The 57,671-nt window shown below is 36.8% G+C and carries 54 protein-coding genes and 1 other RNA gene (1 of these 55 only partly in view); 9 read left to right on the forward strand and 46 right to left on the reverse strand.

The genetic code is table 11. From position 1 onward, the window contains the following. Positions 1 to 131 precede the first annotated feature (131 nt). From KDN24_RS16860 to KDN24_RS16915, 12 genes are all read right to left on the reverse strand, one after another. Positions 132 to 569 carry a BrxA/BrxB family bacilliredoxin gene (locus tag KDN24_RS16860; protein WP_409972391.1) on the reverse strand — a complete coding sequence of 146 codons (438 nt, stop codon included), beginning with the start codon at positions 567 to 569 and terminating at the stop codon, positions 132 to 134. A 113-nt stretch (positions 570 to 682) separates the two neighbouring features. Beyond that, positions 683 to 1,708: a methylmalonyl Co-A mutase-associated GTPase MeaB gene (gene meaB, locus KDN24_RS16865; RefSeq protein ID WP_409972390.1), complete on the reverse strand. Its 1,026-nt coding sequence runs from the start codon at positions 1,706 to 1,708 to the stop codon at positions 683 to 685. Further along, complete coding sequence (gene scpA / locus KDN24_RS16870; protein WP_409972389.1) at positions 1,709 to 3,901, reverse strand: methylmalonyl-CoA mutase; 2,193 nt, start codon at positions 3,899 to 3,901, stop codon at positions 1,709 to 1,711. Further along, positions 3,894 to 5,717: a methylmalonyl-CoA mutase family protein gene (locus KDN24_RS16875; protein WP_409972388.1), complete on the reverse strand. Its 1,824-nt coding sequence runs from the start codon at positions 5,715 to 5,717 to the stop codon at positions 3,894 to 3,896. The genes scpA and KDN24_RS16875 overlap by 8 nt, the downstream gene beginning before the upstream one ends. A gap of 223 nt (positions 5,718 to 5,940) precedes the next feature. Further along, a complete protein-coding gene (locus tag KDN24_RS16880; protein WP_409972387.1) occupies positions 5,941 to 7,263 on the reverse strand; it encodes a dihydrolipoamide acetyltransferase family protein in 1,323 nt (440 codons plus the stop codon). Between the two features lie 208 nt (positions 7,264 to 7,471). Next, on the reverse strand, positions 7,472 to 8,455 hold the full coding sequence (locus tag KDN24_RS16885) for an alpha-ketoacid dehydrogenase subunit beta (RefSeq protein WP_409972386.1): 984 nt from the start codon (positions 8,453 to 8,455) through the stop codon (positions 7,472 to 7,474). Positions 8,456 to 8,470: 15 nt separating this feature from the next. Next, positions 8,471 to 9,463, reverse strand: coding sequence for a thiamine pyrophosphate-dependent dehydrogenase E1 component subunit alpha (locus KDN24_RS16890; RefSeq protein ID WP_409972385.1), 993 nt, complete (start codon positions 9,461 to 9,463; stop codon positions 8,471 to 8,473). Between the two features lie 20 nt (positions 9,464 to 9,483). After that, positions 9,484 to 10,902 (reverse strand): dihydrolipoyl dehydrogenase, encoded by a 1,419-nt coding sequence (gene lpdA, locus KDN24_RS16895; protein WP_409972384.1) that lies wholly within the window; start codon positions 10,900 to 10,902, stop codon positions 9,484 to 9,486. Positions 10,903 to 10,949: 47 nt separating this feature from the next. After that, positions 10,950 to 12,059 carry a butyrate kinase gene (buk, locus tag KDN24_RS16900; RefSeq protein WP_409972383.1) on the reverse strand — a complete coding sequence of 370 codons (1,110 nt, stop codon included), beginning with the start codon at positions 12,057 to 12,059 and terminating at the stop codon, positions 10,950 to 10,952. A gap of 63 nt (positions 12,060 to 12,122) precedes the next feature. Further along, on the reverse strand, positions 12,123 to 13,217 hold the full coding sequence (gene bcd / locus KDN24_RS16905; protein ID WP_409972382.1) for a branched-chain amino acid dehydrogenase: 1,095 nt from the start codon (positions 13,215 to 13,217) through the stop codon (positions 12,123 to 12,125). 90 nt (positions 13,218 to 13,307) lie between these two features. Continuing rightward, positions 13,308 to 14,210: a phosphate butyryltransferase gene (gene yqiS, locus KDN24_RS16910; RefSeq protein WP_409972381.1), complete on the reverse strand. Its 903-nt coding sequence runs from the start codon at positions 14,208 to 14,210 to the stop codon at positions 13,308 to 13,310. Between the two features lie 138 nt (positions 14,211 to 14,348). After that, positions 14,349 to 16,421: a sigma 54-interacting transcriptional regulator gene (locus KDN24_RS16915; RefSeq protein ID WP_409972380.1), complete on the reverse strand. Its 2,073-nt coding sequence runs from the start codon at positions 16,419 to 16,421 to the stop codon at positions 14,349 to 14,351. Between the two features lie 160 nt (positions 16,422 to 16,581). Here KDN24_RS16915 and KDN24_RS16920 point away from each other — a divergent pair, with 160 nt between their 5' ends. Beyond that, a complete protein-coding gene (locus tag KDN24_RS16920; protein ID WP_409972379.1) occupies positions 16,582 to 16,821 on the forward strand; it encodes a DUF2627 domain-containing protein in 240 nt (79 codons plus the stop codon). A gap of 58 nt (positions 16,822 to 16,879) precedes the next feature. Here KDN24_RS16920 and KDN24_RS16925 read toward each other — a convergent pair whose 3' ends face one another. From KDN24_RS16925 to accB, 15 genes are all read right to left on the reverse strand, one after another. Further along, positions 16,880 to 17,626 carry a glycerophosphodiester phosphodiesterase gene (locus KDN24_RS16925; RefSeq protein WP_491348087.1) on the reverse strand — a complete coding sequence of 249 codons (747 nt, stop codon included), beginning with the start codon at positions 17,624 to 17,626 and terminating at the stop codon, positions 16,880 to 16,882. A 77-nt stretch (positions 17,627 to 17,703) separates the two neighbouring features. Continuing rightward, complete coding sequence (spo0A, locus tag KDN24_RS16930) at positions 17,704 to 18,492, reverse strand: sporulation transcription factor Spo0A (RefSeq protein WP_409972377.1); 789 nt, start codon at positions 18,490 to 18,492, stop codon at positions 17,704 to 17,706. 287 nt (positions 18,493 to 18,779) lie between these two features. Then, complete coding sequence (spoIVB, locus tag KDN24_RS16935; RefSeq protein WP_409972376.1) at positions 18,780 to 20,075, reverse strand: SpoIVB peptidase; 1,296 nt, start codon at positions 20,073 to 20,075, stop codon at positions 18,780 to 18,782. A 123-nt stretch (positions 20,076 to 20,198) separates the two neighbouring features. Then, positions 20,199 to 21,887 (reverse strand): DNA repair protein RecN, encoded by a 1,689-nt coding sequence (gene recN, locus KDN24_RS16940; protein WP_491348088.1) that lies wholly within the window; start codon positions 21,885 to 21,887, stop codon positions 20,199 to 20,201. 22 nt (positions 21,888 to 21,909) lie between these two features. After that, on the reverse strand, positions 21,910 to 22,359 hold the full coding sequence (gene ahrC / locus KDN24_RS16945) for a transcriptional regulator AhrC/ArgR (protein ID WP_409972375.1): 450 nt from the start codon (positions 22,357 to 22,359) through the stop codon (positions 21,910 to 21,912). A gap of 147 nt (positions 22,360 to 22,506) precedes the next feature. After that, a complete protein-coding gene (locus KDN24_RS16950) occupies positions 22,507 to 23,352 on the reverse strand; it encodes a TlyA family RNA methyltransferase (protein ID WP_409972374.1) in 846 nt (281 codons plus the stop codon). Continuing rightward, positions 23,349 to 25,247, reverse strand: a complete 1,899-nt coding sequence (gene dxs / locus KDN24_RS16955; RefSeq protein WP_409972373.1) for a 1-deoxy-D-xylulose-5-phosphate synthase — start codon at positions 25,245 to 25,247, stop codon at positions 23,349 to 23,351. Before dxs ends, KDN24_RS16950 begins: the two co-directional genes overlap by 4 nt. 144 nt (positions 25,248 to 25,391) lie before the next feature. After that, complete coding sequence (locus KDN24_RS16960; RefSeq protein ID WP_409972489.1) at positions 25,392 to 26,288, reverse strand: polyprenyl synthetase family protein; 897 nt, start codon at positions 26,286 to 26,288, stop codon at positions 25,392 to 25,394. Further along, on the reverse strand, positions 26,288 to 26,521 hold the full coding sequence (gene xseB / locus KDN24_RS16965; protein WP_409972372.1) for an exodeoxyribonuclease VII small subunit: 234 nt from the start codon (positions 26,519 to 26,521) through the stop codon (positions 26,288 to 26,290). Before xseB ends, KDN24_RS16960 begins: the two co-directional genes overlap by 1 nt. Positions 26,522 to 26,526: 5 nt before the next feature. Continuing rightward, a complete protein-coding gene (gene xseA / locus KDN24_RS16970) occupies positions 26,527 to 27,867 on the reverse strand; it encodes an exodeoxyribonuclease VII large subunit (protein ID WP_409972371.1) in 1,341 nt (446 codons plus the stop codon). Positions 27,868 to 28,082: 215 nt separating this feature from the next. Then, positions 28,083 to 28,952 (reverse strand): bifunctional methylenetetrahydrofolate dehydrogenase/methenyltetrahydrofolate cyclohydrolase FolD, encoded by an 870-nt coding sequence (gene folD / locus KDN24_RS16975; RefSeq protein WP_409972370.1) that lies wholly within the window; start codon positions 28,950 to 28,952, stop codon positions 28,083 to 28,085. Between the two features lie 49 nt (positions 28,953 to 29,001). Continuing rightward, on the reverse strand, positions 29,002 to 29,391 hold the full coding sequence (gene nusB / locus KDN24_RS16980; protein WP_409972369.1) for a transcription antitermination factor NusB: 390 nt from the start codon (positions 29,389 to 29,391) through the stop codon (positions 29,002 to 29,004). Positions 29,392 to 29,771: 380 nt separating this feature from the next. After that, the gene (gene yqhY / locus KDN24_RS16985; protein WP_409972368.1) at positions 29,772 to 30,179 is read right to left on the reverse strand and encodes a lipid-modulating alkaline shock protein YqhY; all 408 of its coding nucleotides are present in this window, start codon (positions 30,177 to 30,179) and stop codon (positions 29,772 to 29,774) included. Between the two features lie 96 nt (positions 30,180 to 30,275). Further along, positions 30,276 to 31,622, reverse strand: coding sequence for an acetyl-CoA carboxylase biotin carboxylase subunit (gene accC, locus KDN24_RS16990; RefSeq protein ID WP_409972367.1), 1,347 nt, complete (start codon positions 31,620 to 31,622; stop codon positions 30,276 to 30,278). A 14-nt stretch (positions 31,623 to 31,636) separates the two neighbouring features. Continuing rightward, complete coding sequence (gene accB, locus KDN24_RS16995; protein WP_409972366.1) at positions 31,637 to 32,137, reverse strand: acetyl-CoA carboxylase biotin carboxyl carrier protein; 501 nt, start codon at positions 32,135 to 32,137, stop codon at positions 31,637 to 31,639. Between the two features lie 258 nt (positions 32,138 to 32,395). Between accB and KDN24_RS26365 the strand changes: the two genes are divergently transcribed. Next, positions 32,396 to 33,877: a methyl-accepting chemotaxis protein gene (locus tag KDN24_RS26365; RefSeq protein WP_409972365.1), complete on the forward strand. Its 1,482-nt coding sequence runs from the start codon at positions 32,396 to 32,398 to the stop codon at positions 33,875 to 33,877. Between the two features lie 98 nt (positions 33,878 to 33,975). Here KDN24_RS26365 and KDN24_RS17005 read toward each other — a convergent pair whose 3' ends face one another. The 8 genes from KDN24_RS17005 to spoIIIAA form a co-directional block, all read right to left on the reverse strand. Continuing rightward, positions 33,976 to 34,530 carry a SpoIIIAH-like family protein gene (locus KDN24_RS17005; RefSeq protein ID WP_409972364.1) on the reverse strand — a complete coding sequence of 185 codons (555 nt, stop codon included), beginning with the start codon at positions 34,528 to 34,530 and terminating at the stop codon, positions 33,976 to 33,978. After that, entirely contained in the window at positions 34,531 to 35,199 is a 669-nt protein-coding gene (gene spoIIIAG / locus KDN24_RS17010; RefSeq protein WP_409972363.1) for a stage III sporulation protein AG, read from the reverse strand. Next, a complete protein-coding gene (gene spoIIIAF / locus KDN24_RS17015; protein WP_409972362.1) occupies positions 35,192 to 35,821 on the reverse strand; it encodes a stage III sporulation protein AF in 630 nt (209 codons plus the stop codon). The genes spoIIIAG and spoIIIAF overlap by 8 nt, the downstream gene beginning before the upstream one ends. A gap of 67 nt (positions 35,822 to 35,888) precedes the next feature. Further along, positions 35,889 to 37,079 carry a stage III sporulation protein AE gene (spoIIIAE, locus tag KDN24_RS17020; RefSeq protein WP_409972361.1) on the reverse strand — a complete coding sequence of 397 codons (1,191 nt, stop codon included), beginning with the start codon at positions 37,077 to 37,079 and terminating at the stop codon, positions 35,889 to 35,891. Positions 37,080 to 37,091: 12 nt separating this feature from the next. Continuing rightward, positions 37,092 to 37,508 carry a stage III sporulation protein AD gene (gene spoIIIAD, locus KDN24_RS17025; RefSeq protein WP_409972488.1) on the reverse strand — a complete coding sequence of 139 codons (417 nt, stop codon included), beginning with the start codon at positions 37,506 to 37,508 and terminating at the stop codon, positions 37,092 to 37,094. Next, complete coding sequence (gene spoIIIAC, locus KDN24_RS17030; protein WP_009794945.1) at positions 37,496 to 37,702, reverse strand: stage III sporulation protein AC; 207 nt, start codon at positions 37,700 to 37,702, stop codon at positions 37,496 to 37,498. Before spoIIIAC ends, spoIIIAD begins: the two co-directional genes overlap by 13 nt. Before the next feature lie 99 nt (positions 37,703 to 37,801). Further along, on the reverse strand, positions 37,802 to 38,317 hold the full coding sequence (gene spoIIIAB, locus KDN24_RS17035) for a stage III sporulation protein SpoIIIAB (protein ID WP_409972360.1): 516 nt from the start codon (positions 38,315 to 38,317) through the stop codon (positions 37,802 to 37,804). A gap of 1 nt (position 38,318) precedes the next feature. Continuing rightward, the gene (gene spoIIIAA, locus KDN24_RS17040) at positions 38,319 to 39,242 is read right to left on the reverse strand and encodes a stage III sporulation protein AA (protein ID WP_491348089.1); all 924 of its coding nucleotides are present in this window, start codon (positions 39,240 to 39,242) and stop codon (positions 38,319 to 38,321) included. A 209-nt stretch (positions 39,243 to 39,451) separates the two neighbouring features. Here spoIIIAA and KDN24_RS17045 point away from each other — a divergent pair, with 209 nt between their 5' ends. Together KDN24_RS17045 and KDN24_RS17050 are read left to right on the forward strand one after the other, a co-directional pair. Continuing rightward, positions 39,452 to 40,819: an alkaline phosphatase gene (locus KDN24_RS17045; protein ID WP_491348090.1), complete on the forward strand. Its 1,368-nt coding sequence runs from the start codon at positions 39,452 to 39,454 to the stop codon at positions 40,817 to 40,819. A gap of 80 nt (positions 40,820 to 40,899) precedes the next feature. Beyond that, complete coding sequence (locus tag KDN24_RS17050; RefSeq protein WP_409972357.1) at positions 40,900 to 41,571, forward strand: SIMPL domain-containing protein; 672 nt, start codon at positions 40,900 to 40,902, stop codon at positions 41,569 to 41,571. Between the two features lie 65 nt (positions 41,572 to 41,636). Here KDN24_RS17050 and ssrS read toward each other — a convergent pair. From ssrS to KDN24_RS17070, 4 genes are all read right to left on the reverse strand, one after another. After that, a non-coding RNA gene (gene ssrS / locus KDN24_RS17055) (6S RNA) lies at positions 41,637 to 41,821 on the reverse strand. A gap of 165 nt (positions 41,822 to 41,986) precedes the next feature. Then, positions 41,987 to 42,544, reverse strand: a complete 558-nt coding sequence (gene efp, locus KDN24_RS17060) for an elongation factor P (RefSeq protein ID WP_409972356.1) — start codon at positions 42,542 to 42,544, stop codon at positions 41,987 to 41,989. 71 nt (positions 42,545 to 42,615) lie between these two features. Continuing rightward, entirely contained in the window at positions 42,616 to 43,677 is a 1,062-nt protein-coding gene (locus KDN24_RS17065) for a M24 family metallopeptidase (RefSeq protein ID WP_491348091.1), read from the reverse strand. A gap of 178 nt (positions 43,678 to 43,855) precedes the next feature. Further along, the gene (locus tag KDN24_RS17070; protein ID WP_491348092.1) at positions 43,856 to 44,362 is read right to left on the reverse strand and encodes a YqhR family membrane protein; all 507 of its coding nucleotides are present in this window, start codon (positions 44,360 to 44,362) and stop codon (positions 43,856 to 43,858) included. 281 nt (positions 44,363 to 44,643) lie between these two features. Here KDN24_RS17070 and KDN24_RS17075 point away from each other — a divergent pair, with 281 nt between their 5' ends. Then, a complete protein-coding gene (locus tag KDN24_RS17075; RefSeq protein ID WP_409972353.1) occupies positions 44,644 to 45,588 on the forward strand; it encodes a DUF1385 domain-containing protein in 945 nt (314 codons plus the stop codon). Positions 45,589 to 45,702: 114 nt separating this feature from the next. Beyond that, positions 45,703 to 46,089, forward strand: a complete 387-nt coding sequence (locus KDN24_RS17080) for an SA1362 family protein (protein WP_409972352.1) — start codon at positions 45,703 to 45,705, stop codon at positions 46,087 to 46,089. A gap of 98 nt (positions 46,090 to 46,187) precedes the next feature. Here KDN24_RS17080 and KDN24_RS17085 read toward each other — a convergent pair whose 3' ends face one another. From KDN24_RS17085 to cudC, 3 genes are all read right to left on the reverse strand, one after another. Further along, positions 46,188 to 47,072: a patatin-like phospholipase family protein gene (locus KDN24_RS17085; protein ID WP_409972351.1), complete on the reverse strand. Its 885-nt coding sequence runs from the start codon at positions 47,070 to 47,072 to the stop codon at positions 46,188 to 46,190. Positions 47,073 to 47,264: 192 nt separating this feature from the next. Then, positions 47,265 to 49,823 (reverse strand): vitamin B12-dependent ribonucleotide reductase, encoded by a 2,559-nt coding sequence (locus tag KDN24_RS17090; RefSeq protein WP_491348093.1) that lies wholly within the window; start codon positions 49,821 to 49,823, stop codon positions 47,265 to 47,267. 391 nt (positions 49,824 to 50,214) lie between these two features. Further along, positions 50,215 to 50,751: a choline uptake/conversion transcriptional regulator CudC gene (gene cudC, locus KDN24_RS17095; protein WP_409972350.1), complete on the reverse strand. Its 537-nt coding sequence runs from the start codon at positions 50,749 to 50,751 to the stop codon at positions 50,215 to 50,217. Positions 50,752 to 50,999: 248 nt separating this feature from the next. Between cudC and KDN24_RS17100 the strand changes: the two genes are divergently transcribed. The 3 genes from KDN24_RS17100 to KDN24_RS17110 are packed head-to-tail and all read left to right on the forward strand — an operon-like array spanning position 51,000 to position 54,059. Beyond that, positions 51,000 to 52,295, forward strand: a complete 1,296-nt coding sequence (locus tag KDN24_RS17100) for a quaternary amine ABC transporter ATP-binding protein (RefSeq protein ID WP_409972349.1) — start codon at positions 51,000 to 51,002, stop codon at positions 52,293 to 52,295. A gap of 5 nt (positions 52,296 to 52,300) precedes the next feature. Next, complete coding sequence (locus KDN24_RS17105) at positions 52,301 to 53,146, forward strand: ABC transporter permease (RefSeq protein WP_409972348.1); 846 nt, start codon at positions 52,301 to 52,303, stop codon at positions 53,144 to 53,146. 1 nt (position 53,147) lies between these two features. Then, positions 53,148 to 54,059, forward strand: coding sequence for a glycine betaine ABC transporter substrate-binding protein (locus KDN24_RS17110; RefSeq protein WP_491348094.1), 912 nt, complete (start codon positions 53,148 to 53,150; stop codon positions 54,057 to 54,059). Between the two features lie 237 nt (positions 54,060 to 54,296). On the opposite strand, the gene KDN24_RS17115 is transcribed toward KDN24_RS17110, so the two are convergent. The 4 genes in view from KDN24_RS17115 to KDN24_RS17130 are tightly spaced (each overlapping or abutting the next) and all read right to left on the reverse strand, a layout consistent with a single transcriptional unit that may run on beyond the window. Further along, positions 54,297 to 54,899, reverse strand: a complete 603-nt coding sequence (locus KDN24_RS17115) for a response regulator transcription factor (protein WP_409972346.1) — start codon at positions 54,897 to 54,899, stop codon at positions 54,297 to 54,299. Continuing rightward, positions 54,896 to 56,032 carry a sensor histidine kinase gene (locus tag KDN24_RS17120; RefSeq protein WP_409972345.1) on the reverse strand — a complete coding sequence of 379 codons (1,137 nt, stop codon included), beginning with the start codon at positions 56,030 to 56,032 and terminating at the stop codon, positions 54,896 to 54,898. Before KDN24_RS17120 ends, KDN24_RS17115 begins: the two co-directional genes overlap by 4 nt. Continuing rightward, the gene (locus KDN24_RS17125) at positions 56,032 to 56,772 is read right to left on the reverse strand and encodes an ABC transporter permease (protein ID WP_409972344.1); all 741 of its coding nucleotides are present in this window, start codon (positions 56,770 to 56,772) and stop codon (positions 56,032 to 56,034) included. The genes KDN24_RS17120 and KDN24_RS17125 overlap by 1 nt, the downstream gene beginning before the upstream one ends. Then, positions 56,773 to 57,671, reverse strand: partial view of an ABC transporter ATP-binding protein gene (locus KDN24_RS17130; RefSeq protein ID WP_409972343.1) — the 3' portion only. It continues 1 nt past the right edge of the window; the window shows 899 of its 900 coding nt (coding positions 2-900); the start codon is cut by the window's right edge — 2 of its three bases fall inside, at positions 57,670 to 57,671; its stop codon occupies positions 56,773 to 56,775.

Consider the following 57,671-nt stretch of genomic DNA (forward strand, 5'->3'; position numbering starts at 1 on the left):
TAACACAAGTTTATGTAGATGCAATATATTTTTCTAATTTTAATAGGATAATATGAATATTTTATTATTCTGAAAAAGTAGTTTTTCCTTAACAAAAAAAGTCCCGTATGAAACGGAACTTTTTACACTCATTATAGGTCTTCACAATATTTTTCAAATGCAGCTTGCAGCTTCTGAACAACGGCCATCGGCTCAAACCCTTCAATATCATGACGCTCAATCATCATACAGATCTTGCCATCTTTTAATAGAGCAAAAGATGGAGAGGATGGTGGATAACCAGTAAAATAGCTGCGAGCTGTTTCAGTTGCCTCTTTATCCTGACCAGCAAATACAGTAACTAAATGATCAGGACGCTTATCATAATGAAGAGAATGAGCAGCTGCTGGACGGGCAACACCACCTGCACATCCACAAACAGAATTAATCATGACAAGTGTAGTGCCATTTTGTGCAAGAGCCTCTTCAACTTCACTCGATGTTTTTAATTCAGAATAACCAGCTGCAACGATTTCTTGCCTTGCTTGGTTCACGACATCATTCATAAAAAAATTAAAATCCATATTCATAAGATCACTCCTTTATTTTAGTAGAATTAAAATGACTACTTACATCATACCAATTCAAAGCACTATTTCCAACTAAGTTAGATTCTAATGTAAAAAAAGCTGCTTGGGCAGCTTTATTTTTTAGAATACACTTGAAATAAATCTTCTACTGCAGAAGTAACCGTTCGTTTACCAGCAATCACTTCATTTTCAAATTTTGGAAGCAAAGATTTGATTTCTTTGTTGTAAAAAAAGCTAAATTGCAGCTGGTCAATAATCATTGAATAAAGCCATTCTCTCGTTTGTTCTCTTCTGCGATCGATGAAAGCACCAGATGTCTTCGTTTTTTTCTCAAAAGCACGAATCATATCCCAAATCTCATCTAGTCCTTTATATAAAATGGCTGAACATGTGAAAGCTTTTGATTGCCAACCTTTTGTGGCTGGCTGAAGAAAGTGAAGAATTCGATTATATTCAGCTTTTGTTTGTAAAGCTAGTTGCTCGTTCGGACCATCTGCCTTGTTTACGATAATAGCATCAGCTAATTCCATAATCCCCTTCTTCATTCCTTGCAGTTCATCGCCTGCACCAGTTAAAACGAGCAGCATAAAGAAATCAACCATGTCTCTAACAATGACTTCACTTTGCCCGACCCCAACAGTTTCAATCAGAATCACATCAAAACCAGCAGCTTCACATAAAAGCATCGTTTCCCTTGTTTTTCGGTGGACGCCTCCAAGCTTTCCCGCAGAAGGTGATGGACGAATAAAAGCACGGGGATTTCTTGAAAGCTGCTCCATTCTCGTTTTATCACCGAGAATAGAGCCGCCACTTAAACTTGAACTTGGATCAATAGCAAGAACAGCAATCTTTAAACCTAAATCACATAAAAATTGACCAAAAGCCTCAATAAATGTACTTTTACCAGCACCAGGCACACCTGTAATCCCAATGCGGATTGATTTACCAGCATGTGGCAGGAGCATTTGCAATAACTCTTGTGCCTTATGAAAATGGTGTTCTGCATTACTTTCAATTAATGTAATTGCACGAGCAAGCACACTTCGATTTCCTTCAAGGACTCCTGCAGCAAGGTTATCTGTATTAATTTCTGTATCCGTTTTTTTGGCATACACACTTCTTTTTACAAACTTATCCATTTATTGCGTCACTTCCTCATATCCGAGACGACGATAAATTTCGGCAATTACTTTCTGTGCGGCAACAGGGATGATTGTTCCAGGACCAAAAATAGCCGCTGCACCATTTTCCATTAAAAATTGGTAATCTTGAGCTGGGATCACTCCCCCAATAAATACAAGTATATCTTCTCGACCGAGTTTTTCGAGCTCTTGAACAAGCTGAGGAAGCAATGTTTTATGACCTGCAGCAAGCGAACTGAACCCAACAGCATGTACATCATTCTCAACTGCCTGTTTTGCTGTTTCTTCTGGTGTTTGGAACAATGGACCGATATCAACATCAAAGCCTAAATCTGCAAATGCTGTTGCAATAACCTTTGCCCCACGGTCATGTCCATCCTGCCCCATCTTTGCAATTAAAATTCTTGGTCTTCTACCTTCGTTTTCTAAAAAGTCATCTGCCATCTTCTTCACTTCTATGATTTCTTCCTCATTTGAAAATGAAGAACTATAAATTCCGCTAATTGAACGAATGACGGCTTTATGACGTTTAGCAACGCGTTCGATCGCATCAGAGATTTCACCAAGTGTTGCTCTTACTCTTGCTGCCTGGACAGAAAGCTCAAGTAAATTGCCTTCACCTTTATCAGCAGCTTGCGTAATTGCCTCAAGTGCTTGTATTACCTTACTTTCATCACGGGTTGCTTTCAATTTGTCTAATTTTTCGATTTGTTTTAGTCGAACGGCAGTATTATCAATGTCTAAAATTTCAATAGGCTCTTCTTGCTCTAAACGATATTTGTTCACACCGATAATAGTCTCTTTTTTCGAGTCAATTTGTGCTTGCCTTCTTGCAGCAGCCTCCTCAATTCTCATTTTCGGTAAACCTGTTTCAATTGCTTTCGCCATTCCACCTAAGCTTTCAATTTCTTCAATATGTTCCCATGCACGCTTTATTAATTGTTCTGTCAATGCTTCCACATAATATGAACCGCCCCATGGATCAATTACCTTCGTAATATTTGTCTCCTCTTGAAGAAAAAGCTGTGTATTTCGTGCAATACGAGCAGAAAAATCTGTAGGAAGTGCAATCGCCTCATCAAGCGCATTCGTATGAAGAGATTGAGTATGCCCCATTGCTGCAGCATGAGCTTCAATAAGTGTTCTTGTCACATTATTAAATGGGTCTTGCTCAGTTAAGCTCCAACCAGAAGTTTGGGAATGTGTTCTTAAAGCCATTGATTTTGGATTTTTTGGGTCAAATGCTTTCATCATTTTAGCCCAAATATAACGGCCCGCTCTCATTTTAGCAACTTCCATAAAATAATTCATACCGATTGCCCAAAAAAATGATAATCGGGGCGCGAAGGAATCAATATCAATACCAGCCTTCAAGCCTGTTCTGACGTATTCTAAGCCGTCTGCAAGTGTGTATGCCAGTTCAATATCTGCAGGAGCTCCCGCCTCTTGCATATGATAGCCTGAAATACTAATGCTATTAAATTTCGGCATATATTTAGAAGTGTATTCAAAAATATCTGCAATAATTTTCATCGACATTTCGGGTGGATAAATGTAAGTGTTTCTTACCATATATTCTTTTAATATATCGTTTTGAATCGTGCCTGATAATTTATCTTGACTTACACCTTGTTCCTCAGCTGTAACGATGAAAAAGGCCATAATTGGCAAAACAGCCCCATTCATTGTCATTGAAACAGACATTTGATCTAATGGGATCCCATCAAACAATGTTTTCATGTCAAGAACAGAGTCAATTGCTACCCCCGCTTTTCCGACATCCCCGATTACTCTCGGATGATCGGAATCATACCCTCGATGTGTGGCGAGATCAAATGCTACTGATAAACCTTTTTGTCCCATCGCAAGATTTCTCCGATAAAAAGCATTGCTTTCTTCGGCTGTAGAAAAACCTGCATATTGACGAACAGTCCATGGCCGATTGACATACATCGTTGGATAGGGGCCACGTGTAAATGGAGCAAGCCCCGGAAGGGTTTGTGAATGATCTAAACCTTGTAAATCTTCCTCTGTGTACAGGGGTTTAATAGATATACTTTCATTTGTTTCAAATAGAAGTGTATCAATTGATTCATTCAATTCTGATTGTACTTGTTTCAACCATTCTTCCTTCTTCTGCTTCTCTGTACTGAACAAGGAAATACGTTTAAAATCTGGTTTTTTAACCATTGCTTGCCACCTCCATTTCACTAAGCAGGATAGAAAGAGTTTCATAGCAATTGCTGTGTAGATGGATAAACCCTGCAATGCCTAACTTCTTCCATTGGTCCCGTTTTTCAGCCTCTGGTAGCCCAGCGAGATAAATCTTTATATTTGGTTGTTTTTCCTTTACTAATGCCATTATCATTGACTCATATTCCTCATATTGCTTATCTGTTCCACAGATGACATAATGATTAATCTTCGTCTCTTTCACGAATTGAAGTGCCATTTCAAAATGAGCAATATTCTGACTCTTTATGCTATGAATGCCACCCGTTGCAAAAAAGCTCGTCATAAAATCTGCTCTAGCCTTATGGGCCTTTAATTCCCCTAAACAGATAAGTCCTGCGACAGGTTTAATTCCAGACTGCTCCATTTTCTCGGCGGCAGCTCGTAATTTCTCAAATGGTTCAGATAAGCGAACTTGAGAAATCACTGAATCTCCCTTAATATTCGATATTTTTAGTCCCTTATCGTTCAAATTGGCATACATATTCGTTCCGATAATACTTTGCTTTCTTGTATAAATATCTTCTTTTCTTCTCTTTAACACTTCATTAATTTTTTCTTGAAGCCAGCCTGATTTTAAAGCATTTGCAATCCCATCTTTTTCTTCAATTTCTAGAAATAATGCCCACGCCTTTTCTGCCAGCTCATTTGTTAAGCTCTCTACATACCATGATCCACCAGCAGGATCAATGATTCTCTCTAAATGGGCTTCATTTTTTAATATTAATTGAATATTACGTGCGATTCTTTCTGAAAATGCAGTTGAATGTCCTTCAGGCTCATTATAAGGGCTAACATGAAGATATTGAACTCCTCCAAGAACCGCTGCAAAAGCTTCATTACCAGCTCGTAAAATATTCACATATGGATCATATACTGTTTTTGTAAAAGAAGAAGTTTCGGCAGAAATGACCATTTTTTGTGCTTCCGTACCAGCTCCATAGCTTTCAGCTATTTTACTCCAAAGAATTCTTGCTGCACGCAGCTTAGCAATTTCCATAAAAAAATTTGCGCCAATGGAAAAATTAAAAACAAATTTACTTATAAGATCTTCTAAGCTGAATTCTCGCTGTAAAAGCTCATGTATATAGTGGACTCCGAGTGCTAACGCGATTGAAAGCTCTTGAACAGCATTTGCACCGGCATTATGATATTTACTAGTATTAATAAAGATTGTTCGTAGATTGGGCATCATTTTATTCGCAGTTTGGAGGCTTGACACCCAGTTATCGTATGATAAATTTCCAATCCCTGTCATTGTATGCTCTGTTAATGGATCAGAAGCAATATAACCTGAGATTTTTTCACAATCAGTAAGCTTTGATAATTTTGTCAGTACTTCTGTTTGTTTTTCATTTGTTTCGATACTAAAAGGGTATTTTGAATACAAGCCGTCTATAAAACTCTCAAAATTATTGAGATTCATTTGATCAACGGGAAAGGATAAGGTTGTCTGTCCTTTTGCTAAATTAGCTATAAGTTCCTCTTTTAATTTTACTTCAGATTTAATATATAGCTTCTGTGCAACCTCCCATCCTTTGTCGAGATAGCCTAGAGTGCTCGACCCTCTGCGAAAATCAGAATGGCCAGGAAATTGTGAAACATGATTTTTCAAATCATCTGCTGTATAAAGCGGCTGTAACTGAATTTGTTCGTACGTATTTGTCGACAATGATTCCAGTGGTTTTCCTTTTAGTGCTTCTTCAGCTTTTTGTTTCCAAATTGTAACCGTTTGCTGCAAAAATGTATCGTTTTTCATCCTTTTAATTGACATGAATTACTGTCTAATTAAAGACAGTTTCCCTCCCTTCAACTTACAATAAAGTAGAATTTTAGTTTACACATCTTCTTGAGGTGGGGGTTTTACTGCCCGTTCATCTTGATAAATTCAGACATTTTTTATCATATACTTATTATTTTATTATACATAGAAAGACTTTTCCAAGGATTTATATATAATCAAAGGCGCCAAAAACAATTGGCGCCTCATTGTCTATTTAATAGACGGATGTATTTTCTTTTGTCATATTTTCAAGAATTTCTTTAATACGCTGTAAGAATCTACCGCAAACAAGACCATCTAATACACGGTGATCTAGTGAGAGACAGAGGTTTACCATATCACGGACCGCAATCATTCCGTTATTCATAACAACTGGGCGCTTAACAATCGATTCAACTTGTAAAATGGCTGCTTGCGGGTAATTAATAATCCCCATTGATTGAACAGATCCAAATGAACCCGTATTATTTACTGTAAAAGTCCCGCCAGACATCTCAGCAGATGTTAATTTCCCTGCTCTTACTTTTGCTGCGAGCTCACCAATTTCACGGGCAATGCCTTTAATTGTTTTTTCATCTGCATTTTTTATCACAGGAACAAATAATGCATCTTCTGTAGCAACAGCGATTGAAATATTAATTTCTTTCTTTTGGATAATTTTATCTCCAGCCCACATTGAGTTAATTTGTGGAAATTCTTTTAATGCCTGAGAAACAGCCTTTACGAAGAAAGCAAAAAATGTAAGATTAAAGCCTTCTTTTTTCTTAAATTCATCTTTAATTGAATTACGGTATTCGACGAGATTCGTAACATCTACTTCTACCATCGTCCATGCATGTGGTGCTTCATGTTTACTACGAAGCATATTGGCGGCAATTGCTTTCCGAACTCCTGTTACTGGAATTTCTATATCACCTGGAACAACCGGTACATTAATAGCAGTTTCAGCTTGCTTTACAGGAGCAGAAGCTAATTGTGGCACTGCTTTTTCTTGTTCTGAAATAGCTGGAGCTGCGGCTGTCTGTGCTGAAGAGCTCGGTTTTGGTATGTTTCCAGTTTCAATGAGCGTCGTCAAATCCTTTCGTGTAATTCGACCACCAGCACCTGTGCCTGCTACTTGATTTAAATCAATTCCATGCTCTTGTGAAAGCTTTAATACAGCTGGAGAATAACGTAATCCAGCTTTGCTCACTTTCTCAACTGAAGGATTTGTATTTACTGTTTGTTGTTCTTCAGCTTTTGGTGATTCTGCAGGAGTTGCTACTGGTACTTCTTCATTAACGGCAGTACTTCCACCTTCCGTTTCAATCGTTAAAATGACCTCTCCAACCTCATAGCTTTCACCTTCGACTGCCATTAATTCTTTAATTACCCCGTCAAAAGATGAAGGTACTTCTGCATTCACTTTATCAGTTAATACTTCAGCAAGTGGATCATATTTATTAACTTTATCACCAACAGAAACAAGCCATTTACTAATGGTACCTTCTGTGACACTTTCACCTAGTTTAGGCATTGTAATTTTTTCAATTGCCAATGGATTTACCCTCCTTTTTGTCTATTCCATTTCGTCTACTCGTCTTATGCTTGTCAGGGCTTAGCAGTCGCCTACGCTTTTCTTTGTCTAGCTTCGGTGGCTAGGGGCTCGAGGTCTTAAGTCATTCTGCCAAGTAGGTTAAAAAACAACCTACTCGCCAGCCTACCTTAAGCTTGTCGCCCCTGAGCAAGCCACCTACGCTTTTCTTTTAGTAAGCGGCGAGTTCTCTCATTGCTTTTTCAACTTTATCTGGGTTAACCATGAAGTATTTTTCCATTGTCGGTGCATACGGCATTGCTGGTATATCTGGGCCAGCAAGGCGCATGATCGGTGCATCAAGCTCAAATAAGCAGTTTTCAGCTATAATCGCAGAAACTTCACTCATAATACTGCCTTCTTTATTGTCTTCAGTTAATAACAATACTTTTCCTGTTTTCGAGGCAGCCTCAATAATAGCTTCTTTATCAAGTGGATATACAGTTCTTAAATCAAGAATATGAGCAGATATTCCGTCGCTTGCTAATTTTTCAGCTGCTTGGAGAGCAAAGTGAACACAAAGTCCATACGTGATAATCGTAATATCTTCACCTTCACGTTTCACATCTGCTTTGCCAATTGGCAATACATAGTCATCATCAGGTACTTCACCTTTAATTAATCGATATGCTCGCTTATGCTCAAAGAAAAGAACAGGATCTTCATCACGAATCGCAGCTTTCAAAAGACCTTTAACATCATATGGAGTTGATGGCATGACAATTTTTAAGCCTGGCTGATTAGCAAAGACTGCTTCAACAGATTGTGAATGGTACAATGCACCATGTACACCGCCTCCATATGGAGCGCGAATAACCATTGGACAGCTCCAATCATTATTCGAACGATAGCGGATTCTAGCAGCTTCCGAAATTATTTGATTTACGGCTGGCATAATAAAATCCGCAAATTGCATTTCTGCAATTGGACGCATTCCATACATGGCAGCTCCAATGCCAACCCCAGCAATTGCCGATTCTGCAAGTGGAGTGTCAATGACACGTTCTTCACCAAATTGATCATAGAGTCCTTGAGTTGCTTTAAATACTCCACCTTTTTTCCCAACGTCTTCACCTAAAACGAAAACTTTCGGATCTCTTTCCATTTCTTCGCGGATCGCCATTGTCACCGCATCAATATAAGAAATTACAGCCATGTTCCTTCCCCCTTACTATTCGGCATAAACGTGTTTCAGCGCATATTCTGGTTCTGCATATGGCGCATTTTCAGCATATTCCGTTGCTTCATTTACCATTGCCATTACACGATCATTGATTTCTTTCTCTTTGACCTCATCCATTATGCCATTTTCTTTTAAATAAGCACCAAAAGTAATGATCGGATCTTTTGTTTTGGCTTCTGCTACTTCATCTGGAGCACGATAACTGCGATCATCGTCATCAGAAGAATGTGGTGTTAAACGATAAGAAATCGTTTCAACGAGTGTTGGACCGTCTCCACGGCGACCACGATCAGCTGCTTCTTTAACTACTTTATAAACTTCAAGAGGATCGTTTCCATCAACAGTAACCCCAGGCATTCCATAGCCAATCGCTCGATCAGAAACATTTTCACATGCTAACTGTTTTTCAATTGGTACAGAAATCGCATATTTATTATTTTCACACATGAAAATGACAGGAAGCTTATGAACTCCAGCAAAGTTCGCCCCTTCGTGAAAATCCCCTTGGTTGGAGGAACCTTCTCCGAACGTTACGAATGTCACGATATCTTTCTCTTCCATTCTTCCTGCAAGTGCAATACCAACTGCATGTGGGACTTGTGTTGTTACAGGTGAAGAACCTGTGACAATACGATTTTTCTTTTGACCGAAATGTCCAGGCATTTGCCGTCCACCTGAGTTAGGGTCCTCTGCTTTCGCAAATGCAGATAGCATTAGCTCTTTCGGAGTCATTCCAAAGGTTAGGACAACACCCATATCACGGTAATATGGAAGTATGTAGTCAATTTCTTTATTAAGTGCAAAAGCAGCACCCACTTGTGCGGCTTCTTGACCTTGACATGAAATAACAAATGGAATTTTTCCTGCACGGTTTAAAAGCCACATACGCTCATCAATACGTCGAGCTAGAAGCATGGTTTCGTACATTTCTAATACTTTTTCATCGCTTAACCCTAAAGATTCATGACGATTTTTTTCCATTTCAAAACCTCCTAAAATTATTAACCATGGATTGCATTACCATCAACAGCTAATGCTGCTTCACCAATGGCTTCTGATAATGAAGGGTGCGGATGAATTGTACGAGATACTTCCCAAGGAGTCGCATCAAGCACACGCGCAAGTCCCGCTTCAGAAATCATATCCGTTACATGTGGACCTATCATATGAACACCGAGAATATCATCTGTTTCTTCATCGGCAATAATTTTCACGAATCCATCAGATTCCCCATAAACTAGTGCTTTTCCAATTGCACGGAATGAGAATTTACCTGTTTTCACCTTATATCCTTTTTCAATTGCTTCCTCTTCAGTATATCCAACACTCCCTACCTCAGGGGCACTGTAAATACATTTAGATACTAGACTATAATCAATCGGGGAAGGGTTTTGATTAGCGATGTGTTCAACAGCTACTATGCCTTCATGTGAAGCAACATGAGCTAGCTGTAGTCCGCCTATTACGTCACCAATTGCATATATATGGGATTCTTTCGTTTGGTAATATTCATTTGTTACAATACTACCTTTTTCAAGTTGAATATCTGTATTTTCAAGACCAATTCCTTCTACATTTGCTTGACGCCCTACAGAAACGAGAAGTTTTTCAGCAGTATATTCTTTCTGTTCCCCTTTTACTTCTGCGGCGATTGTAACTCCCTCATTTTGTTGAAGAGTTTCAGGAAGAACTTTAGCACTTGTAACAATTTTAACGCCTTTTTTCTTCATTAAGCGTTGCATTTCTTTTGATATTTCCTTATCTTCAGTCGGGATAATGCGGTCAGCATATTCAATAACTGTAACTTCTGCACCAAAATCATTGAGCATGGATGCCCACTCGATTCCTATAACACCACCACCAACTATAATGATAGATTTCGGAATTTCCTTCATTATTAATGCTTCATCAGAAGTCATCACATTTCCACCAATAGCAAGGTTAGGAAGCGAACGAGGGCGAGATCCGGTTGCAATAATAACATTTTTCGGAATGAGCATGGCATTATCTTCTCCATTGTTCATTTCCACAGAAATGGTACCAGGCATTGGGGAGAAAATTGACGGACCAAGAATGCGTCCAATCCCTTCAAACACATCAATTTTACCTTGTTTCATTAAATGTTGAACACCTTTATGAAGCTGATCAACAATTTTATTTTTTCTTTCTTGTACTTTACTAAAATTGACAGAAATGTCTCCTACACTAATGCCAAAATCCTCACTACGTTTTGCTGTTTTATAAACTTCAGCACTTCGCAGTAATGCCTTGCTAGGAATACATCCTCTATGCAAACATGTACCACCAAGTTGTCCTTTTTCAACTAATGCTGTTTTTAATCCTAGCTGTGAAGCACGAATAGCCGCTACATATCCGCCTGTTCCTCCACCAAGAATAACTAAATCATATTCCTCTGCCACATTATTTCCCCCTCTTAAAATATGTGTAACACCAATAGGACCTTTTTTTAATTCATAGTGACTTGCTCAATTACGGAACCAGGGTAATCCTTAACAGTCTCTTCACCACGAAGAATACGAAGAGCTCCCTCTGCTAAAGCCTGTAGCTCATTTTCACCAGGTTGTATAATGACATCAGCAATCCAGTTAATTCGGTCACTAATTTCTTTTACAAATTCCTTTCCATAGGCAAGACCACCTGTTAAAATAATCGCATCCACCTTACCACTTAGGACAGCACTTGCTGCTCCAATTTCTTTTGCCACTTGATAGGCCATCGCAGAGTAAATGAGCTTAGCTTTCTCATCGCCTTTTTCAATCATTTTTTCCACTGTTATGGCATCATTTGTGCCTAAATATCCGACAAGACCACCTTGGCCGACTAGTTTTTTCATTAATTCCTCTCGGTAATACGTACCCGAAAAACATAATGAAATTAAATCACCTGCTGGAACGGTGCCTGCACGTTCTGGACTAAATGGACCATCTCCATGAAGGCCATTGTTAACGTCTACAACCCTTCCTTTTTGGTGAACACCGACCGTAATTCCTCCCCCCATGTGGGAGATAATTAAGTTTAGATCCTCATACCTTTTTCCCATTTCCCTTGCTACTCTACGCGCTACAGCTTTTTGATTTAAAGCATGGAAAATACTTTTTCGTTCAATTAGCGAAAAACCAGAGATACGAGCAATTGGCGCTAATTCGTCAACAACTACTGGATCAACGATGTATGAAGGGATATTTAAAGATTTTGCAATTTCATATGCAATGATTCCTCCTAGATTAGAGGCATGCTGTCCAGCTTTACCTTCTCGTAAATCTTTCAGCATCTGTTCATTAACAACATATGTCCCACCTTCAATTGGTCGTAATAAACCTCCACGCCCGCAAACCGCATTTAACTTAGAGATATTAAAGCCTTCCTCATCCAATGTTTTCAGGATGATGTCTTTACGAAACTCATATTGTTCAATGATGTTATTAAATGAATTAATAAGTGCATTATCATGACGTATTGTTTTTTCGAAAATAGAAGTTTCATTATCAAATACCCCAATTTTTGTCGAAGTTGATCCAGGATTGATAACAAGTATTCGATTATTATGTTCTTGCACTATTTAACCTCCATATCCGCTTTCTTTATTCAGCTGCAGTGCAAGGCACCGCAGCCTTTCTAGTTAACGGCGGCTTAGTATGTGGTGGCCATTCTGTAAGAATTGGCTACGAGAATTTCTCATTCTTTCAATTCTTTCTTCAGCCATACGATCCGCTGCTTTATACGTTGGAATTCCATCACGCTTTGAAATTTCAATCACTTTACTAATGGTATCGTATAGTCCTTCAACTTTTTTCAACGCACGTTCAGCATTATAGCCGTATAGCTCATCTGCTACATTGATTACACCGCCGGCATTTATTACATAATCTGGTGCATAAACAATACCCATTTCATGAATGATATCACCATGACGTTCTTCTTTTAATTGATTGTTAGCAGAACCTGCAATGACTTTCGCTTTAATTTGAGGAATCGTTTCATCATTTACTGTTGCTCCAAGTGCACAAGGTGCATAAATATCACATTCAACACTATAAATTTCATCTGGCTCAACTGCTTTAGCTCCAAAATCATTAACTGCACGTTGAACTGCTTCTTTGTTAATATCGGTAACGATTAAACTTGCACCTTCTTCATGCAAGTGTTTACATAATGTGTAAGCTACATTACCTACACCTTGAACAGCTACTACTTTACCTTCTAATGAGTCAGAACCAAATGCTTCTTTCGCCGCAGCCTTCATTCCAACATAGACCCCATATGCAGTTACAGGAGAAGGGTTGCCTGATGAACCAAAAGCAGGAGAGATACCTGTTACATAATCTGTCTCCTCATGAATTAGATCCATATCAGCCACAGTTGTTCCTACATCTTCAGCAGTAATATAACGACCATTTAATCCTTGAATATAACGGCCGAACGCACGGAACATTTCTTCATTTTTATCTTTTTTCGGATCACCAATAATAACTGTTTTGCCTCCGCCAAGATTTAGCCCAGCTGCAGCATTTTTGTATGTCATGCCTTTTGCAAGACGTAAAGCATCTTCTATTGCTGCTTCCTCAGAAGCGTATGTCCACATTCTTGTACCACCTAAAGCTGGTCCCAATGTTGTATCATGAATAGCAATGATTGCTTTTAATCCTGATTGTTTATCTTGACAAAATACTACTTGCTCATAATCATATTTTTCTAGATATTTAAAAATTTCCATTGTCCTATTCCTCCTAAGACTTTCATTCATTTATTTTTTTGGAATTCCAGCAATTTGCTGTTGTCCTTATACGTAAGATAATAAAATATATTATGTTGCTGAACAAATCGCTAATGCAAGAGAATATAGTTTACTTTCGGCTGTGTCAGCTCTAGATGTTAATACAATTGGTGCTTTTGCACCAGCAATGACAGCACCTACTTTTGAATTTGCAAAATATATTAATGATTTGTATAGAGCATTCCCAACTTCTATCGTCGGTACTAATAGTATATCTGCTTGTCCTGCTACTTCACTTTTAATCCCCTTATGTTCAGCGGCTGCTATCGAAACAGCATTATCTAATGCAAGTGGACCGTCTACAATGCAATTAGTCAGTTGACCTCGTTTATTCATTACCGTTAGGGCTGCAGCATCAAGTGTAGCCGGCATTGAAGGGTTTACAACCTCAACAGACGCAATTGGAGCGACACGAGGCACTTCAATTCCGATGCTTTTCGCAATTCCTACTGCATTATGAATAATTTGAGCTTTTTGCTCTAAATCAGGTGCAATATTCATCGCTGCATCAGTTATAATCGTAAATCGATCAAAGCCAGGTACTTCAAAAACAGCTACATGGGATAATACATTTCCAGTCCTTAAACCATACTCTTTATTCAATACAGCCTTTAAGATGGTTGCCGTTGGAATATTTCCCTTCATAAGAACATTCGCTTCATTCAATTTTATCGCTTTTACAGCATTTTCTGCAGCTAAAGCACTGGAGTTAGCATGAATAATTTGGATTTTCTTATTTGATACCAACTCACTATGCCGTTCCTCGATGATGCGCTGAATTTTCTCTTTATCCCCAAATAATAAAAATGAGGCTAAATTTCTATCAACTGCTTTCGCAATCGCCTCGATCACTTCGAAATCTTCAGCAGCCGCAACTGCTACCGTTTTTTCCTTATAACGGGTTGCTCTTTCTATTAGCAAATCCAATTCCATCCTGTCCCATCAACCCCTTTTTTTCAGCCTAAAATGAACTGCATTTATTTAGTATGCAATAATCATGCCAGTTTACAAACTTTTGAAAACGCTTTATATGCATGACTTTTGTATGAAAAATTATTCATACCATGAAAATTATTGCAGGCTATTATTTGCAATATCATATTTTTCGAGCTTATAATACAAATTTCTAACAGATAATCCGAGTAATCTTGCTGTTAGCGTCTTATTTCCACCAGTCTTTCGAAGCACCTCTAAAATCTCGTTTCTTTCAAATTGCTCTACAAGTTGAGCTAACGTAAAGTTTTCACTGCTGCTTAAACGATCATGATTTTTGTCTGTACCTTCTGATTTCTTAACTAAGTCAGGCACGTGCACCTCATCAAGAATGAATTCATTATACTTCATAAAAATGATGGCTCTTCCAAGTATGTTATCAAGCTCTCGCACATTTCCAGGCCAATCATATTCCATCAACTTTTGAATGGCCGATTCAGAAACGCCTTCGACATTACGACCATATTCTTGATTGATTTTTTGAATTAGTCGCCTACAAAGCAATGCGATATCTTCTTTTCGTTTTCTCAATGGAGGAATATGGATCGGCATGCGATTTAAGCGATAATATAAATCTTCCCTAAATGTCCCATTCGCAATTCCTTTTTCTAAATTAACATTTGTCGCCGCTATTACTCTTAAATCGATCTGAATCGGCTTTGTCCCACCGACTCGTGTAATTTCTTTTTCTTGAAGTACCCTTAATAGTTTCGCCTGTGTGCTTGCGGTTAACTCTCCAATTTCGTCAAGGAAGATACTTCCATGGTTCGCTTCTTCGAAAAGTCCTCTTTTTCCACCTCTTTTCGCACCAGAGAATGCACCCTCCTCATAGCCAAATAGCTCACTTTCTAATAATGATTCAGAAATGGCTGCACAATTTACACGAATAAATTTATTATATTTTCGGTCACTTCCATTATGTATCGCATGAGCAAAAAGCTCTTTTCCTGTTCCAGATTCACCTCTCAGCAAAACTGTAGCTGGCGTTTTCGCCCCTAATCGAGCTTGCTCAATGGCAATCGTCATTTCCTCAGAGCTTCCAATAATATCTTCAAAAGTATATTTAGCCTCAAGTGTCCGAATGATTTGTCTTGCTTGATTTAACTCCCTATTCAATGCTTCAATTTCAGAAACATCGTGAATGACACCAACACTACCCTTAAGCTTTCCATCAACAATGACAGGTGCGACATTCACAACAACATCTTTTTTATTCGGGCCGACTCTCATTGCTACGCCCCTTACAGCTCTTCTCGTCTGAAGAACTTTCATATGGACACTTTCATCACCCTCCGAAATATCCGCATTTGCCGGTTGACCGATGATCTCATCCTCTGAAAGACCTGTAATCCTTGAATAGGCTGGATTAATAATAATTCCCTTCCCATTTTCATCCACAACAGAAATAGCTTCATCGCTCGATTGGATAATGGCTTGAAGCATTGTCTTAATTTCTTTTAAATTCGTAATTTCTTCAGCGAGATCCATTACTTCTGTCATATCTTTAAATACTGCAAACGCACCAATGATCTCATCATTTTCTCCTACCATCGGTACTCTCGTTGAAATTATTTTTAATCCATTTGCGAGGACAGACTCATGGTTCGCTTCGATTCGTCGATTTTCTATCGTTCGGGGTAATTGACTATCAGGGATTACACTGTATATATGCTGCCCAAGGGCTTCTTCTTTTTTTACGCCTGTCATTTTTTCGGCGCTGCGATTAAAGAAAATAACTTCTGAGTTTTTATTCACGACAACCATTCCGTCACCGGTTGAATTAAAGATAAGATCAAATTTATACGTTTCATTTCGTATACTCGTAATTAACGATTCTTTTTCCTCAATTAATCTTGCTAATAAAAATGCAACACTTCCTGGGATTAATACCGAGTTATTTGATATCGCTTCGCGTATGTCAAGAAATACTTCCTTGCTTCCAGTCACCTCAACAATAATATCAATTTCCTGTTTCATAAATTGACGCCAATCTGTACCTGTTGCGATCCCTTTTTTCTCAGCCAATAAAATACCTTCTGCATCGGCATTACGATCAACCATGGCAATAACTTCTAACATGTCTGTTTCATTCATAATTTTTAAGATTGCTGTTCCACCTTTACCTGCACCAACAATCATTACTGTTTGCATTTTATTGCACCTGCCATTTTTCTTGAAAGTTATTTCATTATACACTATGCAAATTATTTCACGCATCTTTATTTTATCGATATTTGTATCGCTTGACAAATTTTCGTATTCATTTGATACTTTTGATAAGAACCAATTGACGAATTGAAGGGAATCGCTAATGGTAAGAATTTTTGCTTTAATAATATTATTAATCCCAGGTTTTATCGCAGCATACGGAATAAAATTAATGAGAGATATGGTTTTTGGCATTCTCCAATATCCTTTTCCTTATTTATGGCTGCAATTTCTTGTTGGTCTATTAATGTTTCTACTTGGGTTAGGCTTTGTAGCAGGCTTTATTCTTCATCGTGATCGAAAGAAAAATAAAGTTCAGGCGCGCTTTAAAAAAGTAAAATAAAGGCAAACGGAAACTCTTTCCGATTGCCTTTATTTTTAAGTTCATGAATCCTATAATATCACGAATCAAAATACTTGCTATTTTCTTGTTCTCTAACTTGCATTGCCTTTAGAGGGTCATCGGTAATAAATGCGGAGCACCCATCCCGTATCAAACGTTGCATAACATTTTCTTTATTCACTGTATATGGCCTTACGGCAATCCCAAATTCCTCTGATGCTCTCACTAATTCACTTCTTGCAATTGTATATATTGGATGAATGCCTTTTGCTCCTATCGATTTAGCATACACCCAAGGCATATAAAGCCCTTCAGAAAATAATGGAGCCGTTTCGATTTCTTGGTCTATTCGATAACAATAAACAAGACTGTAATGATTAAAAGAAGAGAAAATGACACGTTTCATCATATTAAATGAATGTACAAGTTCAATGACCTTCTCTTCCATCCCCTCATACGGAAACACACCATTTTTCAACTCGATATTACAAATCATTTGATTTGTTGACATCCATTCCAAAACCTCAGTTAAAGAAGGAATCGATTCTTTTTGCAAAAATAACTTTTTCTTATAGCCTATTTCTAGGTTTCTTAAGTCTTTATATGTGTAATCTTTTACGAATCCTTTTCCATTGGTTGTGCGATCAACTCTTTCATCATGGATGACAACAATTTCTCCATCCTTTGTCATTTGGACATCAAGTTCAATCCCATCAGCACCAACTTTTTCAGCCTCAATGAATGCCTTCATTGTATTTTCCGGATATAAAGCAGAATAGCCTCTATGGGCAAATATTTGTGTCATAATATGACTCCTTTTAATTAAGTTAAAAAAGCGCTCTCAATTCGAGAACGCCATTTTTATTCATCATTTCATAAATTTCAAGAAGCTTTATGCTCTAATCGTAATTTATCTGCAACCATTGCAATAAATTCAGAATTAGTCGGTTTTGCTTTTGACATACTGACAGTATAACCGAATAAAGAAGAGATCGAATCGATATTTCCTCGACTCCATGCTACCTCTATAGCATGTCTTATTGCCCGCTCAACGCGACTTGCCGTCGTATTGTATTTCTTCGCAATATCTGGGTACAGCACTTTAGTAATTGAACCAAGGAGCTCAATATCCTTGTATACCATAGCAATGGCTTCACGCAAATACATATATCCTTTAATATGGGCTGGTACTCCAATTTCATGAATGATGCTCGTAATGCTTGCATCAAGATTTTTCGGCTTTGATTCAGTTTGAGAACGATAGGTTGAAGAAGATTTTCTAATAACAGGATTCGTAATTCCACTAACTTGTCTAATATGCCGTGCAAGATTATCCATATCAAAAGGCTTTAAAATGAAATATGATGCCCCTAAATCTACAGCTTTCTTCGTCACATCTTCCTGACCAAAGGCTGTTAGCATGATCACATTAGGAAGATGGCTTTTATTTAAACTACGTAGCTTTTCTAATACGGCAAGCCCATCTAAATGAGGCATAATTATATCCAAAACAAGAACATCTGGATCGACTTGCTCAACAATCTCCAAACATTCCTGCCCATTATAACCAACACCAACTACTTCCATATCATCCTGAGATGATATATACTCTTCTAATAACCCAACAAGCTCTCTATTATCATCGACAACACAAACTTTAATCTTCTTCACGCAAAATTTCCTCCTCGATCCAATTATTAGTCCATTTTCCAACTATTATCTCTATCCTATTTAAGAAATTCGACAATGCAACAGGAATTCCTTTTCTTTTATTATAATTTTCTCAAAAACATGAGAAAACCATTAGTTTTCTTACATTTTCTACTTCATTCGACTGATTTCAAGGTTTTACGATAAAGCAATTTGCCAGTTTGTCGATTAATCTTTATTTTATCATACCATGAAAAAAAGACGGAAATATCTCCGTCTTTCTCCTAGGCATTCTACCTGATAAATATTTATGATGCTTTTTCTTTTGATTGTTCATTTTCATAAATATTAATGCCCGCTTCTTGAAGCATCCATTCAATATGAACACCATAACCTGAAGTTGGGTCATTTACAAACACATGGGTAACTGCACCTACCACTTTATCGTTTTGAATAATTGGACTGCCACTCATCCCTTGAACAATTCCACCTGTTTTCGCCAACAACTTTGAATCCGTTACTTTAATAACCATTCCTTTTGTTGCAGGGAATTTTTGTGGAATTGTGCTGACAATTTCAATATCAAAAAGGGTTACTTCATCATTTTCAACAACTGTTAATATTTTGGCTGGTCCTTCTTTCACTTGATGAGACAAAGCTATAGGCATCGGTTTATCCATAACTCCATTTTTAATGGTCTGATTCAATTCTCCAAAAATTCCAAAGGGGCTATTCCTATTTATATTTCCAATTACTTCTTTATCAGGAGAAAACCTCGCCAACTTTTCACCTGGGTTCCCGTTACTGCCTTTCTCGATCGAGGTAACAGTCGAACGAACAATTTGGCCATTATCAACTACAATTGGTTTTTTCGTATCCATATCAGAAATGACATGCCCTAATGCACCATATTTTTTTGTTTGTGGGTGATAAAAGGTCATTGTTCCGATTCCTGCTGCAGAATCTCGAATATATAAACCAAGCTTGTAGGAACCTTCACCTTTCTCTTTAAGTGGAATTAATTTAGTTGAAATTCGTTCATTCTCTCGATTAACGACAATCATAAGCGATTCACCAGATTTACCGGCCTTTTGGACAAATGGAGCTACATCTGACATTTTTCTAATTTTCTTTCCATTAATTTCTGTAATAATATCCCCAATTTTAATACCTGCTGTTTCACCAGGAGACACTTTTCCTTCCAACGTGCTAACTTGATGATGTCCAACAACTAAAACACCAACAGTATTTAGTTTTACTCCAATTGATTGGCCACCAGGGACAACTTTAAAATCCTTTAATACATTTACATCCACTTTTTTTATTGGAAATCCGGCATATTCAAAAATCAATTCACTTTCCCCTTGTTGCTTTGCTTGTAGAGAAACCGAATCATTATTTTGTTTTAGTGAAATACTTGATCTATCTGAAGCTAAACTTGCAGATACTGTTTTTGCTTTTCCAAGTTTAAGCTGTTGACCTTCAAAAATTGTTACAGAAAGCGGTATATTCAAATATTGTTGAACTGGTTTTGAAAAACCAAGAGCAATTAATGAAACAAGGAGAATTCCACCAATTATTTTTCTAAAAATGTCTATTGTCAAAGTCCTTCACTCTCCTCGCTTCTAATCCACATACGTTAAATGGCTACACTTATAATTTTGCCTGCAAAGCGAGCATTTATAACCTGCATATAATAAAAAAGCTATCCTCGCTTGGATAGCTTTTCATTGTATCTTTATTTGCTTAGCAAGTTGAAGGAGTTCTCTCGCATGTTCCTTCGTTAAATCAGTAATTTCAACTCCTGAAATCATTCGACCAATTTCTTTTACTTTTTCTGTATCATTCAAAGCTTTCACAGCTGTTTTCGTTCGACCATCCACAATATTTTTGGAAATATATAAATGTGTCTCAGCCATGGCTGCAACTTGTGGCAAATGAGAAATGCATAAAACTTGAGAATTAACAGAAACATGATAAATTTTTTCTGCTATTGCTTGAGCAACTCTACCGCTAACACCAGTATCAACCTCATCAAAGATAATCGATGTAACTCCTTGATGTTTAGAGAAAATACTCTTTAATGCAAGCATGATTCTTGAAAGCTCGCCACCTGAAGCAATTTTCGAAAGAGGTTTTAATGGTTCTCCTGGATTTGTTGAAAGATAGAATTCTACACGGTCTATTCCATTTTTCATAAAATGTTCAGGCTCAGTATGAAAATGAACTTCAAATACAGTCTTTTCCATATAAAGCTCTTTTAATTCATTGTGTATTAATTTTGTTAAATTTTGAGCTGTTTTTTTTCGTAACTTACTTAGTGCTTCTGCTTCAATTAATAAATCTTCCCGAAGTGATAAAACTTCTTTTTCGAGCTTTTCAATATGAGTTTCTTTGTTTTGAATGGTTTCAATTTCTTCTTCAATTTTCGAAGCATATTCAAGAATTTCAAGGACTGTTTTTCCATACTTGCGTTTCAATTGTTGAATTTCATTAAGCCTTTCCTCAATATCAGCCAATCTTGCTGGATCATACTCAAGAAAATCAAGTTGATTACGCAATGTACGTGCTGCATCTTCAAGCTGATAAAAGCAATTTGTTACCGTTTCAGAGAGCTCTTTATGTGTATGATCAAGTTCAGCAGCTTCTTGTATATGCCCCATGACGAGCCCAATCCAATCTAAGCCTGCTTGCTCTCCTTGTAATCCTTTGTAGGATGATTGTAATGAATCATAAATCCGTTCAAAATTACTCAGCTTTAATTTTTCTTCGAATAATTCTTCATCCTCGTTTATTTTTAAATGAGCTGATTGAATTTCATCAAATTGAAATTGAATTAAATCCAAACGATGAGCCATTTTTTGATCATTTTCACTTAAGTTTTTTAATTGTTTAAGTTTTTGCTCATATGTATGATAAACTCGTTCATATTCAAGAAGTGCTGCTGCAATATTGCCCCCACCAAACTGATCGAGAAGGTTAATATGAAACGATTCATCCATCAGTTCTTGATGTTCGTGCTGCCCATGAATATCAACGAGTGTACTGCCAATTTCTCTTAATATTGAGATTGTAACAAGCTTTCCATTTATGCGGCAAATACTTTTACCAGACTTAGAAATCTCCCTCTTAAGGACGATCATTCCATCTTCAATTTCTATCCCGAATTCACTTGCTCTTTCATATATTGGATGGTTCGGATCATCAAGTTGAAATAACCCTTCAATCTCAGCCTTTTCCTCCCCATGACGGACAAACTCTACCGAACCTCTTCCGCCAACAAGTAAATGGATGGCATCAATAATAATCGATTTTCCAGCTCCAGTTTCACCACTTAATACTGTTAGGCCTTGCTCAAACGAGATGGAAAGTCCTTCAATAATCGCAAAATTTCTAATTGATAGTTCCGCTAACAATTTAAATCACCACCTAATCAAATTAAAGCATTTCAAGAAAACGATTTGAAATGATCTCCGTCTCTTCAGGTGTTCTACAAATAATTAAACATGTATCATCTCCACTTATTGTTCCAAGGATTTCATCCCAGTCTAAATTGTCAATAAGCACCGCTATTGACATCGCATTCCCAGGAAGTGTTTTCATAACGAGAAGATGTCCAGCTGACTCTATTCCTACGAAAGCCTCCATTAAATTCCTTCTTAATTTTTGTAAAGGATTAAAACGTTTGTCAGCAGGTAGACTATATTTATATCTTCCATCTAATAATGGGACTTTTACTAAATGGAGTTCTTTAATATCTCTCGAAACAGTTGCTTGCGTAACATTATACCCTGCACTTTTTAACTCATCGACTAAATCATCCTGCGTTTCAATTTCATTATTAGCAATTATTTCACGAATTTTAATATGTCGTTGACCTTTTGTCATATTATCACCTCTATTAGATTAGACCAAGCTACCCACTCTATATGTTAGCTGAAAACCGTATTATGTACAATTTTTATTAGTAAATTAAGGCTATATTTTTAAGATACGCTGATCGTTTAAGTCAAAAGAAGAGGAACAAGCCGCAGCCTATTCCTCTTCTTTTGTTTGTTTTAATTTAAGTTCTGTATGGGCATCAAGCACTACTTCAGCTGGTTCCAATATGAGAGAATTTTCGCCAACTTCTTTTTTCCCAGACCAAAACATGTGCAGCAAAAATTCGATATTCCCATCCCCACCTGTAATCGGTGAAAATGATAAATCTTTAACATCATATCCATTCATTAATGAAAATGTAATGATCGTTTCAAGAACAGCTTCGTGTACTTTAGGTTCTCTAACAATTCCTTTTTTTCCGACCTGCTCTCTTCCTGCCTCAAATTGAGGTTTAACAAGGGCGACAATATCACTGTCAGGCACTAGTAAAGTTTTTAAAACAGGTAAAATTAATTTCAGCGATATAAAGGAAACATCGATTGAAGCAAAATTTGGCATGCCAAACTGTAAATCTGCTGGTGTGACATAGCGAAAATTCGTTCTTTCCATGACAACAACTCGTTCATCCTGTCTTATTTTCCATGCGAGTTGATTGTATCCTACGTCGAGAGCATATGACATTTTAGCCCCATTTTGCAGAGCACAATCTGTAAACCCTCCTGTTGAAGCACCAATATCAAGTAAGATCTTTTCTGCAACAGTTAAATCAAATACTTTTAAAGCTTTTTCAAGTTTAAGCCCCCCTCGACTTACATATGGGAGAACCTTTCCTTTAACTGTCAATGGAATGTCACAGCTTACTTTCTCGCCTGGCTTGTCAAGGCGGTTTTCATTGCTGAATACGAGCCCGGCCATTATGGTTCTCTTTGCTTTTTCCCGCGTTTCTGCCAAGCCTCTTTCAACTAGTAATACATCTAATCGTTCTTTTTTCACTTTCATGCTCGATGCCTTTTTTGTGTCTTTCTAGCCAGTTTCATCATTCTTTCGACAACTGCTTCCGTTGTAAAGTTAATTTCTTCTAAAAGCTCCTCAACACTTCCATGCTCGATAAATTTATCAGGAATACCAATGCGATCAATTTCCTGATGATAATATCCGTGATCATGTGCAAACTCAATAATAGAACTACCAAATCCACCTTGAAGAACAGCTTCTTCTATCGTTAAAATCGGCAGATTTTCTGCGAATAACTGTAAAAGCATTTTTTCATCAAGTGGTTTAATAAATCTAGCATTTATAACTTTAATTGAATAGCCTTGCTTTTCTAAAAAGCTTGCAGCATCCATTGCCATCGGGATCGTTGTCCCAAATGTCAAAATAGCAGCGTCTGTTCCGTTTTTTAGGACTTCCCATGTTCCAATTGGGATCGTTTTCAATTCTTTATCCATTGGAACTCCATAGCCATTTCCACGTGGGAAACGCAAAGCAATCGGACCATCATCATATTTTATTGCCGTATAAACCATATGTTGTCCTTCATTTTCATCTTTAGGCATCATTATGACTATATTTGGCAAATGCCGTAAAAAGGCAATATCAAAAACACCTTGATGAGTTTCTCCATCTGCACCTACAAGTCCAGAGCGATCAATCCCGATAAATACATTTAAGTTTTGTCTACAAATATCATGGACAACTTGATCATATGCCCGTTGAAGAAAAGTAGAATAAATGGCTAGAAAAGGTTTCATGTTTTGTGTGGCAAGCCCTGCAGCTACTGTAGCAGCGTGTTGCTCAGCAATACCAACATCAAACATTCGCTCTGGAAATTCACTTGCAAAGCCCTCAAGCTTGGAACCGACAGGCATAGCTGGAGTAATCGCAACAATCCGTTCATCCTCTCTTGCCAGCTTTCGAACTGTTTCACTTACTAAGCTACTCCATGCTGGAGGAGGATTAATCGGTTTTACAAAAGTACCCGTCTCTATTTTATAAGGACCTGTTCCATGCCAAGTACCAATTGTATCGCTTTCGGCAGGCTGATATCCTTTGCCTTTTTTGGTTATGACATGAAGAAGAACGGGACCTTCTGTTTTCTTTGCATAGCTCAAGCATTCAAATAAATTCTCGAAATTATGACCATCAACAGGGCCTAAATACGTAAAACCTAATTCTTCAAAAAACATTCCCGAAACAAAAAGATATTTCAAGCTATCCTTTACTCTTTCAGCTGTTGCTGCAAGCTTTCCACCAACAGCAGGGATTTTCTTTAATAAATATTCAAGCTCATCTTTCGCACGCTGATATTTTCCTGCCGTGCGAAGCCTTCCAAGAACATTGTGAAGTGCACCGACATTTGGAGCAATCGACATTTCATTGTCATTCAATATGACAATCATATTCTTTTTCTCATGACCGATATGGTTTAACGCCTCTAATGCCATACCGCCTGTTAATGCTCCATCCCCAATAACTGGAACAACATAATTATTTTCTCTTTTTAAATCCCGAGCAATCGCCATACCCATTGCGGCCGACAATGATGTTGAGCTATGACCTGTTTCCCATACATCATGCTCACTTTCAGCCATCTTCGGAAAGCCACAAAGCCCTTTATATTGTCGCAACGTATCAAATTGACAGGCACGACCAGTTAGAATTTTATGAACATAAGATTGATGGCCGACATCCCAAATAATTTTATCCTTTGGGCTATCAAAGCATTTATGCAAAGCAATCGTTAATTCAACGACACCTAAATTAGGACCAATATGTCCACCTGTCCCTGAAAGCTTCTCAATTAGAAATCTCCGAATATCTTGACTTAATGCTTCAAGCTCCTTAATTGAAAGATCTTTTAAGAAAGATGGGTCTTTTATTGTCATAAGATCCATTCAACGGATCACTCACTTTCTATCTTTTTCAAGCACTTGTTTTCTGTCTATATTATAACAGTATGAAATAAATCCACAAGAAAATACAATATAAATTAGCGTTTGGCAAACAATTCTATACTTTTTGATGATTACTTTTTGTTTTTAATGATCTCTTGAAGCTATTAAATCTGTAATCTCATCTAACAAAAAAGTATTAAGGCCTGTTTCGAAAAGCTTGCTTTTTGCTAATTCAATATGTTTCTTTAAAGCATTTTTAGCACCATCTAATGATAATAAAGCGGGATAGGTGCCTTTATGATTTGCTTCATCACTGCCAACAGGTTTTCCAATTAAATCTTCATTTCCTTCAAGGTCTAAAATATCATCACGAATTTGAAAAGCGAGTCCAAGATGATAAGCAAATTCGGAAAGTTTTACGATCGTTTCTTCTTTTGCACAAGCAAGTATAGCACCAGAAACAACACTGCAATTTAGTAGTTTTCCTGTTTTATGAATATGAATGTATTCTAAATCCTCTAGTGAAAGTTGTTGATCTTCACCTCTTATATCAGCAACTTGACCACCAACCATTCCTTCTGCACCAGCTGCTTTCGTTAACTCTTTAATAAGCTCAAGTTTCGTTGCGGCATCTGCATGTTCAGTCGCTGTTTCAGTTATTAATTGAAAACTATGTGTTAGCAGTGCATCTCCTGCTAATATTGCCATAGCCTCGCCGAAAACTTTATGGTTTGTTGGCTTTCCTCGCCGCAAATCATCATTGTCCATACTTGGTAAATCATCATGTATAAGTGAATATGTATGGATCATTTCGATTGCAGCTGCTGTCTTTATCCCTTTTTTCGTATCTTCTCCAAAGGAAGCTAAAGTAGCAAATAAAAGTAGCGGCCTAATTCGCTTTCCACCAGCTTCTAGCGAATAAAGCATGGATTCTTTTATAATGGCAGGGGCATTTAGCGTATTTACACTTTCGGTTAATTCCTTTTCAAGCAATACCTTATGAGTTTTTGCAAATGATGAAAATGATTCAAGTGGCAAGATTACTCCTCCTCGGAAATGACGAAATTTTCTTGTTTGCCATCCTCTGTCAATATTTGAGTCAACTGGGCTTCGACATTTTTCAATTTGTCATGACAAAATTTCGAGAGCTCCATTCCTTGTTTATAAATATTGATTGCTTCTTCGAGAGGGACATCCCCTTCCTCAAGCTTGTCTACAATTACTTCTAATTGCTCCATTGCTTCCTCAAAAGTTAATTCAGGTTTTGAAGCCATGATCGTCACTCCCCTATCTCTTTTACTTCACAAATAAAGGATCCATCTGAAACCTTTACATTTATTTGGTCATTTATCTTTACTTGATTAGTTTGCTTAATTAGTGTTTTTTGCTTTGAATAAACAAGACTATATCCACGATCCATAATCTTCAAGGGACTTAGTGCTTCTAAGGTTGATACGAGATGAGAAAATTCCTTTTCTTTTTTCGAATAAATATTTCCCATTGCACGGAACAATCGTTTATCACATTTTTCTTGCTGTTCTTTAGACCTATTAAGAATCTCCTGCGGATTGCCTCGGAGCAGTCTTTTTTGCAAATTTTTCGATCGTTCAACCTTCGCCTCAAGTAATCTCATTGTACCGCGTTCGAGCTGCTCAGTAAGTTTATCAACTTGCTCAAGCTTTTGTTCATATAATTTCTGAGGATAACGAAAAGCGTATGATTTTTGAATTCTAGCAAGTCTTTCTTGTTGCCCAGTCACGCGCTCTTTCGTTGCTCTAATAATTCGTGACTGCCTATCCAAAACACGCTCAATTAAGTCATCGATATGTGGAACTGCCATTTCGGCAGCTCCTGTCGGCGTCGGAGCACGTAAATCAGCAACAAAATCGGCAATTGTAAAATCTGTTTCATGTCCAACAGCAGATATAATTGGGATTTGAGATTGAAAGATTGCTCTTGCCACCATTTCTTCGTTAAAAGCCCAAAGCTCTTCAATCGATCCCCCTCCACGTCCAACAATTAAGACATCTACAATCTTATTTTCATTTGCCATATTGATTGCTTTAACAATGGATGGTGCGGCTTGCTCTCCTTGAACAAGTGCTGGGAAAATAATGATTTTTGTGATAGGATATCTTCTTTTAATCGTTGTGATAATATCTCTAATGGCTGCCCCGGTTGGTGAAGTCACAACACCGATCGTTTTCGGGAATTTTGGAAGCGGCTTTTTGGCCTGTAAAGAAAACAATCCTTCTTTCTCTAGCTTTTCCTTTAATTGTTCAAAAGCTAAATATAAATCCCCAATTCCATCAGGCTGCATTTCCTTGACATAAATCTGATATTGTCCACTTGGTTCATAGACAGAAAGATCGCCTCTAATGAGGATCTTCATTCCATTTTCTGGTGAAAACTTCATTGAACGATTATGGCTTGAAAACATAACAGCAAGAACACGTGCTTTCTCATCCTTTAATGTAAAATACATATGTCCGCTAGAATGTTGTTTAAAATTTGAAATTTCACCCTTTACCATTACATCCTGTAAATGTGGATCAGCATCAAACTTTCTCTTTATATATTTAGTCAACGCAGTTACCGTTAAATAACGCTGCTCTTTCATCTTTTCACACCCTCATAAGAAAAGCGCAAGCACTTTGATCTTCCTCTTGCGGTATTATAAGAAGTCATATAATCATTTTTTAACATTAAAAAGCTTTATCTTTCATTAACCAACAAAACTGCCCTTTCATTATAAATTTAGCTCCCCCATCCTGCAAAAAAAAGGTAGAAAAGAGGTTCTAAAATTTAATTTAAAAGGGCAGAGTTTAAGATTTTTTATTTTTCTAACTGAAGTTTATTCTGAAGTGACTTTGCTGCTTTTAAAGTATTAAACATAAGCATTGTAATGGTCATTGGACCAACTCCACCTGGAACAGGGGTAATAAAACTGGAAATGTCTTTTACAGCATTAAAATCAACATCACCACAAAGTCTTCCTTCACTATCTCGATTCATCCCAACGTCGATAACAATGGCCCCGTTTTTAACGTGTTCCTTCGTAATGACATTTACTTTACCGACCGCAGCTACTAAAATATCTGCTTGTTTCGTATATTCTTTTAAATCAACTGTTTTAGAATGGCAATATGTAACTGTAGCATTCTTATTTAAAAACAATTGCCCAGCAGGTTTTCCAACAATATTGCTTCGACCTACAACGACTACATGCTTCCCTGAAATATCTACGTCAATATAATTAATCATTTCCATAATGCCATGTGGTGTACATGGTAAGAATGAATCTTGACCGGTTATCATCCTACCAATATTTACTGGGTGAAAACCATCGACATCTTTTTCTGGTATAATCGTTTCAATCACTTTAATTTCATTAATATGTTTTGGCAGTGGCATTTGTACAAGAATCCCATGAATACTTTCGTCATGATTTAATTCTTCAATTTTAAGAAGAAGTTCCTCTTCACTGACAGAATCAGGTAACTCAATTAATACAGAATGCATACCAAGCTCTCGACATGTTCTTTCTTTGTTTGAAACATATGTTTTTGATGCCGGATCATTTCCAACTAAAATAACAGCAAGACCGGGAATGATACCTTCTCTTTTAAGTTTTTCAACCTCATTAGCAATTTCAGACTTTTTTTGATTCGCAATTTCTTTTCCATCAATCAACTTACTGGTCATGAATGCTTCCTCCTAAATTTATTGAAAGGAACCGGCAGTTGCTTCAACTTTACATATGCTGTTTAACTTTCGAGAGAATACCGTTTATAAATTTGCTTGACCCCTCATCCCCGTATAATTTAGCAATCTCTATTGCTTCGTCAATGACAACGTTAGCCGGGACATCCTTTTCAGAAAACTTTAGCTCATAAACGGCTAATCTTAATAAGTTTCGATCTACGGTTGCCAATCTTTCCAATTTCCAATTTTCGAGATAAGTTATAATGGATTCATCAATTTGAGCTTTATGCTCCAATACCCCAAATACGAGCTGATCTAAATAATGATCATTCCCAACACCTTCTAAAACATGTTCGATTGCAGAACTAGGTTCAGCTTGGCTCATATCAATTTGAAATAATGCCTGTAATGCCTTCTCACGAGCTGTTCTTCTTTTCATTCTATTTTAATCTCCTTTTAACGGGGAAAATTTCAACAAGTTACATTCACTTTGGTGTATGATGCTCATCTTTTATAGAGCACACCCTAAAAACTTCCCTTAATAATCTGATTCCTCTGCCAAGGATTAAACCTATCAGGCAAAAGGGCAGACTTTCACATATTAAGTTAAAATTACATATTAAATAATAGCATAAGTTAAGTATGTTCGCACAATACGTAATTTATTTTCCTAATAAAAGAAGATTGGTCATTATCAATTCCAACTTTAGCAGAAAGTAACGTAAAAATAAACATTGTAATGCAAATTCATCTTAATAGAAGTTTTATATTTCTTCATGTAAAAAGCCAAAGACAATTTTATTGTCTTTGGCTCCAATTTTAAATTTCTTGTTCAAATTCAATTTCATGCTTTTGATTTTCAAAAATGATCCCAACAACATGAATATTTACTTCCTTTGCAAGAAGAGCAGTCATATTCAATAATGCTTGTCGAATATTATCTTGTATTTCTTTCGCTACATTCGGAATAGAAATGCCGAATTTCATTAAGCAGTAAACATCAACTTTTATCCCTTCTTCAGAAAGCTCAACCTTTACACCTTTGCCATGGTTTTTCTTGCCTAATCTTTCAACAACACCAGATGCGAAATTGCCACGCATTTGTGCTACACCTTCAACTTCAGAAGCAGCAATCCCAGCGATTACTTCAATTACTTCAGGAGCTATTTCCACTTTACCATGACCAGTATTTTCTTTATTCACTTCTAAAATATTATTTTCACTCATTTTTGCACCCCCAATTAATAATAGCAACATTTAGCAATCAAAAATAGCTTAAATTGATTTAAAAATGTTTATCAAGTTGCAAAGTTTTTCAATATGTCACATTACTTGATAGAGTTCTAAAAACTTCGTGTTAAATTGTCCTTCAACGAATTTTTCATGGCTTAAAAGCTTCAAATGAAATGGAATTGTCGTATGAACACCCTCGATTACAAATTCACTTAATGCTCTCTTCATCCGAGCAATTGCCTCTTCTCTCGAATGACCATATGTGATTACTTTAGCAATCATTGAATCATAATATGGAGGAATTGTATACCCAGGATATGCTGCAGAATCGACACGGACTCCATAACCACCTGGAGGAAGATACATCGTAATTTTTCCTGCCGAAGGCATAAAGTTCTTCTCAGGATTCTCCGCATTTATCCGACATTCTATTGACCAGCCTTGGAAAGTGACATCTTTCTGATCAATGACAAGCTTTTCACCTGCAGCCACTTTAATTTGCTCTTTTATTAAATCGATTCCTGTTACCATCTCTGTGACTGGATGTTCAACTTGAATACGCGTATTCATTTCCATAAAGTAAAATTTGCGGTTATGATAGTCATAGATAAATTCGATCGTTCCAGCACCTGAATAATCAACAGCTTTCGCTGCTTTTACTGCAGCTTTCCCCATTTCATCACGGGTTTCACCATCTAATGCTGGTGATGGAGTTTCCTCAAGAAGTTTTTGCAAACGTCTTTGAATGGAGCAATCCCGTTCACCAAGATGAATGACATTCCCAAAGGTATCAGCAAGTACTTGAATTTCTACATGGCGGAAGTCCTCAATATATTTTTCAATATATACACCCGGATTGCCAAAGGCTGTAAGAGCTTCCTGCTGAGTAATATTAATCCCTTTGACGAGCTCACTCTCATCACGGGCAACGCGAATTCCTTTTCCACCACCACCTGCAGTGGCTTTAATAATAACTGGATAATCAATTTTATTAGCAAGCTGGATCGCTTCATCAATATCCTTAATAATGCCATTAGATCCTGGAACAATCGGTACGCCAGCTTCCTTCATTGTTTCTCTCGCTGTATCCTTTGTTCCCATTTTCGTAATCGCTTCAGGTGTAGGACCAACGAAAATGATATTACATTCACGACAAAGTTCAGCAAAGTCAGCATTTTCTGCTAAAAAACCATATCCCGGATGGATGGCATCACAATCAGTAAGTTTCGCTATGCTTATAATATTAGTAAAATTTAAGTAGCTGTCCTTTGAGGCTTTTGGTCCAATGCAATAGGCTTCATCAGCAAGCTGCACATGAAGTGACTCTTTATCTGCCTCAGAATAGACCGCTACAGTCTCAATCTCCATTTCACGACATGCGCGAATAATTCGAACAGCTATTTCTCCTCTGTTTGCAATTAACAGTTTTTTTATCATCCTGTAACCGCTCCTTACTCAGGCTTAACTAAAAATAATGGTTGTCCGTATTCGACTAATTGTCCATCTTTAACTAGCACTTCAACAATTTCCCCATTGATTTCAGCTTCGATTTCATTAAAAAGCTTCATTGCTTCTACGATGCAAACGATTGAATCACTAGAAACCTTTGATCCTACTTTAACATATGGATCAGCATCCGGTGATGATGATTGATAGAACGTTCCAACCATTGGTGAAATAATTTTATGTAGATTCGTTATTTCAGCCTCAACTTGCTTTACTGGTTCCTGTACAACCTTCTCTACCATTGTTTCTTTTTTAATTTGTGCAGGCTCTACAGCTGTTACTGTTTGAACCTCTTGAGCTATTGGTGCAGTCGGAAGAACAACTGCTTTTTCAGCAGCTTTCTTTTTCATTTTAATTTTTGAACCATCATATTCATATACAAATTCATCAATATTAGATTGATCAACAAGCTTGATCAATTCGCGAAGTTCTTGAATTTTTAGCATATTAACACTCCTTAGTTTCACTGTATTAATCATTCTAATTAGTATATTGCTGCAACGACTTGAATTAATACAAATGAATAATTTAAGACTAGATACTAATATCATACGATAAAAACTTATTCAAATTCAATCTTTGATTAGTAGGAAGGATAATATTTTTCATTTTCATGATTCTTTATGAATTTTTGATAGAGGAATTTTATGAAAATTAACGAAATAGTAATCCAATAGAACTAGTAATAAGGGAGAAGATAGGAAATGAGTATGATTGAAGAAATAAAGATGAAGGATAAAATAAGAAAAAACTCACTCGTGGTAAAAGCAACCTTCATTAGTGTTATTCTTGCTGCAGTTGTAGATATTGTCATGAAAAAGGAATTAATTATTATTTTATCCATTATTATTGGCGGTGGAATTGGTGTTGGAATTGTTGCTTCTCTTCACTATTTAAAAAAATGGATTTCATTCATTCCATATTTAGCAACTGTCATTGTCACATCAGTCATATTTGTCATCATGGAAAACAGCGTATCTAGCACTGCTTACTTTTTAGTCTATTTTGTTATTGCAACAGCTGCTATTTATATGGAACAAAAAATATTATGGCTTTCTACTTCTCTCGGATTTCTTATGATAACCATTTTTACTCTCAGGCATCACCAAAATTTACCTCTTGAAGGGAAAAACTATGTGACAATCTATTTACTATTTATGCTTGTAACGATATTACTTTCATTTCAGCTATCATTAGCAAAAAAACTATCTGAAAATATTGTTTCGGCACAAAAAGAGACTTCATTATTATTGGAAAATAATATTTTAATTAAACAAATGGTAGATAAAAGTACAACAAATATTTCTGCCATGATTAACGATGTTAAAAGAATGAGCGAGGAAAATTATCAATCTGCTTCTGAAATGAGCCATTCGATTTCCGAAATTTCAAGTGGTGTGCAAACTCAATCAGATACGATTATTGATATCACCCGTTCTTTAGAACAAGCTAATCAATTCGCTGAACATACGAGTCAGCTCGTCAAAAAACTTCACCATGATGCAATTGACGCAGAAATACATACTAACGAAGGACAAACATTAATAAAAAGATTACGTGATGATATCTCTCTTTCTTTTTCGGAAATACAGAAGGTTAATGAGAATATTTCCTTGTTAGCAGACTTAATTAAAGATACATCTCAATTCGCCGAAACCATTCAAGCAATAGCTGACCAAACTAATTTACTTGCATTAAATGCTTCTATCGAGGCAGCTCGAGCTGGCGAAAGCGGAAAAGGTTTTGCTGTCGTTGCTGAAGAGGTAAGAAAACTTGCAGATATTTCACGGAGTACAGCAACTCAAATAACTGAAAATTTACATCATGTTATTTTAGATACTGAAAAAACGAAGAATAATGTTCTAATGACAAGCGAGAAATTAACGAGCAATCATTCAATAGCAAATGAAACACAGCATTCTTTTCAAAAAATTCAACAAACATTTACCCAACTAAAAGAGGACATTCATCATTATGACGCGCTGACAAAACAAATATTCGATTCCTCTGTAGCTATCGGGACATCGATCAATGAATTTAGTTCTGTCATAGAAGAAGCAAGTGCATCACTACAGGAATTAGCATCAACCGTTAATTTGCAAACAAAGCAACATGAGCATTTATTCCATTCTATTGCTCAAGCTCATGATTCAGTCAATCAGCTCATTGAAATACAACAAAAATAGCAGGGGTCTCCACGATCCCTGCTTTCCTTATCTCTCACTGTCAAGTTTAAGATAGGGGCTCAAGGTCATAAGCCCCTGAACAAGCTGTCTCCGCTATTTTATTTCGAAGGTTGAAATTCTACTGTGACAAGTTGGAGATCACCAATTTCATTTGTTACTTCCCGAATGATGTCATTTGCTGCTGAGCGTGAAAGCTTGTCAGCCTTCACAGTAACAAGAACAGTTGGCCCATCAGCACGCACGAGAACATCCTCATAATTCATAGCACGAATTAATGTTTCAAGCATTTCTTCTTTTTGAGCAATTTCATCTAGCATATTAATTTGTTCTTTAGCCTCACTTCGCACTTCCGCTGAAAGCTCTGTTGATGCCATTTGAATTGTTAAATCTTCCTTTAATTTATCTCGTTCTTCATTTAGTTTAAGTCTTAAAGCCGTAAATACTTCATCTTCAGAAGCATTCGTAATAATTGCACTGTCAGTGTCTTCTTTCCCTTCTGTACTCGTATTTGTCTGTTCTTCTGTATCCGTTTTCTCTTCTACATTCGCTAAATTCTGTCCTCTTTGGTCTGGTGAAGTTATATAATACACTGATAAGACAACTACTAAACTTAACATTGTTAATAGCCAAACTGTTTGTTTTTTCAATAACATTTAGGAATCCCCCTTTGTTTTTTTCGGCATTACCGCAACTCTATGGCTCGGAACGTCAAGTGCTTTCGTAACAGCTTCAACAATCCATTTCTTCACTTGAATATTATCTGCTCCTTTTGCAACAACGAGAACCCCTCTAATTACTGGTTTCTTCGTTTCTATCACTATTGGAACCTCTTTTTCTCCGTTTCTAATAATGACAAGCTGTTCTTCCTTTGATTGATCTTCTACGTTTCTTTTTCCACCTTCACGGTCCGTCTCATCAGTTGTTTGTGTTTTGCTATTTCGATTTTTTTCTAGCACCTTTTTCTCTGTTGCGTCAACATTTACCACAATTGTTACGTCTTCAACACCAACAATGGCATCAAGTGCTTCTTTAATTTGTGCTTCATAGGCTCTTTCATATGTCGCAATTAAATCATTGCCATCACTCTTCTTGTGCCCGAAAGTAGGCACTTCTTCCTCATCCTTCTTCTCCTCATTTTTAAAAACTGGTGAACTCGTATCTGATGGCTTATCTTTAAAAAGAAGATTACTGATAAGCATAATCGCAGCACCAAAGAGCAGAACAAGTACTAGATATTGATATTTTCCATGTTTTTTGTCAGACTGTTCTTCATTTGCAAATATTTTTTTTAACCATATAATGGGTCCTTTTTCTTTATTCATTCTTCTTCATCTTCCTCCCTTCTACGAGTACTTCAATTATTTCTTCATTCATATTCCACTCATGAGCGAGAAGAGAAGCAACTTTTTTTGTCATGTTGTCAGGCCTGTTTAAAGGAAGAGTTTCACGCGTATTAATATTTACTTTTTGGACCACTTCAACAGCTTCAGCTTCTTCATCTTTATGCTTTAATTGAATAAATACTTTTTGCAAATTTTCCGGAAAAGCACGCGGTGAATTTTCATCTTCTTGAAAGTCAATGTCCATAATTTCTAATCCGTACTGATCCATCAACTCCTCTTCCACTTTCATTTTTAATTGGACTTGCATGTCTTCTAAAATATATGCATGTTGCCAGGCTTGTATTTCTTTTTTCTTTAATTCTATTGAATTTTCTAGTTTTTTTTCGTCTGAGGCTTCAAAAAATGGGATAGCTGCGATCTTTTTTTCAAAATCACTAGAAACGAGTTTCAATATAGGGGTTAAAATCACGACAATTAGCAATAAACCCGTAACCATTTTCGTGTATTTCTGGAAGCTCGAATTAGGAAGAAGCATATCAATAACAGTGGCTAAAAGAACAAAAATAATAATATTCGTAATCCATTCTTTAATAAATTCCATCCAACCCACTCCTTGCCGGCTTATCTTAAGCTTGTCGCCCCTAGGCAAGCCACCTCAGCTTTTCTTTTTACCTAACCATCATTGTTAAGTTTCCTGCTGCAATTATGACTGTAATGCTGAGAAAGAACATAAGTGATACGATAGATAAAGCTGCAAAAACATAGATAACACTTTTACTAATAATATCTAAACACTTAATAATTGGTCCGCCACCTAATGGCTGCAATATGGCTGCGGAAAATTTATAAATGAACGCAATCATTAAGATTTTGATGGCCGGAAAAGCAGCTATCAAAATTATAATGACTACACCGACAATTCCGACTGTGTTTTTTAATAAAACAGAAGCACTAATAACAGTATCTGTCGCATCTGTAAACATCCGTCCAATTACCGGAATGAAATTTCCGGTAATAAATTTAGCGGTTCGAATTGCAACTCCATCTGTAATCGCAGTAGAAGCCCCTTGAACAGAAAGAACACCGAGAAAGACTGTTAAGAACATCCCCAGTAAAGCAATGCTCCAGTTTTTTAATAAATTTGCTAGCTGTGTTACTTTGTAATGTTCTGAAAGAGTGCTCACAATACTTAACAATGCTGACAAAAAAAGAAGAGGGAGAACGACGTATTGAATAAACATTCCACTCATGTTCATTAGAAAAAGAATGACTGGATGAAAAAATGCAGCTGACATTAAACCGCCAGATGAAGCAATTAATGCTAATAAGAGCGGGATTAACGCTAAAATAAACGCTATCATCGTATCAATTGCTTCCTGGGCATAGCTTATTGCGACATAAAAGCTATTTAATGCGATGATGATGAGAACCATAAAAACAATGGCATATGCAGCTTTACTGACCGTGCTTTTTTCAAATGAATTTTGTAAGGTTTGGAGGAACATACTGCAAACAGTTAGCAAAATTAAGGTTCCCAGCAATTTACCATTGACGATAAACTCATGGAAAACGAATTTCATTAAACTAGATGTCCATTCTTTCAGAGAAAACGATTTTTCTCCTTTTAAAAATTCATAAATGCTTCCCTTTTGGCTTTCAGGCAAGAATCCACCATATTCACTACTTATTTGTTCCCAAAAGGCCTTTAGTTCTTCAAAATTAAGAGAATCAATCTGTGATTCTACTATTTTCTGGGGATTCGTTATTTCATTCGGCTGCTGAGAAGCTTGTACACTTGGACTGATTAACAAAATAAGCAATATATTAAGAAATAACATTTTCTGCATTCTTTGCTTCATCGATTACACCTCTTAGCTTGGGATCATTTGTATAATAGTTTCAATCAAGACCGAGAGTATTGGTATGGCCATCGCGAGGATTAAAATTTTTCCTCCAAGCTCGATTTTGGAGGCAATCGCTCCTTGTCCAGCATCTTTTGTAATTTGGGAAGCAAATTCAGCAATATAAGCAATGCCGATAATCTTTAAAATCGTTTCTATATAAATCATGTTAACTTTTGCGCTAATCGCAATCTTTTCGATCATATGGATAATGGCGTATATTTGGTCAATTAGAAAAAGGAATATCGCACAACCAACAAAAACAATAAGTAAAAAAGCAAAATTGGGCTTTTGTTCCTTCACAATTAATGCAAGAAAGGTTGCTACAAGTGCAACTCCTACGATTTGAATAATTTCAATCTTAAAGCCCTCCTTTAACCTTGAAATAAAAAAACAGATTTTATTTTTTGGAAGAGGTCATCTACGATAGAAGCAACCATAAACAAAATGTAAATAAACCCAAACAACGTAACCCATTGGGCATATTCTTTTTTTCCGACTTGATCTAGGATTGTATGTAAGAAAGCAACAACAATCCCAACCCCGGCTATTTTAAAAATAATATCTACCTCTAAGCCCATTTATTCTCCTCCTAAGTAGTAAAGCCGAAGTGCCTTTGAACAAACAAAGGATCATTGCTTGACGAATATTCGCAGCGCAAAAGCGAAGTAATAAAATCATTACATCAATAAAATAATTAATAAAAGACCAGATAAAAAACCGAGGCTTTTGACCATCTTTTCGTATTTCGCTTGCCTTTCATTTGCGTCAACCTCCTCCCGTTCTAAATGAGAGAGTGTCAGCATGATTTGTTTTTGCTGTGAATGGCGATCATGTCTTCCTAATGTTTCGCCAAATTGCTTCATTATTTCAAATTCACCTTGTTTAAATGCTGTCAATTTCCATACTTCTTTTAAACTTTGCTCCCAAGCCTCTTTCACCGTTGTTTCTGAATTTGTCAATTTTTTGGCGAACGCATCAAAAAACCAAGAAATTGGTTTAGTAAGTTGAGAAGATAATCTTCGAGCAGCTTCATGCAATGGAGTATGACCATACATGATTTCCGCCTCTAGAGATTGAAGAGCTGATTTCAGCTGTCGAAGCTGACGCGGACGTTCATTTAAATGTCTTGCTGCTTCAAAACCTGTCCATGTTGTTGCGACAATAATGAATATAGCACCGACTATTTTCATCATTTTACGTCACTCCCATTTCTCTTGAAATCTCAATCCCACTGCCATTCTTAATACATGCCACACTTCCAGGCCCGTTTTTTCGATTAAGTTCAATAAATCGTTGAAATATTCCCATCTCTAGAATTGGTTTAATCGTCGGCCGCTTTTTTAGATCATCCAAGGAGTTTCCGTGAGTCGTCATCATTAACTTAATTCCTGCGTTAACAGCTTCCATAATGGCTTCGACATCTTCCTTCCTCCCGATTTCATCGACTATTAATACATCTGGACTCATTGAACGAATCATCATCATCATTCCTGCCGATTTAGGACAGGCATCTAACACGTCTACTCTTGGCCCAAATGTCATTTGGGGAATTCCATTCACACTTCCTGCAATTTCCGATCGTTCATCAATAATCCCAACCTTTTGTGCTCGAAAACGCCCCAATTGATCATCACTCGAAATAATCCTTGCAATATCTCTCAGTAATGTTGTTTTTCCTGTTTGGGGCGGTCCAATAATGATTGTATGAAGCCAATTGTCGTTATATAAACTCGGTATAAGTTTTTCGGCTATTCCAATTTGTTCTCTTGCGATTCGAATATTAAAGGAGGAAATATCTCTAATCGCTTTCACATCCCCACCTTCAAGAATGACCTTTCCGGCTAAACCTACACGATGTCCACCTTCAATTGTAATAAACCCACGTCTTAGCTCTTCTTCGAGTGTGTATATCGAAAAGTGGCTAATCTTATTAAGTAAATGAACAGCATCATCTGCACTAAAGAGAGAATGAATAAACCTCACATCACCTTTAATTGTCAATTCTATTGGACGATTGATTCGTAATCGTATTTCTTCTAATTCTTTAATTTGATGAGGAGGGATATGCTGTAGTTGTGCTGCAATGTTATTCGGCAAAAACGTTAGTATTGATTCCAATGCACGATCCTCCTACTAATTTATTGAGCAAGCCATCTGTTACGACAAACATTTTTTTCTTGTCATGCAAAGATTCGTGTTGCTTTTCCTTTGGACTAGCTCTTACTAATTAAAATGTATGCCTTGTTCGTAACAATATGACTTCGTTTTATGTGTAATAAGTTGTTAGCTTGGAGAAGTTAATGAAAAAGCTAGGAGGAGAATAAAGAATGAGAAAAATCTTTTTCTGTTTTATAAGTATTTTTATGATGGGAGTACCTCTTCATAGTAGTGCTAACATAAACAATCATTCAGCTCCCCAAAATGTCATCTTCATGATCGGAGATGGAATGGGTATAGGACAAATCGAACTTGCCAGACAAATGGAATACGGAAAAGAAGGGAGGCTTTTTCTTGAATCATTGCCACATGTTGCTTTGGTTCATACGTATTCTGCGAATAACGCTGTTACCGATTCTGCTGCTGGAGGAACAGCACTCGCAATCGGTAAAAAAACGAATAATGAAATGATTGGGATATCAGCAGATGGAGAAAAAGCTACAAGTATCCTCGCTTTATTTAAAGAAAATGGAAGAAAAACTGGAGTGATATCAACAAACACCGTTACAGATGCCACACCCGCAGCATTTACAGCAAAAGTGATGAATCGATGGAAAGGTCAGGAAGAAATTGCCCGTCAGCAATTAAACAATGAGGTAGATGTATTAATGGGAGGTGGAGGAATTTTTTTTAGCCCTGAAAAACAAAATGGCCATAATCTTGTAAAAGCAGCCATTCAGAAAGGCTATACATTTGTCTCAAATCGTGAAGAGCTAGCGAAAGCGAAAGGGAATAAGCTTCTTGGTCTTTTTCATCCATCCTATATGAGCTTTAAATTAGATCGAGAACTTTTGAAAAGTAAAGAACCTAATCTTACCGAAATGACCGCAAAAGCAATTGAATTTTTAACAGATAAAAAAAGTAATTTTTTTCTTATGGTTGAAGGTGCTCGCATCGATCATGCTTCTCATTCTTCTGATTTAACAAGTATATGGAAGGAAGTGATCGAATTTGATAAAGCTGTTCAATATGCGGTGAATTGGGCAAAAAAGGACGGGAAAACACTTGTTGTTGTGCTTGCTGATCATGAAACAATGGGATTATCTGCAACCGAACCATTACAGATTGAAGGCTTGAAAAAAATAAAAGCAACACCAGAATACATGGTCAGTCAATTTGTGAAAAAAAATGATTCATTTACTTATGAACCAAATAGTATAAAAAAAGTCTTAAAAAAATATGCTCAAATGGAGATTAGTGATCGCGAAATTATGCTCTATCATAAGAGGATACAGCCAAAAGAAGGAATTGCCTATCCCCACCAGCTTCCAGCTTGGGAATTAGGAAGCCTCATTGCCAAAAAGCATTTTGCCGGGATCATTAGTGCAAATATTCGTCAAAATAGTTCATCTGGTGGCCACACAGGCAATATGATTCCCCTATTTGCATATGGGGTTGGGGCAAATACCTTTGATGGAGTTTTAGATAATACTGAAGTTCCTAAAAAAATAGCTCATTTAATGGGGTGGGAGCTTTAACGTTCATAAAAATTTGTATCATTTCCTCTCATCATTCGTACGTATTAAAGTAATAGATTTTTTCTGAAAGGATGAGGAGAGTGTACTATCATCAACCTAATCGACAGATGCAGGTCAAAAAAGAAAGCAAACGAAATATCATTCGAGTCATTGGAGAAGGAAAGATTACAGTAAAGCCTGATCAGGCAAAGGTAACTCTAGGGGTAATGACAGAGGATATGGAGCTGCAAAAAGCACAACAAAACAATGCGATCATCATTGACAAAATCCAAAAAAGTTTAGTGGCACTAAGTATCCCAGAGGAACAAATTCAGACGATCCGCTATTCTGTTCAGCCCCAATACGACTTTATCGAAGGGAAGCAGCATTTTCGAGGGTATCAAGTAGAACATCTACTTTTGATTATGATAGATCAGATGGATGGAGTTGGCAAAGTCGTTGACACCGCTGTAAATAATGGAGCAAATATCATTTCAGGGATATCCTTTACTATTTCAGACAGTAATTATTACGAACGACAGGCATTATCTGCAGCTGTCCTTGACGCATATCAAAAAGCGGAAACTATTGCTAATACGCTTAAGGTCCATTTGATAGGACCGAGACTAATATCTGAAAATCCAACGCAGCAAGGTGGACCGATTCCATACCAATCGACTGCCTTAATGAAAAGCGATACAACCACCCCCATTCAAGCTGGTACCATCCAAATCTCTAGTCAAGTTACTGCTGACTTTGAATATATGAACTAAATGAATTCGATTTATATAAATATTAAAAAAGCAACAACCATTTGGTCATTGCTTTCGTTACGAAATTTATAGCCGCCTTTGCCGCCGATTCATATGGAGTTTCATACCTGCTCCACCAGGTGGGTGCTCTCAATTACCTTCGCAAACGTCCTCTTAAACTTAGAGGCTTGTTGTTCATGTAATGTTGTTGAACTCCCTTATTATAAGTAAAGGTTGAAACTTCATATACAAGCGTACAATGCAGCTTTAATAGTCTTATTTTACAAAAAAAGAAAGCAATACTCAACAGGGAATTTGTAACATTATCATTTATTGGCCAAAAGGCTCAAAAACCGAGCTCCCTAAAAAGACAAAGAATTGCTTTCTAGGGAGCTCAACTTTTTTTGACTAGTCTAGCGAAACCGCAATGCTATGATTAAGCACGTGATACGTAAGTACCTTCATCAGTATTAATAATAAGCTTGTCGCCTTGATTAATAAAGAAAGGCACTTGTACAATCAGACCTGTTTCAAGAGTTGCTGGTTTTGAACCACCCGAAGCTGTATCACCTTTAATTCCAGGTTCGGTTTCTGTTACTTCCAGAACAACTGAATTTGGAAGCTCAACTCCAAGTGTTTCACCATGATACATCATAATGTGAACTTCCATATTTTCTCTTAAAAACTTAAGTTCATATTCAATTGCTGATGATGGTAATTCAATTTGCTCATATGATTCATTATCCATAAAGACATGCTGATCACCACTTGCATATAAATATTGCATGGTGCGGTTATCAATTTGTGCTTTTGCGACTTTTTCACCTGCACGGAAAGTCTTTTCTTGAATCGCACCATTGCGAAGATTACGTAGTTTAGAGCGTACAAATGCCGCACCTTTACCTGGTTTTACATGCTGGAAATCCATTACACGCCAAATTCCATTATCTACTTCAATTGTTAAACCAGTACGAAAATCATTTACAGAAATCATCTAAAATCCTCCTAATGTCTAGCTTCAGCAAAAACGCTTCAGCTTTTCTCCTTGTCCAGCTCAAGCTTTTTCTATAGAATTATCAATTCTTTTGTTGAATGGGTTAATAGCTCATTTCCGTCTTTCGTGATAATTAAATCATCTTCAATTCGAACTCCACCTAGACCTGGAATATAAATACCCGGCTCACACGTTACAACCATTCCAGATTCAAGAATTATTTCTGATTTACTTGAAAGTGATGGCCCTTCATGTACTTCCAATCCAATGCCATGACCTGTTGAATGCCCATAATATTCTCCATAGCCTTTTTCAGTGATATAATCACGTGTTAACGCATCTGCTTCTTTTCCACTTAATCCTTGCTTAATACCTGAAACCCCACGTAACTGTGCCTGTAAAACGATCTCATAAATTTCTTTTAGCTTTTCATCAGGGTTTCCGACTGCAAAAGTACGAGTAATATCAGATATATAGCCATTGTAATAAGCACCGTAATCCAATGTCACCATATCGCCCTTTTCAATTACTTTCTCACTGGCTCTTCCGTGTGGCAATGCAGAACGATAGCCAGATGCAACGATAATATCAAAAGAGGATGAAGCTGCGCCAGCTTTTCTCATAAAAAATTCTAATTCATTTGAAACTTCTAGCTCTGTTAAACCTGGACGAACAAACTCAACAATATGCGTAAATGCAGCATCCGCAATCTTCGCTGCTTCCTTTAATATCTTAATCTCTGCATCAGTCTTAATCAAGCGTAACTTTTCAATTACTTGAGAAACCGGTACTAATTCTGCATCAATCTCTTTCTCATAAGCTTTATATGAAGAAAAAGTTAAATGATCTTGTTCAAAGCCAAGTTTTTTAATCCCTAAGTTTTTCAATTGCTCTGCTACTTTCTCAGGTATTGAACCTGAATGCTTAACAATTTCATAACCTTTACATTCTTCAGTTGCTTGTTCAATATACCGGAAGTCTGTAATAAATTGTGCACTTTCTTCACTTATAAGAACAACACCTGCAGAACCAGTAAAATTTGTCATATAACGACGATTGAATTCACTTGTAATAAGTATACCGTCAATCCCATGTTTGCTGAAGCTTGAGCGTAATTTCTGTAATTTTTCCAAACTAATCTCTCCTCTTCCTTTTAGCTTTTCCATACCCATATAAAGCATTATAATTTTACCGAAAACATAGCGAGAAACACTTTATGAGTATGTGCGTTCGATATATGTAAATAGTTTAACAACAAGAATATTCTACCACAACTATTTTCTTTTTCACCACAATGAAATCGCCTTAATCTCAAACATCATTATCCCGCTCAATCAAATATTTTCTTTCACTTTCTTCATACGAAATCGTGAATCCCACAAAAAGTCCATATAATATATATAGACAAATCGATGTAATGATCGTATCTCGACTTAGCTCATGAAGTGGGCTTATTCCAGGAAAAATAGGATGTAAAATTAGAAAAATCAGCAGAAAGAGAACGACTCCATAGATCATTCCTACAAGTGGACTTGAAAGCTTCCTTAATGACAAATAATAAATAAGTGATGCGATTATCGAAATACCACCTAATAAAACAATGCTAAAGATCGTTCCAAGCCACCCTTCTTTCCAGTCTCCAATTGTCCATGGTTCCAATATGACATTCGGACGAATTTCTGTGAGATTTATTAAAGAGGCTAAATATCCAAGCCCACTCCAAAAAACACCTCCTATAAACCCAGTAATAATGACTAACGTAATAAATGACATTGGTTTATGAGTATGCTCTCTTTTTAGTTGGTTTTCATTATTCACTTTTGTCACCTCCATTTACTATTATGTCCACCTTACGTTAAATTAAGTTTTGCTACAGATAGTACATTTATATGAGATGAAAATAAATTACCTTAAAACGGCTTCCTTTCTAGAGGTTTTCTCTTATTTTTAGTAGAATAAAGATAGGTACATACAGCTTTTGATGGATTAGTGCTTTGAACGAAGTGTACCACGTTCCGTATTGACTTCATCGTACTTCTTAAATACGTCTTTATTAGCTGTTAAAATTCCGAGTTTATTTTAGGTTGGTGTTTTTATTTATGTCAAAAGATCAAAAGCCAGTATATGGGGGGCAGGCTGTCGTTGAAGGTGTTATGTTCGGCGGAAAACATCATTACGTTACCGCAGTGCGTAGAAAAGATAATTCCATTGAATATTTCAAGCTTCCTCGGAAGTCTAAGCCATCATTGCAATTGCTAAAAAAAATTCCTTTTATTAGGGGAATTGTTGCAATAATTGAAGCAAGTGCTAATGGATCAAAGCATTTAAATTTTTCAACGGAAAGATTTGATTTAGATCCAAGTGAGGATCACAAACTAAATGAACAGGAAGGTTCAAAGTTAACACTATGGCTTGGAGTAGCTGCATTAGGTGTAATCTCTTTTCTTGTCGGTAAATTTATTTTTACACTTGTTCCGGTTTTTTTAGCAGCCTTAACAAAACCAATCTTTTCAAGTGACTTATCGCAAGTATTAATTGAAGGATTCATTAAACTATTGTTATTACTTGGCTATATTTATGTTGTCTCACTCACCCCCCTTATTAAAAGGGTATTTCAATATCATGGTGCTGAACATAAAGTAATTAATGCATTTGAAAACGGAAAAGAACTTACAATCGCAAATGTTCAAGCACAATCAAGGCTCCATTATCGCTGTGGAAGTAGCTTCATCTTATTTACCGTGATTGTTGGGGTATTTGTCTACTTACTTGTTCCAACTGAACCACTGTATGTACGGGTTCTGAATCGATTAGCACTTATACCAGTTGTTCTCGGAATCTCTTTTGAGGTATTACAATTGACGAATAAAGTTCGGAATATCCCAGTTTTGAAATATCTTGGTCTTCCAGGTCTGTGGCTGCAACTTTTAACGACGAAGGAACCAAAAGATGACCAAGTAGAGGTGGCTATTCTCTCATTCAATGAATTAATCAAAAATGAGAATGAAACAGAAGCGCGGCTTAAAGCAGGAGAAATTGTCTAAAGCTAAGTCAAAGTGAAAAATCATTAGCTGAATGAGGAAATTATCGATACAAATACACCAAGGGGAATATGATGTTTAAAAGCTTGAAAAAATGCTCATCATGCTCATAGGGAGGTGGCATTCTTGAAAAATCGGAATTCAGTATATATAGTATCTGGTTTAATTGCTCTTGCGATCATTGGTGTATCCACAAGTATAATTTCAAATCCTGCCGGTTTTTTTAAAAGAATAGCTGTCATTTTATTAGTTGGTGCAGTGATATTTTTCATTTTTCGACGTGTAATGCAAGCAGGTCCTGGTAAAAGTGAGCAAAGGGCATTTGTTCGAGCAGCGAAGAAATCAAAAAAACGCTACCATCTGCAAGACTCTGCGAAAACGAGCAATCGGAAATCAAGCGGTGGTTCGTTAACTTCGATTAAAAAACCGAGAAAAAAATCTTCTGCTCATTTAACCGTTATTCAAGGCAAGAAAGGCAAAAAGAAAGATCGAGCGTCTTTATGATGAAGCTCGACTGTAACTAAAAGTAAAATAATGAAAAGCAAAGCCATTGTTGATTGATCGATTGCTTTGCTTTTTCTATTATTTATACCTATTTTTGCTTAATAGCTCCAACGAGAAAAAAATTGCTTTGCACATTGTTTTCCTAACTGAACTAGTTCTTGTTTTTTCTCTTTCGTCAATTGAAATTCAGTCGTAAGCACACCTTCAGTTGGGATGAAGATAATATTGCTTTCATGCTTTCGTGAAATATATCGTGAATCATGAGCATCTTTCATCGTTTCAAATAAAGCCTCAAACATTTTTATTGCATTTGTTATGTTATTTTTCGGACGCTCATTCATATTATGGCTTAGCTTCACTCCTAAGACAGGTCTAACTTTTTTCGCATTGTCTTTATCAAATAACCACATTGGGAAATTACTTAGCACTCCACCATCGACTATGATGTTTGCCGTTCTTTTCGTCATTAGCTTAACTGGTTCAAAAAAATAAGGAAGACTGCAGCTCATGCGAATGGCTTTAGCTATCGGAAATGAACCAGGATCAATTCCGTAAGTAACTAAATCATCTGGCAAGACAATTAATCTTCCATTCGTTAAGTCTGAAGCAATGACACGTAATTCTTCGGGTGGTAGATCAGAAAACTTTCTTATTCCCTTTGCAGCGAGCTTCTCAGCAATCCATTTCTCCAGCTCCTCTCCTTTATACAATCCAAGGCGCCAATACAATAGGAGCCACTTTGTAACAGCAAAAGGAAGAAGTGTTTTTCTTGCATCTAGAAACTTCTCTAAATCAAGTTCATTTAGGAGATCATAAATTTCATCACTTGAATATTTAGCAGCAATTAATGCGGCAATGATCGAGCCTGCACTAGTCCCAGCCACATTTTTAAAGCGAAATCCCCTCTTTTCAATTTCGCTATAAGCACCAATAAGTGCAAATCCTTTTATGCCTCCTCCTGAAAAAACACCATCTATATACAATTTCCGTCACCCCCATAGATGTTATTACTTGATACATCTTTAAGCAGGAACTAAAGGAAATAGTACGGTTGACAAGTATTTGCAGAAAAAAAAGATATCGCTTTATTGCTGTTAGCATAAAGGAAGTGTTTTATAAACAAGTAAGCAAAAAAAAAGATGGCTCGAGTCCATCTTCTTTTCCTTTTAATCATCTTATAAACCACATTTTAATTGGGCATTACAGTTTGTACACGTATTACAGCCACCGATTTCCTCAACACTACCTTTACGGCAAACTGGGCAAGTATTCCCAACCTCTGAACCAATTACATTTGTGGATTGTAGTTCATTAATCGTGTCAACTAATACAACATGTTGTTTTGATTTCTCTTTTTTCTCAAAGCTTGTTTCTTCAAAGCTATTTTCCTCAGCTTTTAATGTTAAAACTTGTGAGTCACGTGAACCATCTACATAAACAGTTCCGCCTTTAGCACCACCGCGATATAAGCGTTCATACACCTTTTCTACTTGCTCTACACTATAGCCTTTTGGTGCATTAACGGTTTTACTAATGGAACTATCAATCCAGCGCTGAATGATGCATTGCACATCTGCATGTGCTTCAGGTGCTAAATCCATCGCAGCGATAAACCATTCTGGAAGATTATTCGGATCTGCTTCAGGGTGTTTATCTAAATACTCTTGAACAATATCTGCTTTTACTTCAATAAACTTACCGAGACGACCACTTCTAAAATATGAGAATGAGAAGTAAGGCTCTAGACCCGTTGAAACCCCAACCATTGTTCCCGTAGATCCTGTAGGGGCAACCGTAAGTAGGTGTGAATTGCGAATACCGTTTTCTAATATTGATTGACGAATGTCTTCAGGCATTTTTTGCATAAAGCCGGTTTCTGTAAATGCTTTACGCAATCGATTTGTTTCTTCTTCTGTTTCTCCTGTTAAAAATGGGAAGCTGCCTTTTTCTTTTGCAAGCTCAACAGAAGCACGATAGGCTGTCGTCGCAATTGTTTCAAACACTTTGTCTACAAGCTCGTTTCCTTTTTCAGAACCATATTCAGTTTCACAGTAAATTAATAAATCGTGAAGCCCCATTACTCCTAGACCGACACGGCGTTCGCCAAGAGCTTGTTTTTTATTATCTTCAAGGAAGTATGGGGTTGCATTAATGACGTTATCCTGCATTCTTACGCCAACTTCAACTGTTTGCTTTAATTTTTCAAAGTTAACTGTTTTGTTTTCTTTATCAGCCATTTCAGCAAGGTTAACTGCAGCCAAATTACATACACTATATGGTGCAAGTGGTTGCTCTCCACATGGGTTTGTTGCAACGACTTTTTGTCCATAGCTTTTTGCATTTGTCATGTCGTTCGCATTGTCAATGAAGAAAATGCCTGGCTCTGCTGAGTATGTCGCACAAATATTAATTAGATTCCAAAGCTCTTTCGCTCTGATTTTACGATATACTCTCACTTTATTACCAAGTTTCTCCCATTCGCGTACATCGCCAACTTTATGCCATTCTTCATTATAGTTATGCATTTGTTCACTATCATAGCTTTCTACGTCAGGAAAACGTAATTCATAGTCAGCGTCATTTTCTACTGCGTTCATGAATTCTTTCGTTAAGCAAACTGAAATGTTTGCACCTGTTAGGAACTCAGAATTATGAACAGAATATGTTCCTCCAACCTCAAGCTTAGTTTCTGCATCATTTATGATCTTCTCACTGAAACCACCGAAACCTGGGATATGCTTATAGTTTACGATTCCTTGATACATTGCCACTTCTTGTTCAGTAAAAGGTGTGAATTTTAGCTTTTCTTTTGCATATTTCTTGATTGTTTCATCATTTGTCGTTTCGAGCAAGAATCGTAAAATTCTTGGGTTTTGCATTTTTGAAATTATAAATTCGATTATGTCTGGATGCCAATCCGCCAACATGATCATTTGTGCTCCTCTTCTAGAACCACCCTGTTCTACAAGATGTGTCAGCTTAGCAATATCATCAAGCCAGGAAACTGAACCAGACGATTTTCCGTTTACACCTTTTGCAAGTGTATTGCGTGGACGAAGTGTTGAACCATTCGTACCAACACCACCGCCTCGGCTCATTATTTCCATTACTTGCTTTCGGTGCTCAGATATTCCCTCACGTGAGTCTGCTACGAATGGCATGACATAACAGTTAAAATACGTAACATCTGTATCTGCTCCAGCTCCATATAAGACACGTCCAGCTGGTATAAAGTTTAAGCTCGCTAGCTCATCATAAAATTTTTCAAACCAAATTTGTCTTTGCTCTTCGGTTTTTTCAACAGAAGCAAGTCCGGTTGCATTACGCTTCGCAATCTGTTCATAAAAAAGCTCAAGTGGTTTTTCAATGACATCTAAAGATCTCTTAATAATACCTGTTTGAGCTTCTTCTGGATCGTCAAGCACCCCTCGATAATCTTCTTCCACTAATACTTTTGCTGTTTTTTCTTCCCAATCAATTTCAAGAATGTAGCCAAGTCCTCGCGCAGGAAATTTCGGATCTTCTTTAATGGTGAGAACAACGAAGTCTCCGTCAGTTAATGTTATTTTTTCTGTATCTTTAAATGTATACCTGTCTAGCATGACTAAACGGGAAACCCCTTTGTGAGTCATTTTCATATTTGGGGTAATCGGGTGAACTTGAGGAAAAAGACGGATGTCCTGATTCAAGCGTTCAATGTTCAAACTCATATTTTGTCCTAATGCAACAGGCATTACTACAACTCCTTCAACAAAAAAGATTCAATTTACATTATAAAAACTTGTTTTTGTAAATTCTAGTTGATTTAATTAATAACCTTAAGTTACCATATCAAAAATGTAAAATCAATAATAAAATCTATATATAGTGGTGAATTAATTTTTACAACCACTATATATTGTGTTTGTTTCACGATATTTTTTTTTTGTCAAAAACAAAAAAAACTAGAATCTAGAGAAAACGAAAGAAATTAAAAGGTTTATCGGATATTTAGACAAATTTCAATATAATTTAAAGCTTGCACTTTTTAACTAGGTAATACGACCTATGGGAAAAATTTGAAAAATACATTTATTTTTCAACAACAAAAAACACAGGTGTTAATTCCTGTGTTAAAGTAATCAGTTATTCTTTATGTTTCGGTATAATTTCAAATATTTTCCCCGATTCAAAACTATCGACAAGACGATTTAGCCATTCATAATATTCGAGAGCCGATTGTAATTTTTCGATATCTACCCTTACCGATTCCTGGATATCCTCATCCACTTCATTCGAAGAAATGATTTGTTCAAGTTCCTTTATTGCCTTTGCCATGGTCGTCATATTCATTGCGATCCCAGACCGCCATTTTATCGTAAAGAAATCAATAAAAGTTTGATACCAATCTTCTTCAGCTTGATATAAGTCCTTTCTCGATCCCTTCTTCCATACCTTCTCCACCATTTTGAGTTCCTGTAAAACTCTCACTGAGGTACTCATACTTGTTTTGCTCATCCCTAGTTCCACTTTCATATCGTCTAATGTCATAGGGTGATTATGGAAATACAACATTCCATATAATCTTCCAATCGAATCTGTCACACCATATAAATTCATATTTTTCGCAATCGTTTCAATAACCCGCTCCCGAACACGCTCAAGCTCTTCTTTCTCATTCATGAAAACAATCACATCCATCATATCAATCTATTCTTCATACATTGCTTTTCTTAGGAAATAAAATATTCATTAATTAGACTACCATGTTTTTGATGAAAGTAAAGAACCAGTCATTTGAGGATAAGGGAGTAAATGATAGGAATTGTAAGGAAATAACTTGTTCAGTACGTTCAGTTTAAACTGTACAAACAAATATAACAGAATATAGCTGTTTATCACCTTTGCCCACTTTCTGGATAACTTATACAATGAATAAGTCTGATGGAACGGCCGCAATTCTAAAAGAGGTGAAAGGTTTGAATGAAAATCATATAAAAATAAGTGTTAGCAATGTAACAAAAATTTTTGGCAGGAACTATAAAAAAGCGATCCAGATGCTGAAGGAAGGACATGGAAAAAGTGAAATCCTTAAGAAGACTGGTGCAACAATTGGAATAAATCAGGCTTCTTTTGATGTCTATACAGGAGAAATCTTTGTCATTATGGGACTATCTGGGAGTGGCAAGTCGACTTTAGTTCGAACAATAAACCGACTCATTGACCCGACAATTGGTGAAATTTCCATTGACGGGAAAGATATTACAAAAATGAAAAAAAGTGAATTAAGGGAAGTACGACGAAAAAAAATTAGCATGGTCTTTCAGAAATTTGCGCTTCTTCCACATCGAACTGTATTAGAAAATACAGAGTTTGGTTTAGAAATACAAGGAATGGAAAAAGAAGAACGAAAACAAAACGCATTGACTGCATTAAAACTAGTTGACCTTGAAGGCTACGAGCAGCAATATCCAAATCAGTTAAGTGGAGGTATGCAACAGCGAGTAGGATTAGCTAGAGCGCTTGCCAATGACCCAGATATTTTATTAATGGATGAGGCTTTCAGTGCATTAGATCCACTTATTCGCAAAGATATGCAAGATGAATTATTGGAAATCCAAGCCAGAATGGAGAAGACCATTGTCTTTATTACACATGATTTAGATGAAGCACTCCGAATTGGAGACCGAATTGCCTTAATGAAGGATGGAGAAATTGTTCAAATTGGCACACCAGAAGAAATATTAATAAGTCCTTCAAATCATTATGTAGAACGATTTGTTGAAGATGTAGATTTATCTAAAGTGTTAACTGCAGGACATGTCATGAAAAGAGCTGAAACTGTCCAAATTGAAAAAGGACCAAGGGTTGCACTGCAGATGATGAAGGAACTTGGAATTTCTAGTATTTATGTTGTCGATAAGAAAAATACGCTGCTCGGCGCCGTCACAGCCGATGCAGCAAATAATGCTGTTGAAGATGGTCAATTATTGACAGATGTACTTAATAAAAATGTGCAAACTGTTTCTCGCGATACATTATTAGCTGATTTATTTGATAAAGTGTCCACTGCTACTATTCCAGTAGCCGTTACAGATAATAATAAACGCCTTCACGGAATACTTGTCCGCGGTGCCGTTATCGGAGCACTTGCTGGAAACAATGAGATTATTAATCAGACAAAAAATAATAAGGTAGATTCTAAGCAATCTATAAAGGGGGCATAATTTCAATGGAAAATTTATTACCAAAACTCCCCATTTCTAAGTGGATTGATCAGTTTGTCGATTGGTTAACAATTACGTTTGCGGCAGCCTTTGACGGCATTTCCGAAGCGCTAAAAACGATTGTAGAAGGTTTGGTCGCAGGACTTGGTTTTATCCCTTCCTATCTTTTTATGATTCTATTAGCCTTATTAGCATGGAAACTATCGACAAAGGGAATTGCTTTATTCACAGTGATCGGGCTGTTTTTAATCGAGAATTTAGGCTATTGGGAGCCAATGCTAGAAACACTTGCCCTTGTTTTAACAGCTGTTTTTATTTCTGTCATTATCGGTGTCCCAACTGGAATCTGGGCTTCACAAAATAAGAAAGTGAAACAAATTATCACACCGATTTTAGACTTTATGCAAACGATGCCAGCGTTTGTTTATTTAATCCCTGCTATCTTCTTCTTTAATATTGGGGTTGTCCCAGGGGTAGTCGCCTCTGTTATTTTTTCAATGCCACCGACAATTCGGTTGACAATACTTGGTATACAACAAGTACCAGCTGACATTATTGAAGCAACTGAAAGTTTTGGATCAACTGTAAGTCAGCGGTTATTGAAGGTTCAGCTTCCACTTGCAATGCCGACAATCATGGCTGGAATTAATCAAAGTATTATGCTTGCCTTATCAATGGTTGTTATCGCTTCAATGGTTGGTGCCCCAGGTCTTGGAGCAGATGTTTATCGTGCTGTAACACAAATTCAAATTGGTAAAGGTTTTGAGGCCGGTCTTGCCATTGTGGTCATTGCCATCATCCTTGACCGGATTACCCAAAATATAGGAATAAAAAACAAGGAGGAACTTTAGAATGAAGAAAAAATGGTTATCTGCTTTGACAGTACCGTTATTAGCTTTAGGGCTAACTGCTTGTGGCACTGATAAAGCAAATAGTGACAACAGCAATACTGATATAGGAAATAAAGAAGTGTCAATTGGAGAAAGTGTTGATTATAAAATAATTGGGATCGATCCTGGTGCTGGTCTAATGAAAGCAACAGCTTCAGCAATTGAAGAATACGGGCTAGATAATTGGAAAGTTGTAGAAGGATCAGGTGCTGCGATGACAGCGGCATTAAAAAAAGCATACGACAAAAAGGAGCCAATTATTGTTACAGGTTGGACTCCTCATTGGAAATTTTCTAAATTTGACTTAAAATATTTAGATGATCCGAAAGGGGTTTATGGTGGGGAAGAAAATATTCATACGATTGCACGACTAGGACTTGGAGAGGAACATCCTTCAGCTTACAAATTCCTTAATCAATTCCATTGGACGGCAGATGAAATGGCAGATGTTATGGTCAAAATTACGGATGGTGAGGACCCCGAGGATGCTGCGAAAGCATGGGTTGAAACAAATGAAGACAAAGTAGCGGTATGGACTGAAGGAGTTCAAAAAGTTGATAATGACAAGATCACATTAGGATATGTGGCCTGGGATAGCGAAATAGCCAGTACTAATGTAATTGCTACTGTGTTAACTAACCTTGGCTATCATGTTACTCTTCGTCAAATTGAAGCAGGGCCATTGTGGACTGGTATTGCTGATGGAAGTCTTGATGCAAGTGTGGCAGCATGGCTTCCTGTTACACACGCAGATTATGCAGAAAAGTATGCTGGGAAATTTGAAGATTTGGGCTCTAATATGGAAGGAACAAAAATTGGCCTCGTCGTTCCGACTTATATGAATATTGATTCAATAGAGGATTTAAAAGAATAAGATTAAAACCAATGAGGCTGGGACAAAAGTATTTTAGCCAATAAAAAAACCGAACTATTTTACGAAGCGACAATTAAGTACTTCGTAATAGTTCGGTTTTTACTTTCTTTGTACGTTGTTTCTCAAAATATCATTCGGTTTTACGAAGTGGAAAATTAGTTATGTCCCAGCCTCTATTTTTTATTAGATCATTGGAGAAATTCTAAAATTGACCTCGCTAATTTACCCTAATTAATCTTATAACCAGCCTTTTTCTTCGGCAATACTAATAGCCTCGATTCGATTTTTTACATTTAGCTTACTTATAATTTCTGACATGTAGTTGCGGACAGTTCCTGTTGATAAAAAAAGAGAGGTTGAAATCTCTTTAGCTGTTTTCCCTTCTGCCACCATCCTTAATACTTCCCGTTCCCGCTCAGTTAAAGGGTTTTCTTCTTTTATACTTCCAAAAATTAATTCTGAAGCAAATTCCCGTTTTCCTTTCATCACATTTCTTATCGCTTCTGCAAGCTCATCACTTGATCCATCCTTCAGCATGTAACCATGAACCTCTGCTTTGACTGCACGCTCAAAATAGCCTGGCCTTGCAAATGTCGTTAAGATGATAATTTTACAGTCTGAGCCAAGCTCTCTCAATTCTTCAGCCACATCAAGCCCGCTTTTAATGGGCATCTCGATATCCATCAAGCATATATCCGGCTTTAAAGCTAGGATTGAATCAAGTGCCTCTTGCCCATTTCTAACTTGAGCAATTACCTCAAGATCATCTTCGAAATCAAGAAGGGACCCAAGAGCTCCTCTGAGCAATCCTTGATCTTCAGCAATCACGATTTTAATCATGAAACAACATCCGCCTCCCTCTCTTTCACGATAATTGGAACAGTTATCACTAGCTTCGTTCCTCCATCGGTCGATGCTTCCACTGATCCATCAATTAATTCAAGCCTTTCTGATATTCCCTTCAATCCGTTGCCAGTATGATTATTTGTGCTCATCCCTCTCCCATTATCATGAATACATAATCGTATCTCTCCAGCTTTTTCCTCAACCTGAATAAGGCATGTTTTTGCGTGACTATGCTTAACTACATTTGTCACTGCTTCCCTTAAACACATACTTAGAATATTTTGAGTTAACAATGGGATATCAGTTAATGTTGTCTCCCCTTCGAAAACATACGAAATCCCCGCTGCTTTAAGAATAGCCTCTGCTTCCATTAACTCCTCAGCAATAGTGATTGTTCTCATATCAGAAACAAGCTCTCTCACTTGTGATAATGCAGATCGAGAGGTTCTTTCAATCGCTTTAACCTCATCTTTAGCACGTTCTATATCCTTTGTGATTAATTTTCCAACGAGCTGACTTTTCAAGGTTATTAATGATAGCGTATGGCCAAGCGTATCATGTAAATCACGGGCAATTCGCATTCTTTCCTCCCGCTTGCTTAACTCTCTAATTGTTTCATTTGCTTCATCTAATTTACGTTCAAGCTCCATTTTACTATTCATAGAGCGAATCCCAAATGGTGAAATAAACATGATGAGGATAAAAGGCAGAAAATATATAAAATCTCCACTTAATATCTTTTCAAATTTTATTATTATCGGAATCAGCAACATGATAGCAAATAGCCCTAGCCCTAAATAGAAACGTTTCTTATTCGTCACCCAACCAATAAAGTTAGCTGAGAAAAATCCTAAAAATAGATTATTAATATTAAAAAAGACTGCTAGCGTAAAGATAATTGCCATTTGTAAAATGAGCCAATAGGGAAAAGAAGCTGTAAAAAAATAGAGCTGCCTGTAAGATATTAAAAACAAGCCAAGCAGCATGTAACCAATAAAGGCTTTAAACCCGCTTAAAAAGGAAAGATAATATCCAGGCATAAAAAGATAAACTAAAAAAATATAGGGAAAAAAGCCATACTTAGATGGAAATATTTCTATTTTTCTTCCCATAACTGCCATATTCATTACACCGCCACTTCCTGCTTTCTCCTTATATAACTTGATAATAGCATAAATAGGACTAAGTAGCCGAGCAATACAAATACATTTAGCCATTCAGGCATATTTCCTCTTATAATCGCCCATGCTCCACTTCCTAGATGATAGGAAGGCAGCCATTTTCCAAAACTTTGCACAAACTCAGGCATGATCTCCATCGGCATCCACATACCTCCTGAAATCGCCAATATCATATAAAAAACATTACTAATTCCCGAAGCTGTATCTACTCTTTTCATCGTACCTATTAATGTGCCTATAGCTAGAAATGGGGCTGATCCAAGTAAAATCCAAAATGCACACATGAGCCATTCAGTTACACTCAAAGAAACATGATTAATGATTGCACCAGCAGTAAAAATTAATATAATTGAGAAAATATGGATAATTGTTTGTCCAATCATTTTTGCTGAAAAATAAGCAAAATCAGATAAGGGAGTAATGCGCATGAACATGGACCAGCCTTGTGAACGCTCCTCTACAAGTCGAATCCCTAGTGTCATAATGGAAGAGCCCATTACACTAAAAGCTGTCATCGACATTAAATAATGGGCCTGCCATTCCTGTTTATCTTGAATACCTGTATTAAATATTTTTGTAAAAATAAAATAAAACAATATTGGCATGAATAATGACCAAAATACATAGTATGGATTTCGAAAAATTCTCAAGAATTCTGCTTTGCACTGCATACTAAAACCGCTCAATTAAATTGCCTCCCTTTTTCCTGTTAACTGTTCGAAAGCTTCTTCTAACCTTCCACTTTCAACTTGAATTCCACTTATATTCATATTTCTCGAAAAAATTACCGCAAGTACAGCATCTGTATTATCCGCCTCTAAATAAATTCGATTATGCTTTATATACACTTGGGACACACCTGCGATTTGCTCAAATTCCTCAACCGATAAATGAGAACTCGCTTGGAACGAAACCGTTTTTTTCGTTAGCTTTGCTTTAATTTCTTTTGGAGTTCCATCTTTAATGATGGAGCCATTATGAAACAATATAATTCTTTCGGCAACATCGTCCGCTTCCTGTAAATAATGAGTGGAAAAAATAATGGTTTTTCCCTGTTCTTTCAATTTTTGAACCGTTTCCCAAAACAATTTTCTCGATGCGATATCTAATCCGACAGTCGGCTCATCAAAAAATAACAAATCAGGGTTACCTGCCATTGCAAGTGCAAAACTAAGTCTGCGTTTTTGACCACCTGACAGCTTATGCGCTCGTTTATTTAAATCTTCTTCATTTAACCCCGTCATTTTAATTAATTCGTTAAATGAAACTGGATGAGGGTAATAACTTCTAAATAATTGAATAACTTCTCTTACCTTCAATCCATCTATAACACTGACCTCTTGAAGCATCGCTCCAATTCTTTCACGGACTTCCTTGTCTTTAGGAGCTTTATTAAAAATTTGCACATTCCCACTTGTAGGTTCTAGTAAACCGAGCATCATCATAATCGTTGTCGTTTTTCCAGCCCCGTTAGGGCCAAGAATGGCGACTACCTCACCTTTTTTAATCGAAAAAGAAACTTCGTCAACTGCCTTTTTATTTTTGAACTCTTTTGTCACATTATTTAATAAAACAATCGGTTCCA

Origin of the sequence: Cytobacillus sp. Bva_UNVM-123 (genome assembly GCF_046351715.2) — a bacterium.
In the GTDB taxonomy this organism is placed as follows: Bacteria; Bacillota; Bacilli; order Bacillales; family Cytobacillaceae; genus Cytobacillus.

Coding starts and splice junctions, on each gene's coding strand:
- KDN24_RS16860 (WP_409972391.1), bottom strand. CDS start 569: ATGAATATGGATTTTAATTTTTTTATGAATGATGTCGTGAACCAAGCA.
- meaB (WP_409972390.1), bottom strand. CDS start 1,708: ATGGATAAGTTTGTAAAAAGAAGTGTGTATGCCAAAAAAACGGATACA.
- scpA (WP_409972389.1), bottom strand. CDS start 3,901: ATGGTTAAAAAACCAGATTTTAAACGTATTTCCTTGTTCAGTACAGAG.
- KDN24_RS16875 (WP_409972388.1), bottom strand. CDS start 5,717: ATGTCAATTAAAAGGATGAAAAACGATACATTTTTGCAGCAAACGGTT.
- KDN24_RS16885 (WP_409972386.1), bottom strand. CDS start 8,455: ATGGCTGTAATTTCTTATATTGATGCGGTGACAATGGCGATCCGCGAA.
- KDN24_RS16890 (WP_409972385.1), bottom strand. CDS start 9,463: ATGGAAAAAAATCGTCATGAATCTTTAGGGTTAAGCGATGAAAAAGTA.
- bcd (WP_409972382.1), bottom strand. CDS start 13,217: ATGGAAATTTTTAAATATCTAGAAAAATATGATTATGAGCAAGTAGTA.
- yqiS (WP_409972381.1), bottom strand. CDS start 14,210: ATGGAATTGGATTTGCTAATAGAAAGAGCAACCCGTTATAAGGAAAAA.
- KDN24_RS16915 (WP_409972380.1), bottom strand. CDS start 16,421: ATGCAAACAGTAATGATTGTTGGTGCAGGTAAAGGTGGAACAGCAATC.
- KDN24_RS16920 (WP_409972379.1), top strand. CDS start 16,582: ATGGTAAGAATTTTTGCTTTAATAATATTATTAATCCCAGGTTTTATC.
- KDN24_RS16925 (WP_491348087.1), bottom strand. CDS start 17,626: ATGACACAAATATTTGCCCATAGAGGCTATTCTGCTTTATATCCGGAA.
- ahrC (WP_409972375.1), bottom strand. CDS start 22,359: ATGACAAAAGGTCAACGACATATTAAAATTCGTGAAATAATTGCTAAT.
- KDN24_RS16950 (WP_409972374.1), bottom strand. CDS start 23,352: ATGAAAGTGAAAAAAGAACGATTAGATGTATTACTAGTTGAAAGAGGC.
- dxs (WP_409972373.1), bottom strand. CDS start 25,247: ATGGATCTTATGACAATAAAAGACCCATCTTTCTTAAAAGATCTTTCA.
- xseB (WP_409972372.1), bottom strand. CDS start 26,521: ATGGCTTCAAAACCTGAATTAACTTTTGAGGAAGCAATGGAGCAATTA.
- xseA (WP_409972371.1), bottom strand. CDS start 27,867: ATGAAAGAGCAGCGTTATTTAACGGTAACTGCGTTGACTAAATATATA.
- folD (WP_409972370.1), bottom strand. CDS start 28,952: ATGACCAGTAAGTTGATTGATGGAAAAGAAATTGCGAATCAAAAAAAG.
- nusB (WP_409972369.1), bottom strand. CDS start 29,391: ATGAAAAGAAGAACAGCTCGTGAGAAGGCATTACAGGCATTATTTCAA.
- yqhY (WP_409972368.1), bottom strand. CDS start 30,179: ATGAGTGAAAATAATATTTTAGAAGTGAATAAAGAAAATACTGGTCAT.
- accC (WP_409972367.1), bottom strand. CDS start 31,622: ATGATAAAAAAACTGTTAATTGCAAACAGAGGAGAAATAGCTGTTCGA.
- accB (WP_409972366.1), bottom strand. CDS start 32,137: ATGCTAAAAATTCAAGAACTTCGCGAATTGATCAAGCTTGTTGATCAA.
- KDN24_RS26365 (WP_409972365.1), top strand. CDS start 32,396: ATGAGTATGATTGAAGAAATAAAGATGAAGGATAAAATAAGAAAAAAC.
- KDN24_RS17005 (WP_409972364.1), bottom strand. CDS start 34,530: ATGTTATTGAAAAAACAAACAGTTTGGCTATTAACAATGTTAAGTTTA.
- spoIIIAG (WP_409972363.1), bottom strand. CDS start 35,199: ATGAATAAAGAAAAAGGACCCATTATATGGTTAAAAAAAATATTTGCA.
- spoIIIAF (WP_409972362.1), bottom strand. CDS start 35,821: ATGGAATTTATTAAAGAATGGATTACGAATATTATTATTTTTGTTCTT.
- spoIIIAE (WP_409972361.1), bottom strand. CDS start 37,079: ATGAAGCAAAGAATGCAGAAAATGTTATTTCTTAATATATTGCTTATT.
- spoIIIAC (WP_009794945.1), bottom strand. CDS start 37,702: ATGGGCTTAGAGGTAGATATTATTTTTAAAATAGCCGGGGTTGGGATT.
- spoIIIAB (WP_409972360.1), bottom strand. CDS start 38,317: ATGATGAAAATAGTCGGTGCTATATTCATTATTGTCGCAACAACATGG.
- KDN24_RS17045 (WP_491348090.1), top strand. CDS start 39,452: ATGAGAAAAATCTTTTTCTGTTTTATAAGTATTTTTATGATGGGAGTA.
- efp (WP_409972356.1), bottom strand. CDS start 42,544: ATGATTTCTGTAAATGATTTTCGTACTGGTTTAACAATTGAAGTAGAT.
- KDN24_RS17075 (WP_409972353.1), top strand. CDS start 44,644: ATGTCAAAAGATCAAAAGCCAGTATATGGGGGGCAGGCTGTCGTTGAA.
- KDN24_RS17090 (WP_491348093.1), bottom strand. CDS start 49,823: ATGCCTGTTGCATTAGGACAAAATATGAGTTTGAACATTGAACGCTTG.
- cudC (WP_409972350.1), bottom strand. CDS start 50,751: ATGAATGAGAAAGAAGAGCTTGAGCGTGTTCGGGAGCGGGTTATTGAA.
- KDN24_RS17100 (WP_409972349.1), top strand. CDS start 51,000: ATGAATAAGTCTGATGGAACGGCCGCAATTCTAAAAGAGGTGAAAGGT.
- KDN24_RS17105 (WP_409972348.1), top strand. CDS start 52,301: ATGGAAAATTTATTACCAAAACTCCCCATTTCTAAGTGGATTGATCAG.
- KDN24_RS17110 (WP_491348094.1), top strand. CDS start 53,148: ATGAAGAAAAAATGGTTATCTGCTTTGACAGTACCGTTATTAGCTTTA.
- KDN24_RS17115 (WP_409972346.1), bottom strand. CDS start 54,899: ATGATTAAAATCGTGATTGCTGAAGATCAAGGATTGCTCAGAGGAGCT.
- KDN24_RS17120 (WP_409972345.1), bottom strand. CDS start 56,032: ATGAATATGGCAGTTATGGGAAGAAAAATAGAAATATTTCCATCTAAG.